Consider the following 57671-nt stretch of genomic DNA (forward strand, 5'->3'; position numbering starts at 1 on the left):
GCTGGTCAGCGAAGGTAATCCAGCGCAGCTGTTATCACACGGATTAGGCAAAGGTGAGATAATGATGTTTGCCGCATCCGCCTCTTATGCGCTGTACGGCGTACTGACCAAACGCTGGGCAATTCCTTTGCCGAACTGGCAAAGCCTGTGGATGCAGATCTTTTTTGGCGTCTTGCTACTGACACCTAACTTCCTGCGGGCACCCGATGTATCACTTAACACGCACAATATTCCGCTCATTTTGTTTGCTGCCATCCCTGCTTCGATCGTGGCGCCTTTCCTATGGGTACAGGGCGTAATGCGTATGGGAGCCAGCACGGCCAGTATTTTTATGAATCTGGCTCCGATTTTTACTGCAATTATTGCCGTGACCTTTCTGAATGAGTCACTGCACAGTTATCATTTCATCGGTGGAGGTATCACACTCGCTGGCGTTGTTCTCGCCCAAAATCTCCGCAAGCCCTTGATGACCAGAAGAAAGTAATCACTCTCAAACCGCCGATGTTGTCACGCCCTTCTCCTTAGCAGTTGCACTTTCAGCTGCTAAGATCATTCTAATAATAAAATACGCCCCACCTCCCCTCCTTTAATTTTCATTAAAAAAAACACACCTAAGATTAAATTTAAAACACCCTGATATTATTTTGGCTTATTTACTATTTACCAATTTCTACTACAAGCTACTCTTCTTCACATGAAAAAAACAAAAACACAATGACGTGAATCATTAACAAGGTAAACAATGTGCCTGCTTTTATTCTAACGAAAGTACATCATCTGAAACCAGTGACATCGCTTAAAAAGCCCTATTCTGCCAGGTGGTTTTTATCCATTTCATTTCACACCAAAACCTTATTTAGTTGCTTTTCATGCAATTAAACACCCCCGTTTTTTTTAACGGGAATACCCAAGCAAGGGTTTCCCTGTAATAACCCTTGTGCTTCAGGAATCAACCACGTTACTCAATAAGGATATACAGATGAAAAAAAGACTACTGGCAACCTCGATGATCGCTGCTCTGGCCCTCCCTGTCCCGGCAGTCATGGCGGCAAACGGCACGATCACGTTCACAGGAGATATATCAAATACGACGTGCAACGTTAGCGTCAATGGCCGTAACAGCAGTACGACCATCGTATTTGAACCTATTTCGGCCTCCGCACTTGCCAAAGCAGGTGAAGTTGCTAATGAACAGCCTGTGATCCTGACGTTAACCAACTGCCAGAACCCAACAGAAAATGTTCGTGCTCTCTTTGACAGCACTGAAACAGACAGCATGACAGGTAACCTGAAAAATAAAGGCTCTGCGGCGAATGTTCAGGTCCAGCTAATGGACAACAACCGTAAGCCGATCAAGTTAGGCGATGGCTCACAGGCCAGCGGCCCTTCATTCAAAATAGTCGACGATTTAGCGACTCTCAATTATTTCGCACGTTATTACGCTACGGATAAAGTGGAAGCTGGTGATGTCAGTACAGTCGTTAATTACTCGTTAAGCTATTTCTAATTTTTTCTCCCAGTGCAAGAAGCAATTCTTGCACTTTTATGTTTACTGACAAGCCGAGCCACCATCATGTCTGTTGTAAGCAATATGTCCCTGTCAGCCTGGAAATGCCTGCCTTTTTATCTTGTTGCCTCACTCCTTTCTCAGCAGGCTAACGCCAATGTTATTATTAATGGAACACGTGTTATCTATCCACAACAAAAAAATGAAGTGAATATTCATTTGAGTAATGATAGTGATAAGCCTGCGCTGGTTCAGTCCTGGATTGACAATGGTGATGAAAATGCTGCTTTAGACAAAATATCCGTTCCTTTTGTCCTCACACCGCCGATTGTCCGTATTGAACCGAACAGCGGGCAAACGCTGAGGATCACCTGGACAGGCACAGCGTTGCCTCAGGATAAAGAATCTATCTTTTGGTTAAATATTTTGGATATTCCGCCAAAAAGTGCAACCGCCATCAACGCCGATATATTGCAAATGGCGATCCGCAGTCGCCTGAAAATTTTCTTCCGACCGCCCGCCCTGAATGCCAATGGCGCGAATCAGGCATTCCACGATTTACAGTGGCAACGCTCCACTTCCGCGCCAGGTACGGTGTTACGGGTAAATAACCCCTCTGCGTACTTTATTAATGTCTCCAATGTAAAAATTGAAACGCGTCGTAAGGAGATCAAAAGCCTGAATGGCGAAATGATTGCGCCAAAAAGCTCCGCTGAGTTCAGGTTTACTGCGCTTCCAGAAAAAATTGAAAATGCCGCCCTACGTTATGAAGTCATTAATGACTACGGCAGTATCACTACGGTCAAAAATACACAGTAAGCCAGATAAAAGAGTCACGAATGAGATGAGATCTCACAGGGAGAGCTAAGATGCCCAGGACAAGGCGCATTCATTTTTTCTGTTATTCAGTATCTGGCGTATTGCTGGCAGGAGTGATGGGATGGGATATCCAGCGGAGTGCCTTCGCTGCCCCTGCTGAGGGATATGCCAGCTTTGATATCAACCTGTTACGCCACCCATCGGATAAAAAAATCGATGTCACCCAGTTCAACCACCGCCATGCTCTTCCTCCCGGCGCTTATGATGTCGGGGTGATGCTGAATAATAAATATGTTGGCTATACACGTCTGCAGGTCAAAAAAAACCATGAAGAGTCGGTTATTTGTACTACCCGCTCGCTGATCAATTTGCTCCCCCTTAAACCCGGAGAGATTGATAGCAAAAAAATGGCAGAGCTGGATGATGCCGACCACTGCCGCAGTCTGGATTACTGGGTTCCCAGTGGACAGGGTTACATTGATGTTTCCACATTGCAGATGATCGTTACTGTCCCTCAGGTACTGCTGATGCAGCGCGCCCAAAATGAAGTTGACCCCGCGCAGTGGGATGGCGGCGTCAACGCGCTAATCCTCGGGTACAACGCGAATTATTATCAATCAAAACAGGATGATAACGCATATCGCTCATTCTACAACGGAGACAATATTGGCCTGAATTTATGGGGATTTATGTTTCGCCACCGTGGCTCAATGAACTGGCAGAATAACAGTGGAACCCACTATCAGAGTTTGCGTAATTACATGGAACATGGCATTAGTGCGCTGAGATCGCGCATTATCATCGGCGATACGGATACCAGTGGTCATCTGTTTGACAGTTTTTCTCTACGCGGCGTCTTGCTCTACAGCGACGATAATATGCTGCCAGATTCCAGGCGTGGCTATGCCCCGATGATCCGGGGTGTGGCCGAAACCAATGCGCGTATCAGCGTGCGGCAAAATAACGTGCTGCTGTACGAAACCACCGTCTCTCCCGGCCCCTTCAGCATTGATGACCTTTATCCCACCGGGTACGGCGGCGATCTGACCGTGACCATTCGCGAGTCCGATGGCCGTGAGAGCCAATTTATGGTGCCCTATGCTGCGGTTCCACAGCTGGTTCGCCCCGGGCTAACAAAGTACAGCCTGACTGCAGGCACCTTGCGTAACATGAACCTGTCAAAGCAGGACGCCGTCGCACAGCTCACGTTACAACGGGGCATCAATAATCTGCTGACGGGCTACGGCGGCGTATTAACGACACGTGATTACCATGCTTTCCTGCTGGGCGGGGCCATAGGCAGCTCATGGGGTGCGCTGGCACTGGATGTCACACAGGCACAGACCGACACTCAGGATCGTCATCTTTCAGGGCAGAGCTATCGCGCCACCTACAGTAAAGGGTTCAATGCCAGCAGCAGCACGATGTCATTGAGCGCATGGCGATTTTCCTCTCCAGGCTATCTCGGTCTGAATGATGCCATGTCTGCCATTGATGATGCCCGGCACCCTTCTCCCGGTTCGTATAACTCTGCATTCCTGTCCCCTCGCAGCCGCTTATCCGCCAGTCTGGCACAAGGATTTCCCGGCAAATGGGGACAGCTTTATCTGACCGCTATTCGGCAGAGTTACTGGGGGAGCCGGAGCACCAACAATCAACTACAGGCTGGTTACAGTAATACTTTTGGTTCCCTGAGCTGGTCCCTTTCCGTTAACCGGGTCAATGGACGTGATGGCGAAGAGACGCAATACACGCTGGGTCTGTCAGTCCCACTGGGTGGCAGTGCGCGCCATACCTATTTGAATATGAATGTGAGCCACGATGCGGAAGGAATGTCCAGCCAGGCGAGTATCAACAGCACATTGGGTGCCGAACAGCAGTTTGATTACGCCCTGGGTCTGCGTCATGACAGCCAGCAACGCGCCAGCGCGAATCTGGCGGCGAACTGGCACACGCGTTACACCTCCGTTCAGGGAAGTGTGGAACAAGGCAGGCACAGCCAGTCATGGTCCGGTGGGCTGAGTGGTGCGTTAGTGGCATTACCTGATGGCGTGGTGACCAGCCCCTGGTACAGTGAAACCATGGCACTGGTCGATGCACCTAACGCCTACGGCGCCAGGGTCGAAGGCCATTCCGGGCTGACGCTGAACCCACAGGGACGCGCGCTGGTGCCTTATCTGCGTCCCTATCGACTTAATGAAATCACGCTCGATCCACAAGGGCTGCCCACCGATATTGAACTGAAAAGTACCCGTCAGCAGACCGCGCCTCATACCGGTGCGCTGGTCAAAGTCAATTTTGCCACGTCACGCGGGCGAGCTGTGTTGATTCATTCAACGCTGCCCGATGGAAAGAGCCTGCCCTTTGGCGCAGTCGTGCAGGATGAACAGGGTAATCACCTTGGGCTAGTCGCGCAGGGCGATCTGATTTACGTTCGCCTGCCCCCAGGGCGCTCACACCTGCAAATTAAATCAGGCGATACCAGCCTGTGTTCGCTATCGCTGCAGCTTAGCCCTCACGCCACTCTGCAAAACGGTTTTGAGCGTTTTAGTCAACCCTGCTTACCCCTTTCTGCCCATTGATGATGAGCGTATAAAATGAATAACCGTCTGATTTTATTGATATCAACCACCCTTGTCGCGCTGTCATTTTTCAGCCTGAATGCTCAGGCCGGGTCGCTTAAATGTGCTGCCGCCACCAATAAGGCTTTCCCGCTGGTACTGTTCAACGGCAGCAACAACATCAAACTCTCCTCCTCCCTGCCAATTGGCAAGACGGTTTTCAACCAAAGTTACACCCTCGATGTCTGGTGCAGCATCAGCGATCCTCTTCAGCAGGAAGCCGAAATGGCTTTTTTGATTCGCCGCACCAGCATGCAAACACTGGGCAATGGCTTAACCCTGTTCACCACGGTTAACGGCAACCGTGGCAGCGAATACAGCGTTGTCAGTTCCGGGATCATGATTGATAACCATAATGCTGCCGCCAGCCTGCCGTCCCGTACCTGGCAGCACTTTTCTCTCAATGTCACCGTTGATATCGTCAAAACGGCAAAGACACCTGAACGCCCAGAGCAGGTCACCCCGATCCCTTCACGTATTGCCCTTTTCGAGGTGGGATCGGAAACCGGAATAAAAAATGCAAAGTTTATGATGCTGGATGCCACTACCGGCCTGACGTTTATCGCCCAGAGCTGCCAGATTCAGGGACTTGCCTCATTTAATGTCCCACTAGGTCAGGTCAGAACACGGCGCGAACAGGGGCTGGGATCCGGCATCGGATCGACAAATGCAGGTAAACCTTTCTCACTTCATTTTCTCTGCGACACGGATGTGTCCGGTAACTTCACTGTGCTAATGCAACTTGATGGCACGGCCCCCACCGGTACGGTCAATCCCAGTTTGATTGCCCTCAGTGATGAGGCGAACAGCGCCACTGGGGTAGCACTGCAAATCTTACATACTGACAACGGCACACCGGTGAATATCGGCCAGCGCTGGCAAATCGCCCGCTATCCGCTGGCCGATCGCACCCTCACCGTCTCCTTCCTGGCACGCTATTACCAGACGGCGGAACGCATCACCCCCGGTAAGGCTAATAGCACCCTGACCTGGACCCTCAACTACCTTTAACCCGCCACCATGAAAAAAAAGGGGGAAAGCATCGGGATTGTTCCCCGTTCCTCTACCTATCACCGGACGGGATTGTTATCATAGTGGATGACCATTCTGTTCCGGCGCCCCCCGGACGTTGACTCTGACTGAAGGACTTCGCCATGCAACCTATAAGCGGCCCCGGTGCGCCGTTACCCGGCGATCGCCCGACGATCGATGCCCGAACCGGCGCAACACGCCCGGGCACCAGTACGGGAACGGGCGAACAGCCTCTGACACCCGCGCAGCGCACCACGCTGGAGCGCCTGATCGTCAAGATTATGTCGCTCAGTTCGCTGAAATCTGCCGAGCTTTGGGCCGGGTTACGTCATGAAGTGGGGGTTAAAAACGATGCAGGTCTTCAGGCACGCCATTTTCCGCCTGCGGAACAGTTTCTTAATACCCGTCTGTCGCAGGTACAAAACACCCACGCCACACGTCAGCTTCTGCAACAACTGACAGACCTGTTACCGACCGGCAATAACCGCCAGGCGGTCAGCGATTTCATTCGTCAGCAGTTTGGTCATACCGTGCTCAGCTCGTTGAATCCTGACCAGCTTCATCAGGTGCTGACGATGTTGCAAAATGGTCAGATGGCCATTCCCCAGCCACAGCAAAACCGTGTTACCGACCGCTCTCTGCTTCCGGCAGAGCATCAGACGCTGAATCAGCAGATCTCACGTCTTGCCGCCGCGACCGGGGAACAGCCGGCCAAGCTGTGGACCTCGCTGCTGAAAGTGGTGAACCTGCACAGCGGCGACCCGATCCCATCGCGTTTCTTCCCGCTGATGAACCAGTATTTGCAGGCCAGCCAGACCCTGAGCCAGCATACTGCCCCTACGCTGATACAGCTGACCGCCACGCTAAAACAGCCGCCGGATGCCGGTGAACAGCGGATGCTGGAGGATTACAGCCAGCAGCGCTTTAACGCCGCACCGCAAACGCTGCTGACGCCAACCCAGACGCAGGATCTGCTGAACCAACTGTTCAGCCGCCGTGCAGAGCGCCTGCAAGAACAGCAGTTGGCCGACAACGAACTCAACCCACGCCCGATCACCGTGCCATTGTGGGGTGCACTGCCACCTGTGCTGCAACCCCTGGCTAATCGTCCGGTGTTTGCCGCTTTTGCCATCCTGTTTGTCGTGGTGCTGGTACTCTGGATACTGCTTTAACTTAGCAACCGCAGTCGGGCAGTGTTGTCATTTCAGGCCAACTGCCCGGCCGATCGCCTTCCGTTACCGGATGGTTATCGCGCCGCCAGAAATCCAGCCCACCAATCAACTCCTTCACCCTGAAGCCCGCCGCCGCCAGCTTCCATGCGCCTTTTGTTGATCCGTTACAGCCAATGCCGTCACAGTAAGTGATATACACTTTCTCACGGTCCCATTCCGCCAGCGTATCGGCATTCATGAAACGATGAGGGAAGCTGACGGCACCGCAGATATGCCCGGCGTGATACTGCTGCTCTGAGCGCGTATCAATCACCACAATCTCCGGCACGCCGTGTGCCAGATCCTGCGCCACATCCCAGGCATCAGCATAGAGTGCCAGCTTCTGGCGCAGCAGCGCCTCACTCTGCTCAGGTGCCGCCGGAGGAAATTGTAAAACCGCTGAAAACGAACTCATGATGCACTCCCGTTCATTATTAATGTTGCCATCATAGAATGGATGGGTCTTAATCATAAGACCCATTCTGAGACAATGATAAGACCACAATGAACCCCACTCCCGTCCCCTTTTCCGCTCTGTTTACGCGCCAGAATGGGTCTACCCTGCGGGAAAAAGTCTGTGCCATGCTGCGCGAGGCGATGGCCAGCGCAACGTTACCCGCCGGGACTCCACTGCCCTCTTCCCGCCTGCTCGCCAGCGATCTCTCACTGTCTCGCGTTACCGTTGAGGCCGCTTACAGCCAGCTGGAAAGCGAGGGATATCTCTCACGCAAAAGCGGGCGCGGCACGTTTGTTGCCATCAGCCCCTCCGTATCGCAAAACCGCCATCGCCCCGCTTCTGCGGCGCCGCAGCTGTCAGCACGCGGGGGGCAGATGGTGGCGGGAGGCGGCTGTGACGATCCGCTGTTTCCCCATGCCTTTGCCGCCGGTTCCCCGGATCTGCGTGCGTTTCCCCAGCCGCTGTGGCGGCGTCTCACCCAGCAGCGCTTGCGCTCCGATAGCACTTCCCTGATGCAGTATGGCGATCCGCTGGGTCTGCCCGATCTGCGCCAGGCGGTGGCGCACTACCTGGCGCAATCGCGCGGCGTGCGCTGTTCGGCCGACCAGGTGATGATCCTCACCAGCTCTCAGCAGGCGCTGCAAATGATCGCTCTGCTGCTGTGCGATGCCGGTGATCCGGTCGGGATGGAAGATCCGGGTTACCCGGGTGCCTGGCACGCTTTCCGCTATGCCGGGGCGCAGCTCACCAGCATCGCCACCGACGAACAGGGAGCTATCCCGCCCGACGGGCCAGCCCCACGGCTGGTCTACCTGACACCTGCCCACCAGTATCCGACCGGCGTGACGATGAGCGGGCAGCGGCGGCTGGCGTGGCTGGCGTGGGCACGTCGCCACCAACGCTGGCTGATTGAAGATGACTATGACAGTGAATTTCATTATGACGGACGCCCGCTACCGGCATTGCAGGGGCTGGAGGATCGCGCAAGGGTGCTGTATCTCGGCACTTTTTCCAAAGTGCTGTTTCCCTCGCTGCGACTGGCGTATCTGGTGGTGCCCGATGCGCTGATTGAGCCGCTGCGGCGGCTGCGCAGCGTGATGGATGGTCACAGCGCCCAGTTGATGCAGGCGGTGACGGCGGATTTTATCCAGCACGGTCATTTCGCTGCCCACCTGCGCCTCATGCGCCAGCTCTATGCCAGCCGCCGTCAACGGCTGATCGAGGAATTAAACGAGAAGCTGGCGGATCGACTCACACTGTTTCCCCAGCAGGGCGGCTTACAGTTGACGGTGCACCTGACATCCGGCGGTGAACAACGACTGACGCAGCAGGCAGTGCAGAGCGGGCTGCTGTTACCGCGTCTGTCACCGTTGTATCAGCAGCAACCTGCACGGGAAGGCTGGCTGCTGGGATTTTCAGCACTACAACCCGCAGAGATTGTGCAGGCGGTATTAAAACTCAGCCGTCTGAGCTACTGACGGCACTGCGCGAGAAGCTGAAGGTCACGGCAATCCCCGCCAGCGCACAGATCGATCCGGCGACAAACACCGAACCGTAGCCCAGCGAGGTCGCCAGGATGCCAGTAAGCGGGCCGCTGGCCCCATAAGCGATATCCTGAAACGCCGAGAAGCCGCCAAGCGCCGTGCCACGCACCTGCGGGGCTACCCGCTTCAGCACCTCAACGCCCAGCGCCGGGAACACCAGCGAACAGCCGCAGCCGGTCAACGCCGCTCCCGCCAGCGCCACCCAGCCATTCGGCGCCAACCCAAGCAGCAGCAGCCCGCAGGCTTCCACCCCCAGCGAGATCAGCGCCACGCGCGTGCCTCCGAGCCGGTCCGGCAGCCCGCCGAACAGTACGCGCACCAGCACAAATGCCAGCCCAAACGCGGTCAGCGCAAACCCGGCATTGCCCCATTGCTGATCGGCAAAGTAGAGCGAGGTAAAGGTGCCGATCACCGCAAACCCGGTGCCCTGTAACGCCAGCGCCAGGCCCGGCTGAGTAATCTGCCCCACCACCTTCCACAGCGAGGGACGCTCGCCGCCGTGGATCGGTACAGGGCGTACGCCGGTATTGAACAATAGCGCCACCAGCGGCAGCAGGATCGTTGCCACGCCCAGCGCCATAAATCCCCACTGACTGTGTAACCACAAGCCCAGTGGCGCCCCGGCGGCCAGCGATCCATAAATCGCCATGCCGTTCCACGACATCACCTGGCCACCGCGTTTCGGCCCGACCAGCCCCATTCCCCAGGTCAAATTACCGGTCAGCAGCTGGCTTTCACCAAAGCCCAGCAACAGCCTGCCCGCCACTAGCAGGGCAAATTTACCCATGATCGGCAGCGGCAGCAGCGCCGCCAGCAGATAAGCCACACCGACCAGCGCCAGCGCCATCATACCCTGCATCGTGGAGCGCTTTGCCCCACGCTGGTCGGCCAGCCGTCCGGCATAACCGCGGGTCAGCAGCGTGGCAAAAAACTGAATGCCGACGGCAATCCCCACCATCACATTGTTCAGCCCCAACTCCTGGTGAACATAGAGCGGGATCACCGGCAGCGCGAGGCCTGCCGTCAGATAGGTGAGAAATACCGCGAAGGAAATACGTGCAAGAGCATGGGTGCCCGCTTTCGGGCTCTCATCACTGCAACTGGACATGGCGAACTTCTCCTGGAAAACCTACAGCACAGCCTGTGCCGATCAGTTGGCTTGTGTGAAATTTTATTTTCAAAGTATCATAGATTGGCTAAAAAATTTCAAATCGTCAATATCACATCAGGAAGTTCGTGAGGAAGCCCGCAGTCAGTTATTATCAGGGCAATATTGACGATGCGGGAACAAGACATTGAAAACAGGGATATTCGCTTTAACACTGACCACACTGCTGACCAGCGTCCATGCCTTTGCCGCGGAAGAAGATAGCTGCCGTAACGGCTATTTCCCCAGCTACCAGGGAGAGTATCACCAGGCAGAGATCAGCGCAGATGCAGGTAACGTCCATTTCTATGATGATGATAATGGCTGCCCGGAAAAAGGGGCAAGCTGCGCGCGTAAAGCCTATCTGGTCCCTGGTAATCAGGTGCTGGTGGCACAGACCAAACCCGGCTGGAGCTGCGTCTGGTACTTCGCGAAAAAGCGCGACTTTACCAGCTGGATCCCCACGGCCAGCCTGACCACCCTCCCGACACGCGCGGTAAAGCCTGAAGACTGGCTGGGCCTGTGGCTTCCGGTGGAAGGGTCCGATGCCATCACGCTTTCACGCAGCGGCGAAAAACTGCACGTCAGCGGTACGGCGAACTGGCACGGCGGCATCAACAGCTACGGTGAACAAGTGGTGCATATCGGTGAAATCGATGATGATGCCACGGTAGACGGCAACCGTCTGACGTTCGGCAAACCGGATTCACAGAACTACGAGTGCGGCGGTGAAATGCTGTTGATTAATGGCAATCTGGTGGTGCGCGATAACAGCAACTGCGGCGGGATGAACGTGCGCTTCGACAGTGTTTACCGCAAGAGCACAACAAAATAGTGTTCAGGGCCGCCTGCGGGCGGCTCATTGACCTTATTTTTCCTCTGTGTAAGGAAATTACGTCACCACCTTCCTCATCTTTCAGGCTAAAGCAAGGCGGCCGGATGGCAAATTCGCGAGATCGCTCGCATTCGGTGAATTCTTCCAGGCAGAAAACAGCATCTGACCGCCATACCCTGTGCTTTTTGTCGTATGAACCACTCATAATGTTATTTATTTGTTAAATAAAAATTAAATTAACAAATACACAACACTTTATCGTGGTAAAAATCCAACAACCACAGCAAAACAAACAAATAATTAACACAATAATGCTCATAATTTTACATATAAAGTTATCGATCACACTTCTTCATCTCGCTCAACTCTTCGCCAAAATCTTCTTGCTATCTTGATCCGGTGGTCAATGCCACCTCTTACCTGACAAAAACAACGAATCAGATAACAAGGTACTGCTATGAAATTTAACCTCTCGTTACTCAATGCATGTGTTGTCTCTGCATGTATGTTGTTCGCGACTCCGCTGCTGGCCGCAGAAAAACACGATATCGCCCTGGTGGCAAAAGTGACCGGGATCCCCTGGTTCACCCGGATGGCCGTTGGCGTAGATGAAGCCGCGAAAAAACTCGATGTAAATGCTTATCAGGTGGGCGGTTCCACTGCCGACCCGGCGCAGCAGGTGAAAGTGATTGAAGACCTGATTGCCAAGAAAGTGGATGCGATTATCGTGGTGCCGAACGACGCTAAAGTGCTGGAGCCGGTGCTGAAAAAAGCCCGCGATCAGGGCATCGTGGTGCTGACGCATGAATCCCCTGACCAGCCTATTGGCCAGTGGGATATTGAAACCATCGACAGTGTTAAATACGCCGAAAAGAATATGGACGAGCTGGCCAGCAATATGGGCGGCAAAGGCGGTTATGCCATCTATGTTGGTTCGCTGACCGTGCCCCTGCATAACGCCTGGGCGGATGCCGCCATCAAGTATCAGAAAGAAAAATACCCTGAGATGCATGAAGTCACTTCACGCCTGCCGGTGGCTGAGAGCATCGATAAATCTTACGCCACAACGCTCGATCTGATGCGCACCTACCCTGATCTGAAAGGCATTATCGGTTTCGGATCGCTTGGCCCTATCGGTGCCGGACAGGCGGTGAAAAGCAAACGTGCGAAAAATAAAATCGCCGTCGTCGGTATCGCGATGCCCGCTCAGGCTGCACCATACCTGGCAACGGGTGATATCAAGAAAGCCCTGTTGTGGGATCCAAAAGATGCCGGGTTCGCTCTGGTGAGCCTTGCCGATCAGCTGCTGGATGGCAAACAGGTTACGCCGGATCTGACCATTGACGGCCTGGGTAAAGCCGATGTGGATATGGAACACCATGTGATCCGTTTTAACCGCATTCTGGAAGTGACCAAAGATAACGCGAAATCCCTCGGCTTCTGATTGTTTTGGGCCAGCCTGACTGGCCCTTTATCCACTCCAGGGTACTGAATTATGTCCACGCAAACACCGTTTATCTCACTGGAAAACATCAGTAAATCCTTTCCCGGCGTCCGCGCACTGGATGATGTGACACTGACGCTGAACCGGGGTGAAGTGCATTGCCTGGCCGGACAAAACGGCTGCGGTAAAAGCACGCTGATCAAAGTGATCTCCGGGGTGTATCAGCCCGATAAAGGTTCACATATCAGCATTGACGGAAAGCGGCTCAACCATCTGACGCCTGCCCTTTCGGCTTACTATGGCATCCAGGTGATCTATCAGGATCTGTCGCTGTTCCCCAATCTGTCGGTGATGGAAAACATTGCCGCGCATCGCTATCTGCCAGGCGGTCACTTCTGGGTAAACCGCCGGGCCATGCGCCAGCTGGCGCAGGAAACCATGGCACGTATCGGCGTGCAGCTCGACCCGGCGCGCAAGGTTGAAAAACTGTCGATTGCTGACCGCCAGCTGGTCGCTATCTGCCGGGCACTGGCGGCAGACGCCAGCCTGGTGATCATGGACGAGCCAACCGCATCGCTCACGCGCCATGAAGTGAACGGGCTGCTGCGTGTGGTGAATGAACTGAAAGCCGCCGGGATCTGCGTGGTGTTCGTCAGCCACAAGCTGGATGAAGTGATGGAAGTGTCCGATCGCATCAGCGTGATCCGCGACGGCAAGCTGGTGGGCACCTGGCCTGCCAGCAAACTGGATAGCGATGAGCTGGCATGGCAGATGACCGGGCAGCGCTTCAGCTTCAGCCCTCTGCCGGAACGTGCTGACCTCAACGAAACGCCGTTGCTGGAAGTGCGTAACCTCTCGCGCCGCAATCAGTACCAGCAGATCAATCTGCAACTCAGAGGCGGTGAGATCACCTCGATTGTCGGCCTGCTGGGCGCCGGACGTACCGAGCTTTGCCTGTCGCTGTTTGGTATTACGCGGCCCGACAGCGGCGAGATGATTATCGACGGTCAGCCGGTGGCACTGCGCAGTAACCGCGATGCCATCCGCCACGGTATTGCTTACGTCTCGGAAGATCGGCAGACGGAAGGGCTGATCATGACGCAGTCGATTTTCGACAACCTGCTGTTGCCGATTTTCTCCCAGCTGCGCAACCGCCTGGGACTGCTGGATCGGCATGAAGCCCGCCAGCGGGCATCAAAACTGATCCGTGAACTGAATATTAAAGTCTCTGACAGCCAGCTGGCCGTTCAGACGCTGTCCGGCGGTAACGCTCAGCGTGTGGCGATTGGTAAATGGGTCGCGACCCGGCCAAAAGTGTTGATCCTCGACTCCCCCACCGTCGGCGTCGATATCGCCAACAAAGAGGGGATCTATCGCATCGCCCGCGAACTGGCAGAGTCCGGTATGGCAGTGCTGATGATCTGCGATGAGGTCCCGGAAGCGTATTACAACAGCCACCGCGTGCTGGTGATGCGTAAAGGCGAGCTGGTGGCGAGTTTCGCCCCCCATCTGTGCCGTGAAGAGGAGATAGCCGGAGTGGTCAATGAATAACAAACTGCGTCACCTTATCAGCCTACACGAATTCTGGCTGGGCATGCTGATTGTGCTGCTGGCGCTGGGCCTGAGCGTGCGCACCAGTGAGTTTCTTACCCTCGGTAACCTGACCGATGTGGCCACCAGCTATGCCATCCTCGGCATTCTGGCCTGCGGCCTGTTTGTGGTGCTGATTGCTGGCGGCATTGATATCTCATTCCCGGCGATGACCGCCATTGCTCAGTATGTGATGGCCAGCACCATGCTGACGCATGGCGGCAACCTGTTTAGCGTCTTTGCCATTGCCATCGGCTGCGGTCTGGTGCTGGGGATGTTCAATGGTTTATTGGTTTACCTGCTGCGGGTTCCGGCGATCATTATCACCATTGCCACGCTGAATGTGTTTTATGGACTGTTGGTCTGGGCCACCAACGGCACCTGGCTGTACGGCTTCCCGGACTGGTTTATGGAGGGCATTAACTGGTTTTCCTTCACCGCGACCGACGGCTACGAATATGGTCTGACGCTGCCGCTGCTCAGTCTTCTGGCGGTGTTTGTGCTGACCGGGGTAATGATGAACTTCACCCGCATTGGACGCCAGATTTACGCCATGGGCGGCAACCGCGAGTCCGCTTCACGCCTTGGCATCAACCTCAGAGGCTTGCATCTGGCGGTCTACGGCTACATGGGTGTGCTGGCCGGTGTGGCCGCCGTGGTACAGGCGCAGACAACGCAGTCTGTTGCACCCAACTCACTGGTGGGCTTTGAGCTGACGGTCCTTGCTGCCGTGGTCCTGGGCGGTGCCAGCATGAGCGGTGGACGCGGAACATTAACCGGCACGCTGCTGGGCGTACTGCTGCTGGCCTTCCTGCAAAACGGCCTGACGCTGCTGGCGGTCTCGTCCTACTGGCATATGGTGTTTAGCGGCATCATTATTCTGGTCAGCGTGAGCGCCACGGCATGGAACGAAAAACACCAGCGGGCAAAGGGGAACTGAGATGCAAACATTACTGAATAAACTGCCAGGTGACCGCATTATCCGGCTGCAGGTGCTGATGCTGGTGGCCGTGCTGGTGCTGTTTTCTCTGACGCTGGGGGGGCGCTTTTTTAGCCTCGGTAACTTCCAGTCGATAGCGAGCCAGTTGCCAGTGCTCGGCCTGCTGGCGCTGGGTATGGGCATCACTATGCTGACGGGTGGCATTAATCTGTCGATTATCGCCAGCGCCAACGCCTGCTCACTGCTGATGGCCGCACTGATTGTCGCGCATCCTGACCAACCGCAGTGGGTTTTCCTCGCACTGCTGGCCGGGCTGGGGCTGGCCGTGGTGATTGGCGTGGTCAACGGCGTACTGATTGCGGTCATTGGCGTCTCGCCGATTCTGGCCACGCTGGGCACCATGACGCTGATTGCCGGGCTGAATATTCTGCTCTCCAACGGTGCGGTGATCTCCGGCTTCCCACCAGTGATCCAGATGCTGGGTAACGGCAATATCGCCGGGATCCCGCTGGCACTGCTGCTGTTCCTGGCCGTGGCGGCGCTGATGTGGCTGCTGCTGGAGCGCACCACGCTGGGCCGCACCATATTGCTGCTGGGCAGCAACGAGAAGGCCACGCGCTTTAGCGGGGTGAACACCACCCGCGTCACCATTGTGGTGTATGTCCTTTCGGCGCTGATGAGCTGGGGGGCCGCGCTGTTGATGATGTCGATGTTCAACTCGGCCAAAGCTGGCTATGGCGAATCCTGGCTGCTGGTGACCATCCTCGCCTCGGTGCTGGGCGGCATTAATCCTGACGGCGGTTTTGGGCGTATTCCCGGCCTGGTGATGGCGCTGATTGTGCTGCAGATGCTGGAAAGTGGACTGAATCTGCTGGGAGTGAGCAGCTACCTCACTATGGCCCTTTGGGGTGGTGTACTGATCCTGTTTATTGCGTTGCAACATCGCAGAACCTGAGGACTAAGGATAAAAAATGGCGAGCTATTACATTGGTGTGGATGTGGGAACCGGCAGCGCACGCGCAGGCATTTTTGATATTACCGGGCGCATGATGGGACAGGCGAGCCGTGAGATCGCGATGTTTCGCCCACAGGCCAATTTTGTTGAGCAGTCTTCCGACAATATCTGGCAGGCGGTGTGCAGGGCGGTACGCGATGCGATTAATCAGACCAACATTAACCCGGTGCAGATAAAAGGTCTGGGGTTTGATGCCACCTGTTCACTGGTGGTGCTGGATAAAGAGGGGCAGCCGCTGACGGTCAGCCCTTCCGGGCGCAGCGAGCAGAATATTATTGTGTGGATGGACCACCGCGCCATTGTGCAGGCGGAACGCATCAATGCATTGAAGCACCCGGTGCTGGACTACGTGGGTGGGGTGATCTCGCCGGAAATGCAGACGCCAAAACTGCTGTGGCTGAAGCAGCATATGCCAGCCAGCTGGCAGAATGTGGGTCACCTGTTCGATCTGCCGGACTTCCTGACGTGGCGCGCAACGGGTGACGTCACCCGCTCGGTCTGTTCGCTGGTGTGTAAATGGACCTGGCTGGCCCATCAGGACGGCTGGGATGCCAGCTACTTTAAACAAGTGGGTCTGGAAGATCTGCTGGAGCATGACGCGGCGAAGATCGGCAGCGAGGTCAAAAGCATGGGCGAACCCCTGGGACGTGGTCTGACACAGCGTGCGGCCAGTGAACTGGGCCTGCTGCCCGGCACCCCGGTCAGTGCCTCGATAATTGATGCCCACGCCGGAAGCCTGGGCACGCTGGGTGCCGCCGGGCCATCCGGCGAGCTGGCCGACTTTGACCGCCGCATTGCGCTGATCGGCGGCACCTCCACCGGGCATATGGCCATCTCCCGCGAGCCGCGTTTTATTAAGGGCGTCTGGGGCCCCTATTACAAGGCGGTGCTGCCTGACTTCTGGCTGAATGAAGGCGGCCAGTCCGCCACCGGTGCCCTGATTGATCATGTGATCCAGTCGCACCCCTGCTATGCCGCCCTGCATGAGCAGGGCAAAAGTCAGGGAAAAACTATTTACGAGGTGCTGAACGATCTGCTGCGTAAGATGGCGGGGGAAGCGGATAAAATCGCGTTTCTGACGCGGGATATCCATATGCTGCCCTACTTCCACGGCAACCGTTCGCCGCGTGCCAACCCTAATCTGACCGGGATACTGACCGGACTGACACTGTCGCGCACCCCGGAAGATATGGCGCTGCACTATCTGGCAACGATTCAGGCCATCGCGCTTGGCACCCGGCATATTATTGAAACCATGAACCAGACGGGCTACAGCATCGACACGATTATGGCCAGCGGCGGCGGCACCAAAAACCCGATCTTTGTGCAGGAGCACGCCAACGCTTCCGGCTGCACCATGCTGCTGGCGGAGGAGAGCGAATCGATGCTGCTGGGCAGTGCCATGATGGGCACCGTGGCCGCAGGCGTTTACGACACGCTGCCGGAAGCGATGAACGCCATGAGCCGTATTGGTAAAACCGTGACGCCACAGACCAACGAGATCAAACGCTATTACGACCGTAAATATCGGGTGTTCCGCGAGCTGTATCACGACCATATGAAATACCAGCAGATGATGCAGGAGGAATAATGACGCCGGAACAGAGCTGGCAACAGGCCACCACAGGCTGGAATACCTACCGCCAGGCGCTGGCCGCACTGGAAACGCAGCTTGACCGTCAGCAGTGGCTGGCGGTGCTGAATGCCCTCGCCGCCTGTCGCGGCAAGATTGCCGTCACCGGCATCGGCACCTCCGGCATTGCGGCGCGTAAAATCGCCCATATGCTGGCCTGCGTTGAGCATCCCGCCATCTGGCTCAGCGCTGCCGATGCCGCCCACGGCGATATCGGTTTTCTGCGCCACGACGATGTGCTGATTATGCTGTCACGCGGCGGTAACTCCGATGAACTCACGCGGCTGCTGCCAACGGTGCGTGCTAAAGGCTGCACGCTGATTAGCGTCACGGAGAACGCACACTCGGCCATCGCTCAGGCCGCCGATCGGCTGCTGCTGATGCCAAAATCGCAGGAGATCGACCCGCTGAATATGCTGGCCACCACGTCGATTATCAGCGTGCTGGCGGTATTTGACGCGATGATTGCGGTACTGATGTCGCAGAGTGGCTACAGCAAGGAGACGTTGCTGACCGTGCATCCGGGGGGGAATGTGGGGAAGATGTTGAGGGAGGAGTGACCCCTGAGGGATCTCCACACATTTTTAGTCGCTAATCGTTCAGCTTCAGGTCTGGAGCCAGTTTCAGCAGGCTCATAAACAAGGAACATCGGAGCAATACGTTTCAATATAGAATGTCTCAAAGAAATCATTCATCAAATCTTCTGCCACAAGATCATCAAGGTTCATACTGTCGGTGATGTAATCCTATGAATTTACTCTACAGGTTTAATGATAAGGTTTTCTGACGGATAACGATGCGATATTATCCGTTAAAACCTTTATGGACGCTCCCTAATGAACAGGCCGTTACCGCAGTTTACCTACCTCAGCGCTGACTTCGCTCGCGATGTCTTTATTCAACAAGCCGCCACCTGCAACTGCTGTGGTAAAGACACTGATCGCCACTATAACGGCACCATTTACAGGGTCGGTGACAGCGATATCACCCTGTGCCCGTGGTGCATCCATGATGGCAGCGCAGCCGCTAAGTACGCATGCAGCTTCAACGATCTTTATGATGAAGCACTTGATGATGCCATCGCGGCGGAAGTTTGCGAACGCACGCCGGGTTACAGTTCATGGCAGGACCAGAGCTGGGCGACCCACTGTAACGATGCCTGCGTTTATCACGGCGATGCCAGTGCGAAAGATGTTGCCGACGCCAGTGCAGAAACCCGTCAAAAGTGGATGAGCGATTACGAAATGGATGAGGAGAGCTGGTCGCAGTTTATGGCCGATTACAAACCGGGTGGCGATCAGGGCGTTTATAAGTTTGTCTGCCGCCATTGCGAATTGGTGATGTTTAACTGGGATTTTTCCTGACAGGTGTTTCTGCGGGAGGCAATGTGATGGCATCACCGTTGCCTCCCGACGAGAGGGGATGAGAAAGGTCAACCCGATGCGGTATCACTCACTGCATTAATGTTTTCTCTCGCATTGCTCTGGCACTGTGTCGGGTCAGGAAAGGGAGAATACTTAACAACCCGAAGGCTGCCAGTATCCCCCCGATCCAAAGAGGTGAACGAAGTCCATATCCCTCAGCAATCGCCAGCCCCCCTACCCATGACCCCACGACAATCCCCACATTACTGACAGCAATATATATCGTATTGACTAAAGAACTGTTTTTCGCCAGTCGCATAACCCGTGTCGCCAGTGCCGGATTCATCGGTAATCCCACCAGACCTGTCAACAACAGGGCCAGAGTGCTGATCACCATGGACTCCGTATTCAGGGCAAAAGTCACCAGCAGCGTAATAAGAATAACTTGCCCGCAAAACAGGATACGCATGGTATATCTGTCCGCTATTCGCCCTACTATCATGATACCGACCACCGTCGCAGCGCCGTACATCGCCAGAAGCACCGGAACGGTCGTCGGAGAGAAACCGGTGACCTGAGTAAGAATGGGAAAAAGATAAGTGAACATGGCGAAAACAGCACCAACCACTAAACCACTGGTGATACAGGCAGCCCACAGTTCTCCCTTACCTAATGCCGCTATTTCCTGTTTCAAACTGGCGCTGCTTTTAACAGGTTGTTTAGGAACCAGAGTCGCGCATGCAATGATGCCCAACAGCATCAATCCGGAAATAATCCAGAAACTCATACGCCACGACGTATATTGATCAAGCCAGGTGGCCGCGGGTAATCCGATAACGGAGGCAACCATTAATCCCCCCATGACAATCGCGGATGCCCGACCTATACGCTCCGGGCCAGCCAAAGATGCACAGACGGATAAAGCAACCCCGAAGAAAGCAGAATGTACCACGCCGGAAAGAATGCGGGAAAATAGCATCACATTATAATTCATTGCCACAGCACCGATCGCCTGGCTGAGACAAAACAGTGAAGCCAGGATAAGTAATGCGTGTTTATTTGACGTTTTAAATAAAAGAACAGCTAATATCGGCCCGCCGACCACAACGCCTCCGGCAAAAGCGGAAACGAGATAACCGACAGAAGAGACGGAAACGCCCAACGAGACCGCTAATGATGGCATCATACCGACAACCATAAACTCGGAGGTGGTCATTGAAAAAACACACATCGCCAAAACATAAATAACCACAGGCATGATTACGTCCTTATAGAAAGCATCCAATATGACTTTCTGCTCTGACGATCTCATTCAAAGCCAGAGCAGAAAAAAACCAGATTACGTACGATTAATGCTCACACCACCGTCAACAAATAAAGCGGTGCCGGTAGTAAATGCCGACAGCTCGGAAGCCAGATACAGTGCAGAATTGGCAATTTCTACCGGCGTTGCCCTGCGTTTCATCGCATGAAGCCCATTGATAAAAGCCTCTTTCTCCGGCGTATCGGTGGATGAACGCCCCATTTCTGTATCCGTTCCTCCTGGTAATAACGCATTAACCCTGATCCCTGCCGGGCTGTACTCGGCTGCCAGCGCACGCGTCAGGCCAATCAAACCCGCTTTGCTTGCAGCGTAGGCGGCCATTCCAGGAAAACCAATGGCATGCCCTACGAATGAGGACGTAAAGATCAGTGACGCATTGCCACGTTGCAGCATCGCGGGAATCTGATATTTAGCCGCAAGAAACGCACTGGTCAGATTGGTCTCTATTGTTTCATTCCAGCCTTCCAGAGAAATACCGGTGGTCTCGCCCATTTCGCCCATCGTGGCAGCGTTGTTGAAAGCAATATCCAGCCCACCAAAATGGTGAACCGCTAATCTCACCGCTTCTTTCGCACAAGCTTCATCCTTTACGTCAGCGGCTAACATTACGGCCCTTCCGCCCGAAGAGATAATTTCATCAACCAGCGACCCCAGCTCGGCAGCACGACGGGCGACCAGTACCAAAGCGGCACCTTCTTTGGCGAAAATTTTCGCCGCTTCACGCCCGATTCCTGAACTTGCACCTGTAATTAATGCTGTTTTATTTTTCAACATCATCATAACTATGATCCTTTAATAAATGACGTATTAACGTACCTTGGCCGGATTAATCAATGTGATAAGTTCCGACATATTTTTACCGAATGGCGCTTCTCCATCTTCAACCCTTTCGGCATATTTCCAAAAACCAGTACTAAACATCATCCCATAGTCGCGTGCTTCGCTTACGGCCTTGAGTTGAACTATCGGATTATTCTTTGCCCCCTTTAAACCCGGTAAAATGGGTTTGGTAATAGATTCGAAATAGCCAAGAATAGATTTCTTCTCAGTATCCGGCGTCCAGATAAGCTGAACAATAATTGTCTTATCCGTGACATTAAGGTAGCCGTGAATAGAATGCCGCGGACCAAACACCAGGCTTCCTTTTTTCATAGGCACCATGCGGATAGTATCGCGCCCAGAAATATCGGGTGGGTTATCCAGATCATCATATTTCTTGGTTCCCATCAGCATAACAACACCGCCTTCCGGGGTATAAAACCACTCATCCGTTTGAGTATGAACATGTAATGGCGGCCCGGAACCCGGAGGAACTTCAACTTCAGCCATTAAATACCGTCCATCCGTGGACTTACCGGTGCGAAGAAATTTTATAGATGCACCTTCAGGCTCACCATTGACGACCAGTGGGTTCGGATCATGTGTTATTTGAGAAAAAACAGCCGCATTTTCTTCTGCATCAATTGCCCACTCGGAAAAATCGCGTTCAGTATTCATTAATTCCATTTTCATGACATCCTCCTGACTACATTGATACCCAGAAATTCAACGGGTGAAACTTCATTCACTCATCTTGCTTCCTGTCACACGGGAAAATAATGAGTCTGTGTTTTCAGGATTATCATTTCCTCGCCAGCAAATGTACTGATCAGGGCGAATAAGCAGTAATGGGTAGCGATATAACGACAATGCATCTGGTGCAGGAAGCTCAATGATTTTTAACGGTATCCCCCTTTTTTTCGCCACACGGAGAAAATCGCTCACGTCGGGCGCATCTGCGCCAATACGCAGCAGAGAAAATCCAGAACCAAGCAGATCAAACAGGGATCGCCGATGTCCCTTAGCGTCCTCCACCCAGATATGCGGAAGACGCCCTCCCGGCGTGCTATCGGGCTGATAGTCATGAAGGTTATCGAATGGAGGACGTTCGCCATCAGTACAAATCAGAGGAGACTGGTCATAGCGAGCCCCCAGCTCAATCCCGGGCGAACTGAACTGGCTACGAAATACCTGCAAAGCCTGACCAAACTCAAGACGCGATCGATGCGCCGCCGGACTCTCTGCAATCTCAATATCGCCCGGTATTTTCAGACGACTTGCGCGCTGCGTGAGCTGACGGGCCGCAGCAGTATTGCGCCTGGCCACGGGCCTCCGTTCAATTTCATAAGAGGCCAGCAGCCCGGGCTGCGCCCACCCCTGAATCACTGCGGCCAGTTTCCAGGCAAGATTTGACGCATCATCAATGCCGGTATTCATGCCAAACCCGCCGGTTGGGGAAAATAAGTGAATCGCATCACCCGCCAGATGAATCCGCTTTTCAGAAAAACGCTCTGCAATTTGAGCAAGGCCACCGTGCCATACTGAATGTGCGATAATGTCAACATCGACCGGTTCTCCACACCCTGCCTGTATGTGCTGAATCATCTTCTGATCGTCCGGCTCTTCCGTTTCTGAACCCGGTTTGGATAACAACACGAATTCATCTTTTCCATTCAAACTGATAAGCAACATTCTTAAACCTGGCGCCATAACGTTGTACATCCAGGCTTCTTTACCTCGCAATATTCTGTTGTGTAATGCCGGAATACGGAGGTGCGAAGAAAACATTCTTCCCGTTAAGAAACCCGCGATCGCCGTGTCGGTCCCCTGGTAACCTATCCCCAGCGTTTTCCTGACAAAGCTATGACTGCCATCACATCCAATAAGATAATCCGCACGCCACGACTCCCTGCGGGACGAATGAGTAGAGTCTTCAATAATGACGTTAACGCCAGCCTCATCCTGTTCTAAAGAAACCGCGTGCCAGCCGAAGCGCACCTCTATGTTTTCTCTTTCGTTGAGATGATTGTGCATATAACGCTCAACATACATTTGATTCGCTCTGAGCAAAGGCTCAGGTATTTGATGCGTGACATCATCATCCCGTGCTATCACCGCTCTTTGCTGTTCTGACGGCATGCTGAAGCGCACCAGCTCCCAACTGTTTAATCGGGTAAAATAGGTAATATCTCTGGGATACGTTGATGGGAGACCTAATTTTCTGATGGCAGCTGAAATTCCGACACGACGGTAGTGCTCCATCGTCCGGGAGTTATGTGTGTTCCCCTTAGGGTGAAGGCGTGTCTCTTTATCTCGGTTGACAATAAGGCTACGCACACCATGATAATCAAGGAACAACGCCAGCATCATCCCAACAGGCCCACCGCCGATGATGATGACGGGTGCGTGATGTATGGCAGGAGAATTCATATAACCTCCTGGTGATCAACAGAAAGTGGTATCAATTTCATAATATAAAAATGGTTTTCACTGCCATTCCCGCCGAATTCAGAGACCACGATTTCATATTGATAACCATATTGACCGAGCAATTCTGTCAATGCAGAAATATCCCCCTGACTGCTGAATCCCAACAGTAACGCACCACCAGGAGCCAGATAATTTTTTACTTCCTTAAAAAAACGATGATGTGTGGCATAGCCAACATCGCAAAATGCGTGAAGTATCTTATTATCGAAAACATAGTCTTCAGGAACAAAAACAAAGTTTGAATTCCAGAAAATAGTATCAAACTGATCGCCTTGCTTGAGCGCATTGAAAAGATCGCTTTGAAGCGTCGATACAATATGATCAACACCATGCCTTTCTACATTCATCCGCGTATTGTTCACCGCTGCTTCGCTAATATCGGTGGCAACAACTCGTGCACAACCGCTAAGGGCAGCAACAACCGCAGTGACACCTGCACCACATCCTATTTCAAGAAAACGGCCACCTTTAGGATAAGGTATCAGACGGGTAAATATCCCTGTAGACTGAAAATGAGTGGGAGGAAAAACGCCCTCGTTAATCATAAAATGATGGCCAAGACATTCGTAATTATGGCAACCATCGCTTTCAGCATCATTCAGTCGTTGGATAACGGAATTAAGCACTGCCGAGTTAAAAGTATGTTCCTTCATCTTTTCTCTCTTAGATAATTGATTACTGTTAAAGAGAATGCTGTATTTAAGGAAAAACCTTAATTCATTAAATTTCTTTCAGCGTTTATCCTGATAAGCGATAAAGCAGACTGACGCAGTTCTCTTTTTAATATTTTACCTGTGGCACCCACGGGCAGGAATGCCAGACTGTCCACAACGATCGAGGCAATCGCGTGTTTCGCTAAAAATGGGCCAGAGTTCATCATTGACTCATAGATACGCTCCGTTACCTGTAGCGAAAGTGCAGCGGACTCACGTGTTGCTTCCCTGTCTGCCAGAATTAACACCAGTATTTCAGGATCGCTAGCGGTTCTTCCTGCAACGCCCACCACCACGGCATCACAGACGCCATCGACCTGCTGCGCGACCTCTTCGAGAAACAAGGTATAAAGGTTGCCTGACGGTGTTACCACAACATCCACCTCCCGGTCGACATGATAGAAAACACCCTTTTTGCACAGCGCGATATCACCCGTCACAAAGTAACCATTTCGCCATGCCCTGTTCGTCTGTTCCGGCTGCTGCCAGTACCCTGAGGTAATGGTGGGTGAACGTACAGCAAACAGGCCGGGTGTTCCGGAAGGCACCTCTTCTCCCGTTGCAAAATCGAGAATTTTAGCCACGGCAATATCAACAGGACGGCCAATTGAACGATGAGGGGCCAGGGCATCAATCCGCGACTCATTACGAAATAACGCCATTCCCAATTCCGAGCTGCCAAAAGAGTCCATATATTTTGATTTCGGCGCCCCCTGCAACAACCGGCGTATATGGCTTTGATGAGAGGCATCTCCCATACTTAACCATCGGCGTACAGTGGTAAATTCGGCATCACCGATCCCCGCTTCGATCAACGTCATATAGCTGTGAGGAAAGGCGGCAACGGTGGTGGGAGAAAAAGCATCTATTGCCTGCCGTAAAGCTTCTCCATCCTGAGAACCCACGACATACGTGGGGATACCATGCAGAATTGCCGTTTCTAAATGGCTGATTGCCGCTGAATGTGACTGAGGAAGAGCAGTGAGCAGTCGCTCATCGGGCCCCTCTGAAAAGCGGCCAATGCGCACTCGTTTTCCCATAAAGAACTGGCGGTGTTCAAAACGGACCGCTTTTGGCACACCTGTGGTGCCGGAAGAATGGCTCAACATCACCAGAGTGGAATCTTCAGGTTCGAATGGCCACGACTCAGGGAGGGAAATCGCCCGGTGAAAATCCGCCGTCGAAATATCAAGCGTTTCATTCGACTGTTGCCATTGCCGGACAAATGAACTCTTTTTACTTGTCTCAGCGTCAATGACCAGTTTCAGGAAACCGTTCTCATTCATATACAGAATCCCGAGATCTGCAGGTATTCCTGGATTGATAAGTGAGATAGTCGCGCCAAGGCTGGTCAATGCAAGATAATGTAAAAACGGTGTAATACCATCCTCAACACAAACAGAAATGACATCCCCTTTTTTCACTCCATGCTGTAAATACCACTGCGCCAGAAACATTCTATACTGCTGTAATGTGTTAAGGCTGAGAGCCTGTGTATATCCTCCTCCCGGGGAAAGGAGCGGGCGATCCAGAAAGAGGAATGTTCTCTCTTTACAGACGTTGAGTAACAAAATACGGTCCAACATATTCCCGCAACCGAGAGACTCATCCTCACGTAACCGGTGTAATATTTTTTCCGAAAATAACCCACTATCCTGTCGTATTTCACTGACAAAACGTTCTCTCGATCGCATGTGATGACTCATTTCAGCGCCCTTCCCTCTGGGTATTTTTGTCTTGAGACTCTTAAGGGTATTTTTATACTTTTCATTAAATTCACAATGCTAACTAACAACTCTTCGGGTTGAGGATGCTGAAACACATTACGACCGATACACAAACCATATGCACCATGAGCTACCAGCGTCGAGGTCATCTCACACAATCTGTCTTCCGTGCATAACTCTCCTCCGGCGAAATAAACCTGAATATCCTGGCAATGCTTAGCCAATATAATGGGTATGTCAGATATCGCTTTTGGTGGTGCTAACTTGATTGCATCCGACCCTAATTCAGAGACAATTCTGATGATGTGATTGATTCTGACTATTCTTTCATCATCATTGGATAATTCCTCTTTATCGTATGCCATCGTTAACACAGGCATCCCGTACGCGTGTGCTTCATCCACAACGCGGCCAAGCAGAGAAAGGTTATGCCCATAATTATCCTTTGAAAAGTTAACCTGAACGGATACAGCATCAGCACCAAGCCGCAATGCGGCTACTATATTCGAGACAATAATTTTCTTATCAGGATCGGGGGCTATACCGGGCATTCCATTAAGCTGAACCACAATTCCTGTTGCAGGGTGCAACATATCACGATCGATTAACCTTTCGATAAGACCTTTATGTCCAATAACCGCACTGATGTTTTTGCTGCCAATCCATCGGGACAGCCTTTCGGTTGTCTCTATTCCGTCAATTGGACCTAGTGTGAGACCGTGATCAAGAGGGACAATAAGTCCCAGTGGGAAATCAGAAAATAATAGTGAGTGTAGCCTTATTTTTCTTCCAATGAAACTCATCGCTCACCTCGCTATTTTTCTATAATACTTTCATTTATTTTAATGCCTACATGGCGGCCAGGTTCGGTGACGTACCCTAAAACCTTATCGCCTGCCTTGAGTTCAGAAATATTAAGAGGCTTAGCCGCGTCAGAAAATATACGGACATGCCAGTCATCCTGCATAATGACGCTGACACGTTCTTGATGAGAAAACTCAACCTCAATCAGCCTCAGAGGGCGCAGCTCTATTTTCATACGGCCAACAGCAGCACGGCGGGTACGCCCTTTAGCATTCACAACCATAACGGGAGAACCGGTTTTAAGTTCGCTCATATAATCCGTGAGGTTGTCCTGATTGAATACATACGAATGCATCGCCCCTGCATTCACCCTGAACGGGCGTAATTCCATATAGGGTAGGAAAAACACTTCAGCACAGCAGAGCAAACCGCCCTGTGAGGTATTGCCGACCAGAATGCCTTCATCAGGCTGGAACAACGTTGCGGTATCAATGCAGGCACGGTATCCCATTCCTACGGGTCGACTATCCATCACCGTCCCGACCTGAATAGTGATGTCTTTGTTTCCACGATCTGACATTCTATTAAGAAAGTCACTCATGACATCATGCTCTACCGGAGAAAATATAACGCCTTCAGCACCATATTCCATTACGCCATAAGAAACGATTGCATCATCCACATTTGAAGGTTCCTTCACTTCTTTCATTAAAATTGTGTGCGTTGATTGTAATGATGCAATGACGAGTTCTAGCGGAATGTTGGTGGGATCGCGAAAAAGTATCCAGAGATAGTCAAAATCAATACCATCACTAATTGATCCCAGTAGACTTTTCTGGTCATCGACATAACAAATATAGCAGGATGGAATATCATTTTTTTTAATATTTTTTAGTGCATGAACATCATGATAGGCGACACTGAAACGAGAACTTCCTTTCTGCGCTTTAAACTCATCAAAAAAAACACTCTCATGAAACTTTTTTAGTTCTGTTTCGTTGCGGATTTTCAATACTATTTGCATCCTCTCTGGGATCGCTTTAATGAGATCGTTGATATTTTCAAGATAAACAACAACTCCACTATAAATAGAATTTATCACTCTAATGAACATACCGTCATCCGGCTTTTTATTTTTCAACTGAATCGTATCAAACAAAATATGAGGGGTGTCATCACACTCTCTTTTCAATCGCCCCTGAGTTTTAATGTTTCCTAATTTTACCGATGAGCGTTTTAATACTGTCTCTTCGGTAACGAAATTGTCAACCTTAGCTTCATTTTTATTCACTTTAACGTCAGAAGGTTTCATGTAAAATCCTTTTATAAGTAAGAGGTAGGAATAAAATTCCAAGAAAAAAGCCACAGTAGAATGCAGTATTGTTCTTAAAACCAATACAGTATTCTTCCGTGCGATGCTTTTAAACCATCCGAATCTTGCTTTTGAATTCTTAACGAATAAAAATCATTATCTGTCTTTAAATTAAATAAGGATTCTATAAAGCAATCTTACTTTTTATGATTTTTACACTTCAACATCTGCCATTCAGCATTTAATATTTTATAAAGCATCATGAAAAATGATGCCTAGCGTATGCCGGTTACCATGATGAATTTTACTGACACCGTGCCGCATATTGACTCGATAATGCCCTTTATTTCCTTGCACCGGGCGGTGAGACACAGCAAAAATTACCGCATCCCCCTTTTTCAAACTGAGCACTTCTGCCCGGGTTTGCCTACGGGGCCTCTGTTCGGTTAAAACAAACTCACCGCCCAGGAAATCCTGTTCAGGTTCGGAAAGCAGAATGGCAACCTGTAAGGGGAAAACCCGCTCCCCGTACAGATCTTGATGCAGGCAATTATAATCCCCTTTGGTGTACTGCAAGAGGAGAGGCGTTGGCCTTATCTGGCCCGCGCTATGACAAAGGTCAAGATAGCGTTGATGCGTTGATGGATATTCCCACTGAATATTCATTTTTATATTCCAGTCATTGGCTATTTTTGCCAACTCTGGATATAACCCCGTGCGCAGCTCGGCGACCCTATCGGGTAACGGATATTTAAAGTATTTATACTCCCCCTGACCAAACCCATGACGCCCCATATGGATATGGGAGCGAAACCATTCACCCTGTGGATACATTGCTTTGAGGGTATCGCATTCTTCATCAAGGAGAAGCCCACTGATACAGGCGCTTCCTCCTGCATTCAGTTCAACAGTAATACGTTCCCAATCGAGCACTAAGGCACGATGGGTACACCGTGGATGATATTCATTCATTGAATTTTTCTTCCCGGTCTAACAGCGTTCGTTTGCGTTCGACTCCCCAGCGATAGCCAGACAGAGAACCATCATTTTTCACCACACGATGGCAGGGGATCGCCACGGCCAGAATATTGGCTGCACAGGCCCCCGCGACAGCGCGCACTGCTTTTGGGGAACCTATACGCTTCGCAATATCGGTATAACTGACCGTAACCCCAACAGGGATCTCGCAGAGTGCTTTCCAGACGCGTTGTTGAAATGAGGTACCGCGGATATCTAAAGGCAACGCTAATGTCATTTGTGGGGCTTCAATAAACCCAACCACTTGCGCTACCACCTGTTCGAATTCCGAATTGCCTCCCACCAGATTCGCCTGGGGGAATTTATCTTCCAGATCCTGTAGCAATTTATCAGCATCATCCCCCAGAAGGATGGCACAAATGCCCTTCTCACTTTGAGCCACCAGGATATTACCTAAAGAACATATGCCTATTGCGAAATATATCTTTGCCCCTTTTCCTCCTTCTCTCCATGCCTTAGGCGTCATCCCTAGCATTGCAGAGGCATTTTCATAAAAACGACTGTTAGAGCTAAAGCCTGCACTGTAAATGGCCTCTGTTACGGAATCACTCTGCCCAAGATTGTCACGCAACTTTTCATGCAATCTTGCGATGGAGTAATCTTTTGGTGTTAAACCGGTGATCGATTTAAACAGTCGGTGAAAATGGAAAGAACTCATCCCTACATAATCTGCCACGTCAGACAGTTTCATTATTCCTTCACTTTTCTCTATGTAACGGCAGGCTTCTTCGATTTTATCCGTGTAGATTTTTTCTAATTCTGGTTGCCCCTGATAGAAACGCTTACTGGCACGATAGCCTTGCTGTTCCGCTTCACTGGCGGAATTAAAAAACACCACGTTATGTTGTTTTGGCTGCCGCGTCGCACTGGACGGCGAACAGTACACACCTGTCGTACGCACGCCATAGACATAGTGACCATCTGCCTCTTTATTTCTTTCAACAATGCCCTGCCAGCGCTCTTCATCTGTCATCCATTTCTTTGACTCACTCATACACTTTACCTGTGAAAGTTGAATACACCAGGGCATCCAGCCCGAACATATTGGTTAATTTAAAAGTAAAAATAGAGAGAAAACACTCCGTTTTTTGCTTTTGTATTAACCTGCAAAACGGGAGGCCGTAATGGCACATTAAATTTGTTCCCCGTACGCAAGTCATATCATGGCCGGACAACACCGTGGTCACGATGAGTTGACCGCGACATGATACCTCCCCTTCCTCCGCACTTATCATCCTCCTCTTCCCCCATGCTTTCCCCTACCCTATTGACGGCTATCATCACAGGGATGTCATCATGCTCAAGAAAATCGGCCTTACTCTCGCTATGCTGCTCTGCGGCTGCGCAACCATCACCAGCCACACCGTTGGCAACAATCCAAAAAACTCCTTTTATGCGGGGACGCAACTCGACGTCCACACACTGCCTGACTGTCTCGGGTGCTGGCTCAATCTGCCGTTCTCCGTCGTGGCCGATACGCTGATGTTGCCGTTTGATACCTGGCATTACTACCACACGCCGGACAACATCACACAGCCACCGAAGCCGGCAGAGAACGTGAAATAAACGTCCTGTTTATGCTAGCCTGCGGAAAACGAAAACAGCACAGGAATAGGGCAATGGACGGACAGCAGATTCAGACACTCACCATGCAGATAGCTCTGGCGCTGCCCGAAGCAGAGCTTGACTACCCTTTCGGCCCGGAGATTGAGGTATTTAAAGTGCGCGGTAAGATGTTTGCGCTGATGTCGCAGGTGCGCGGCGAACGCATCGTGAACCTGAAGTGTCGCCCGGAAGATGGCGAACTGCATCGGGTGATCTACGACAGTATTCATGCGGGCTGGCATATGAATAAACGCCACTGGATTTCGATTTATCCGGGGGAGCAGATTACTGAGGGATTAGTGAAACAACTGGTGGAGGAGTCTTACGATCGGGTGGTGGCAGGTTTGCCGAAACGCTTAAGGCCAAGCGCACTGAGGGACAGTCGCGAATAGCCCCCATTTAAGATCAAAAAAAGGGGCGATGACTCGCCCCTTTTTCAGCACTGCGTAGCAGCAAACTATGCCAGCTTGCGCATCACCAGGGTGGCGTTGGTGCCACCGAAGCCGAAGCTGTTAGACATCACGGTGGTCAGCTTACGCTCGGTAGGCTGAGTCACGATGTCCAGGCCTTCTGCTGCCGGGTCCAGTTCATCAATGTTGATGCTTGGTGCAACAAAACCGTGCTCCAGCATCAGCAGCGAGTAAATCGCTTCCTGCACGCCAGCGGCGCCCAGTGAGTGACCTGTCATCGCTTTGGTCGCCGACATCGCCGGGGTTTTATCCGGGAATACGGCACGGATAGCGCCCAGTTCTTTCACATCGCCCACTGGCGTTGAGGTTCCGTGGGTGTTCAGGTAGTCAATTGGGGTATCCACACCTTCCATTGCCATACGCATGCAGCGCATTGCGCCTTCACCGGATGGCGCCACCATGTCAGCACCGTCAGAGGTCGCACCGTAGCCAACGATTTCAGCGTAGATATGTGCGCCACGCGCCAGTGCGTGCTCCAGCTCTTCAACCACAACCATACCGCCGCCACCTGCGATAACGAAGCCGTCACGCTGCTGATCGTAAGTACGGGACGCTTTTTCCGGGGTGTCATTGTATTTGGTGGACAATGCGCCCATCGCGTCAAACTCACAGGACATTTCCCAGCACAGCTCTTCGCCGCCGCCAGCAAATACGATATCCTGTTTGCCCAGCTGGATCTGCTCTACAGCGTTACCGATGCAGTGCGCAGACGTGGCGCAGGCAGAGCTGATAGAGTAGTTCACGCCATGAATTTTGAACGGGGTCGCCAGGCAGGCAGACACGCCAGAAGCCATTGCCTTGGTCACCATATACGGGCCAACGCCACGCAGACCTTTGGCACGCATACCGTCAACGCTGGCAGCCTGATAGAACGGTGAACCACCGCCGGAACCGGCAACCAGGCCCACACGTGGGTTGTTCTGGTACTGCTCATCGGTCAGGCCGGAATCTTTCACCGCATCCTGCATGGAGAGGAAAGCATAGATTGACGCATCGCTCATAAAACGCAGCATTTTGCGATCGATACGGGCTGAAATGTCGTCCTTCGTTAACTTAACGTTACCCCAGACGTGACTACGCATGCCGGAATCTTTGAGTTCTTGCGAGAAGGTGATGCCAGAACGGCCTTCACGTAATGATGCCAGAACTTCCTCTTGGTTATTACCAATACTGGAAACGATCCCTAGGCCAGTAATCACAGCACGTTTCATTCAATACCTCTTTCACTTCTAATTAGGATTCGACTGGCACTCTAGCTTACAGTTGTACGCCGAACAAGTCCGATCAGCGAATTCCTTGTGTAAATTTGCGTAGGGTCAAGCACATCGTTAAAATCGCGCCACTGCCTGAGCAATGAGCCTTTGCCGTGAAAACCGCACCAATAGAGCACGCACAACTACGCTGGAACGATCAGGGTACACCTGTATCCCGAGTATTTGATGATGTCTATTTCTCTAACCAGAATGGTCTGAAAGAAACCGGCTACGTTTTTCTGGAGGGTAATCACCTCCCCGAACGTTTCACCACGCACCCGCGCGATCTCTTTATTGTGGCCGAGACTGGATTCGGAACGGGCCTGAATTTTCTGACGCTATGGCAGGCTTTTGATGCCTTCACCACGCGTGAGCCAGAAGCCAGACTCCAGCGATTACACTTTATCAGCTGTGAAAAATTTCCTTTAACGGCCAGCGATCTCGACGCCGCCCTGCAAAGCTGGCCACAGTTGGCCAATTATGCGCGCCAGCTGCGTGAACAGTGGCCGCTCGCGTTACCCGGCTGCCATCGTCTGCTGCTGGATGGCGGGCGTGTTACGCTCGATCTGTGGTTTGGCGATATTAATCAACTTATCCATACTTTTGATGACACCCTGAATCAGCAGGTCGACGCCTGGTTTCTGGATGGTTTCGCCCCGGCCAAGAACCCGGATATGTGGACGCCGGAACTGTTTGACTGTATGGCACGCCTGGCGAGGCCGGGCGGCACGCTGGCCACCTTTACGGCGGCCGGATTTGTGCGTCGTGGTCTGCAGCAGGCCGGATTTGAGGTGACAAAGCGCAAGGGGTTTGGTGAAAAGCGCGAGATGCTGATTGGCCATCTGCCCGCTGCTGTGGTCCGGCCTGCGCAGGCTCCGTGGTATGCGCGCCCGGCCGCTGAGGGCGATGATTTTGCCCTGGCAGGGGGAGGCATTGTCAGCGCACTGCTGGCCCTGGCATTACTGCGGCGCGGTAAAAAGGTCACGCTTTATTGTGCCGATGCCCGCCCGGCCGAGGGCGCTTCCGGCAATCGCCAGGGCGCAGTTTACCCGCTGCTCAACCACCACGATCCGGCACTGGCACAGTTTTTCCCTGCCGCCTTTACCTTTGCCCGCCGCGTCTACAATCAGCTGACCCTACCTTTCGAGCATGACTGGTGCGGCGTCACTCAGCTGGCGTGGGACGAAAAAAGCGCGGAGAAAATCAGCAAAATGCTGCAAATGGCGCTGCCGCCCGCGCTGGCTGCAGCCGTGAACATCGAAGAAGCGGAAGCACTGTGCGGCGTCACCACCGGCTGCGGCGGCATCACCTACCCGCTGGGTGGCTGGCTCTCTCCGGCAGAACTGACCGCGGGACTGTGGCAGCAGGCAGCACAGCAGGGCGCGACGTTACACTGGCAGCAGGAGATCACGCAGTTGACGCCACACCCGGCAGGCTGGCAGCTAAGCTTCCGCACGCAGCCTGACTGCACGCATCGTAACGTGGTGCTGGCAACCGGCCACCGTCTGACAGATTTCATCCAGAGTGAGAAGCTGCCCCTCTATGCGGTGAGTGGTCAGGTCAGCCACGTACCCACCACGGAGGCACTGTCCGCGCTGAAACAGGTGCTGTGCTACGACGGCTATCTGACGCCGGTCAGCCCACAGTTTCAGCAGCACTGCATCGGAGCCAGCTATCATCGCGGCGATACTGCGACAGAGTACCGCGCCGACGATCAGCAGGAGAATCGCGATCGCCTGCTCCGCTGTCTGCCGGATGCAGGATGGCCGCAGGAGATTGATGTCAGTAACGGCAAAGCACGCTGTGGCGTTCGCGCCGCCACGCGCGATCATCTGCCGATGATGGGCGCACTGCCGGACTATGCCGCTACGCTGCACCAGTACGAAACGCTGGCGCAGCAGCAGCAACAGGCTGAGCCCGCACCGGTTTATCAGGGCCTGTTCGTGCTGGGTGCGCTGGGATCGCGTGGACTGTGCAGCGGACCGCTGGCAGCAGAAGTGCTGGCGGCGCAGCTGTGTGGCGAACCGATCCCGCTTGACCGCTCCACCCTGGCCGCCACCAGCCCCAACCGCTACTGGGTGCGCAAACTGCTGAAAGGAAAAGTACCGAAGTAAGAATAATCCTTGCTTTAATGTGCTTATGGCAGGAAATATCATGACCCGCGCCGGATAAATAGCATAAGATTCCCATTGTGCCCCTGAATTCTTCAGGGGCATTTTTGTATCTGGCCCGTAAACGAACAAACGGAAAGAACGGGCCATCAAGGATGATTTGCTATGGACTTCACGCTTAACGGCCGGCACGTCTCGATTGACGATGTGCACTCAGATACCCCCCTTCTTTATATATTGCGTAATGACTTCCAGTTAAATGGTCCAAAGTTTGGCTGCGGCATCGGTGAATGTGGTGCCTGCACCATTATTATTGACGGTGTGGCCGCCCGATCCTGTAGCGTGCCTGTCCATACTGTCGCCGGCAGGCAAGTCACGACCCTGGAAGGATTGGCAGAGGATGATGGGCTGCATCCGGTACAACAGGGCTTTATTGATGAACAGGCCGCTCAGTGTGGCTACTGCACCAACGGCATGATCATGACGCTGGTGGCGCTCTTCCGGCGCAATCCGCGGGCATCAGAGCTGCAGATTAAAAATGAGCTGGCATTTAATCTGTGCCGCTGCGGCACCCATCTGGAAATTTTGCGCGCGGCGCAGAAGGCACGCGAACTCATCAGCGGAAGTCAGCCATCATGAACCTGTTCACTCTGACACGCCGCCGCCTGGTGCAGATGGGGGGTTTTATAAGTGTAAGCACTCTCCTGCCAAACCTTTCGCTGGCCCAATCCACGGCAATAAGCGCTTCACCCCCGGTCACGATCGGCAGTTTTATCGCACTGGCCGCAGATGGCAAAGTGACCGCCTTTAACGGCCATGTCGACCTCGGCACCGGTGTGCGTACGGCGCTGTCGCAATATGTCGCCGATGCACTGGATGTTCCCTTCAGCGCCATTACGATGATACTGGGTGATACCGCTTCAACGCCGGATCAGGGCCCGACAATTGCCAGCGCCACACTACAGGTGACGGCGGTCCCGCTTCGCCAGGCAGCCAGCCAGTTGCGTCAACAACTTATGCTGTTGGCGGCAAAAGCCATGAATCTCTCCGCAAGCCAGGTGTATACCAATGCAGGCTGGGTCATTGACCGACAGCGTCCGGATCGCCGCCTGAGCTATGGCCAACTGGCTCAGGATAAAGACACGCATTTGCCTCTGGACACCGCTGTCCCGCTGTATAGCGCAAACCGCTATACCGGTAAATCGGTGGCGCGCGTGGATATTCCGGCAAAAGTGAGTGGCAAACTGACCTGGGTTCACGATCTCCGCATACCCGGTATGCTGCATGGCCGCGTAGTGCGCCCGCCTTATGGCGGTGCTGATAGCAGTGCCCCGCTGGGGCACAGTCTGATTTCAGTCGATGAGCATTCTGTTGCCCATCTTCCGGGTATCGTGAAGATTGTGGTGATGAAGGATTTTGTCGGCATTGTCGCCTTACGTGAAGAGCACGCGATTGCTGCGATGTACGCGCTAAAAGTGAACTGGAAGCCCTGGGCCGGACTGCCTGCGCTGGGCCTGGACCAGTTGCATCACACGCTGGCCAATTGTGAGAAAACCCCGCGCGTACTGCGTGACGATGCAGGCACTGACAGCGCGCTGAAGAACCGGCATGTCGCCGTTGATGCCGACTACGTCTGGCCCTATCAACTGCATGCCTCTATCGGTCCTTCCTGTGCCGTAGCCGACGTGCGCAACGGGCAGGCAACGCTGTGGTCAGGCACGCAGAACCCACACGATCTGCGTAGAGACATCGCACTGCTGCTGGAACTGGCCCCTGCCATGGTCGAGGTGAAACGTATGGAGGCCTCCGGGTGTTACGGGCGTAACTGCGCGGATGATGTCGCCGCCGATGCGGCATTGCTGTCACAGGCAACGGGCAAACCCGTGCGCGTGCAGCTCATGCGCGAACAGGAAGCCGCATGGGAGCCCAAAGGCGCCGCGCAGTTAATCCGCGTCAGCGGTGGGCTGGACCGCATGATGAATATCTCATGCTACACGCTGCGCACCTGCTATCCCTCCAATAATGCCACCACCCTGCCGCTGATCCTGACGGGAAAAGTGCCCAATCAGCCAGTCGTCCAATCTATGGGGGATCGCACCGCCATTCCGCAGTACCACTTTCCCCATATGCGGATGATCTGTGAAGATGCCGCCCCGCTGGTACGCGCTTCATGGATGCGCGGCGTTTCGGCTCTGCCGAACGTGTTTGCTCATGAGAGTTGGATCGATGAAATCGCCTGGCATTCTGGCCGCGATCCGATCGATCTGCGCCTGGAACATCTTGAAGATTCACGTGCGATTGTCATGATTAACCATCTGAAGAAAATGGCTAAATGGAAAAATGGTCCGCCTCACCATCGCCCTCAACACGAGGGTTCCGTACTACGGGGTCGTGGTTTCGCCTCGGCGCGCTATGTCCACAGTCAGTTCCCCGGATTTGGTGCCGCCTGGGCTGCCTGGGTCTGTGATTTAAGCGTGAATCGCCAAACCGGAGAGATTACGCTGAACAACATCTTCGTCAGCCACGACTGCGGGCAAATGGTCAACCCGGACGGGGTTCGCCATCAGGTGCACGGCAATATTATTCAGTGCGCCAGCCGGGTGTTAAAAGAGTTTGTCACGTTTGATGCCAGCGGGACGACCTCACTTGAGTGGGGCAGCTACCCGCTACTGCGTTTTGACGAGCTGCCTGACATCCAGATCGCGCTGATGGACTACCCGGACGAACCCGCTATGGGTGCCGGCGAATCCGCGTCCGTGCCGGGGGCCGCAGCCATCGCAAACGCCCTGTTTGATGCCACCGGCATTCGTTTCCGTGCGCCGCCGTTTACCCCGGATCGCGTGCTGCGCGCGTTACAGGGAGGCCACGTATGATTCAGAATAAATGGCTGCGCATGTCAGGCGGGACGGTGCTGGCACTGGTTGTCGCCGTGGCGATATTCAGTCTGCAACCCGAGATTGCCCCGATTTCCCCTCCGGATGCCGCGCAGTTTTCTGCCGAAAGTATCAATAGAGGAAAAACCCTGGCGGCACTGGGTGACTGTAGCGCCTGTCATACCCGCCCGGGGGGCGTGACCAACAGCGGGGGGCTGGCCATGGACACGCCGTTTGGCACGATCTACACCAGTAATATCACCCCGGATTTCACCAGCGGGATTGGCGGCTGGTCTTACCCGGCATTCCTGCGCGCGATGCGTTACGGTATTGACCGCCGTGGGCATTACCTCTACCCGGCGTTTCCCTATACCTCCTTCACGCAAGTCAGCAACGATGATTTGCATGACCTTTATGCCTTTCTGATGACCCGGCCCGCCGTCAGCTATCAGCCGCCGGAAACACGGTTATCCTTTCCGTTCAGTATTCGCCAGGGGATGGCGGCATGGAACTGGCTGTTCCTGCACCCGGGAGAACGCACACCGGACCCGCAGCAGAGCGCCATATGGAATCGGGGGGCTTATCTGGCCGGAGGGCTGGGCCACTGTAGCGCCTGCCATTCACCGCGTAATCTGGCCGCTGCCGAAAAACACGGTAGTGATGCGCTGAGTGGCGGTGTTGCTGAAGGATGGATCGCCCCCGCGCTTAACGACCGATCTCCGGCACCTGTCGCCTGGGATGAAGTGCAGTTGCAGCGCTATCTGCGTACCGGATATTCCCCGGAACACGGCGTAGCAGCAGGCCCGATGGGACCGGTGATCGCGGGCGGGCTCTCGCAGCAATCGGATGAGGATCTGCAGGCATTAGCCCACTGGCTGGTCAGCTTCCAGTCCCCCAGCTTGGCACAGGCCGATGAACTGACTGCACGTGCAGAACAACGTGCACTGCGTCTCGACTCCGCAGGAGCGCGGCAGTATGCCGGTTCCTGTATGGTCTGCCACTCCCGGCAGAAAGGGCCGCAGCTGTTGGGTGTGCGCCCGTCACTGGCGCTGAACAGTAATCTGTATAGCGCTATGCCCGATAATCTTATCCGCATTGTGCTGGACGGTATCAGCCATCCGGCAACCCGCGATCTGGGCACCATGCCCGGCTTCCGCCATCAGCTTAGCGATCACCAGATCGCCACGTTGCTGAACTGGTTGCGCACTGATTTCGCGGGTCAAACGCCCTGGTCCGATCTGGAGAACAAGGTGGCAGCGATTCGTCAGCAGAATCATGGAGCCGAATAAATGAAGGATGTGGGGATATTAGTGATGGCGGCAGGCAACAGCCGGCGCTACCGCGAACAGGATGGGCGGCATAAGCTGCTGGTCAGGCATCAGGTGTGCGGCAATCTGTCGCTGCTGGCCCACACCTTGCAAATAGCCACTGCCGCCTGCGGCAAGCGGGTGAATGTGGTGTTACGTCCGGAAGATCACGCGTTGATCGAGACGACACGGCGTTATCACTGTGGCATCACGTTGCTGGAGAGCCCTTCTCTGGGCGACTCGATCGCCGCAGGCGTGGCGGCACAGCCTTACTGGTCCGGCTGGCTGGTGATGCTGGCTGATATGCCCTGGTTACAGTTAAATACGGTAAAGCGAGTCCGTCAGGCACTGGCCTTTGCCGATATTGTCCGCCCGCAGTGGAAGCTGCAGGTCGGCCACCCTGTCGGCTTCAGTGCCAACGTGCGTGAAACGTTACTCGGCCTGCAAGGCCAGGAGGGGGCACGTTCTATTCTGAACGGTGCCCCGCCGCTGCTGTTACAGGTGGACGACCCGGGTTGCGTGCGCGATGTGGATGTCCCTGGTGACTGGGCGGAATTCTGATGGTGAGCTCTCTGGATATCCAGGTGCTGGAAAACGCCCTGACCTGGGTGAGTAAGCAGCGTTGTATCTGGCTGTGTACCGTCCTGCAAACCTGGGGATCGGCACCCCGTGCGCCCGGCTCGTTGCTGGCGGTTTCTCAAGAGGGTGCTGTCTGTGGTTCGCTTTCCGGCGGCTGCATCGAACAGGATTTTCTGCAGCGGCTGGCTGCAGGTGACCACCGACTGCCCAGCCAGCAGGTACGATACGGTACAGGGGGGCTGTCACCGAATGTCGCGCTGCCCTGCGGCGGCAGCCTTAATGTATTGATTGAATACCTCCCCGCGTCGGCAGAGACCGAACACTACCTGACGCAAATGCTTCAGGCGCTGCGCGGCGAGGTCAGTCTGGAAAAACAGATTGCGCCCGGCCAACCGGGGCGGTTGCTCCCCACTGACATCATAACAGGGCGGCCGCGCGTGACGCAGCAGGCTAATGGCCTGGTCCTGACGCTCAGTGCAGCTACCACGTTACTGATTGCCGGGCTATCTCCGGTGGCGGAATACTGCATGCATTTCGCACGCATGCTGGGGTTTCATATCCAGGTATGCGAGCATCGCGATGCGTGGCTGGCTGAGTTTGACGCCCGCACGATGCTGAATTCCGGGGTGGAAATGATTCGTTGTTTTCCTGCCCGCCATCTGGAGCAGCACGGATGTCCTGCACATACGGCGGTGCTCAGCCTGACACACGATGCGCGCATTGACGACCTGACGCTGGTAGAAGCCTGTCATACGTCCGCATTTTATATCGGTGCACTGGGTTCACAGAGTACCAGTGAACGCAGGCGGGTGCGGCTGGCAGAAATGGGAGAGCTGAGTCGTGAACAGCTGGCACGTATCAGCGCGCCAGTCGGCATGGCGCTGGGCAGCAAAACGCCGCCAGAAATTGCGCTGGCGATTATGGCGGATATTGTTCGGGTAAAGAATGGGGTTTGAATACAGGGCAGAAGGCGGCCTTCTGCCCTGCGGGTCGTACGCCGTTTACTGGGCCTGCAGGAACAGCCTGTCCCACATGCTCATCACCAGGACCTGGTCACGCGGGGAAAGCTCACCTGCCTTGATCGCTTTATCCAGGCTGATTTGCACCTGAGTCTGCAACGCTTCCGGCGTGTGTTCGCCGGCCTGTTCAATTTCGGCCACGGCCAGCGTCAGATGACCACGCAGGTAACCGCCGGCAAACAGCTCATCGTCGCTGGCATGTTCTACCATGTCATCAATCAGGCCCAGAATACGCGCCTCAAATTCATCGATCATATAATCCTCTGTAAGCTAGTCGCTCCCCGTTCAGCACAAATCTTCCGGCCAGGGAAACAGTGCCGCCGTCAGCGGTGGAGTTGAGTAAAACGAGCGAAGTTCAGCAATCAGTCGGGCCGGGCGCGCAGGAATGCCCTTCTCCAGATAGTCCATCACCTGAGCATGAACTTTACGCTGGAACGCAATGCGATCCGGTTCACAATCACCTTCAAGATTGTCACAACTTACATTGAACGGAAAGCCTGCCGCAACACTTAACAACCACTCCAGCGCCTGGGGTTTGATCTCGACGGATTCAAACTGGCCCTGGGTCTCAGCATCACGCCCATCAGGGCAGTACCAGTAGCCAAAATCCACCTGCTTGCGGCGCTCGGCACCGGCAATGCACCAGTGGGAAATTTCATGCATTCCGCTGGCGTAGAAACCGTGGGCAAACACTACCCGGTTCCAGGGTGACGTCTCGTCAGCAGGAAGATAGATCGGTTCGTCATCACCTTTAATCAGGCGGGTCTGAAAATCATTCATAAAGCAGCGATCGAAGATATCGATCAGATCCTGATAGTGGTGTTGCTGGCTCATAGCTATTTGTCGTGTCAGTAAAAAACGCGCAATTTTGACATTTTGTCAGGCAGGTTTCGAGCACTATTGCATATATTGTCTCACGCGAAAAAGGTGGGCAGGTTATCAATGTCTTACCACCACTCGCCAACATGACGCATAAAGTTTCGGCTTAACGCTCCGATAACCGTTGGCACAGGCGCGATCGTTTTATTGCGCCATCTTATTTTATGGAAAAATAAACGTTTTACTTTAACTATGCGCAATCTCAAAACATCTCATTGAACATGCTGATGAGATAACGCTTTCCACCTTTAAATATTCTCTGGCTGCCACGCTTATCCCGCTGAAATCAGTGAAATAATCTTAGCCCGTGACATGGACGTCCTGAAATCCTGTTGACAACCTCATACCCTTTCAGGCGAGTGTGAATGAAGCAAAAATCAAATAAAACAACAATGATGATCAACGGAAATACCCGTGGACTGATCAGGCAGCCCCTGGTCGGTATGCTGGTATTACTGGGAGGACTTTTTCTTTGCGCTATCGTTGCGCTGTTTTACATCGCCGCTCAACAGAATACCCATGAAGACAAGCACCTTCAGTTACTGATGGGTAAAGCAATCGAAAACCGTCAGGATATTATGCATGCGCATACGATGGACAATGCCGACTGGGGCGAAGCCTGGAAAAATCTGCATTTGACGATAAACACCGAATGGGCCTGGGACAATCAAAACCTTGGGGAGTCCCTGTATCAACGTTTTCATTATGAGGGCATTTTCGTTGTCTCTCCGCAGGGAAAAACAGGTTACAGCGTGCTCGAAGGACAGCTGAAGCTACAGAGCGTTGCAACATGGCTGGGCATCGATCCTCTGCCCCAGCTTCAGCAACGGCTGAATGTGTCAGGGGGGAATGCCATCTCGATGCTGGTGGTCTCGCAGGGGCGAGTCACCATCGTCAGCGCCGCTTGGATCACCCCCGATGGGGCGGCCAGTGCAGATACGGAAAACGGCCCGCATTCAATTCTTATCTTCGCCGACAGGCTCACCCCGGAGAAGCTGAGTCATATGGCGCTGGAATACGGTATCCAGGGCGCACAAATATTCAGTACACAAACCGCACTCCAGCCTGAAGACCGTAACATGCTGGCACTGCCCGCCTTGGGCGGAACGATCACATTCACCTGGCAGAGTGATGATCCCGGTAATGCTCTGGTAACGGGTATTCTGCCTGCGCTGGTATTGCTGATGTTTACCACCCTGCTGACCGCCCTGATGCTGATGAAAAATGCCCTGCGTAAAGCACGTCTCAGTGATGAGAGTCATTTCCAGCTGGAACAAAGCAAGAAGGCACTCTACAACAGCGAATGCCGTTTCAGGGATGTCGCTGAAACCACCACGGACTGGATTTGGGAAGCGGATGAGAACTTAACGTTTACCTGGATATCCGAGCGCTTCCCGGTGATTACCGGCTACCACATTTCTGACTGGATTGGCCGTCCGGCAACGGAGTTTTTACTGAACGACAGTAATGCCCTGGCGCAACTGACTTACCTGTGCCAGTCCGGTGGCCGCATCACGCTTCCTCATTGCCACTATCTCTCGGCCCAACAACATCAACGCTACTGCAATATGATCGTTAAACGCGTGTACCTGCCTGGCGGAAAAACCGGGTTTCGTGGCACAGCAACCGATGTCACCCAGGAAGTAAAAGCACAGGAGCGCGTGCGTTATTTATCACACTTCGATGAGTTAACCGGCCTGCCTAATCGTGTGCAGATGAAAGAGTTCCTCGAAGGAAAATTGAATTCAGCGCCCAGCACTGAACAGCAGCTGGCTATTGTGATGGTTGACCTGGATAAGTTTAAACCGGTTAACGATGTCTACGGGCATGCGGCCGGTGACAGCGTGCTGCATGAAGTCTCTGCCAGGCTACGCGCCTGCCTGAAAACATCCGGCATGGTGACCCGCCATGGCGGTGATGAATTTATTATTATTCTGCCGGAGGTTCAGGATCAGCGCGATATTGCCACCCTGTGCCAGCAGATTATTGATGAGATTAACCGGCCCTTCCTGATTGCCAACGGCGAAATTTTTATCGGGGTCAGCCTGGGCATTGCCCTCGCCCCTCAGGACGCCAGTACCGCCAGTGACCTGCTGCGTTATGCCGACATCGCACTCTACAAAGCCAAAAATGAGGGGCGTAACCAGTGGGCATTCTTCCAGCGCGATATGGGGGAAAAAATTGTCCAGCGCCGCGAGATGGAACAGGAACTGCGTGAGGGAATTCGCGCAGGCCAGCTGCGTCTGGTTTACCAGCCGCGTTACGATACCCACTGTTCGTGTATCACGGCGGTTGAAGCGCTGGTCAGATGGCAACACCCACACCACGGACTGCTGATGCCTGACCAGTTTATCCCGCTGGCGGAAGAAACCGGCTTGATTAACGCACTCAGCGACTGGGTATTGTTTACAGCCTGCAGTGATGCGCTGAACGCTATGCCGGGGTTAACGGTGTCGGTGAATATCTCGGCAAGTGAATTCCAGGACAGCAGCCTGTACAACAGAATAAAAGGGGTGTTAGAAAAAACAGGACTGGAGAGCTCATTGCTGGAGATCGAAGTCACCGAAAATGTCACATTGCATGATCCGGCCAAGACACAGAAAACCATGCTACAAATTAAGGAACTGGGCGTGAAGTTCCTTATCGATGATTTCGGCACGGGTTTTGCCTCGTTAAGCTATCTGCGCAACTTCCCGTTTGACGGTATAAAGCTGGATAAATCCTTTATTTTCCCTATGGATGATTCGGTACGCGCCAGGCAAGTCGTCGAAAATATGATTGGCCTCGGCAAGGCCTATTCTCTCTATGTCACCGCCGAAGGCGTTGAAACACAATCGCAGATGGAGCAGTTAACGCTGTTGCAGTGTGACAGCCTGCAGGGGTATTACATCGGCAAACCGATGGCCCTTGAACATCTGATTGCACTACCGACCTGCCGCACCCGCACTTAATGCCTGTGCCTGCTGGCGAAAAGCCAGCGGAGCCAGGCCGTAATGTTCTTTGAAGATGCGTGAAAAGTGAAAAGGCGAAACAAAACCACACTGCTCGGCGATCAGTGCCACGGGCAGGTGGCTGCGCATCAGCAGGCGTTCCGCATGGCGCAGGCGCACATCGCGCAGATAGCGGGCCGGAGTCTGGCGCAGATGACGGCGAAACAGCGCAATCAGATGATTTACCGAACAGTGGGCGCGGGCTGCGATATCCTCCAGCGCCAGCGGATGCTGGTAGCGCATAGCAATAAAGCGGCAGGCTTCACGTACCCCCTTCGGCATGGTTTTCCGCTCCTCTCCCGATGGCTGAATAGCGCGTGAGGCGTAGTAATAGAGCAGTGTTTCTGCCAGCGAGATTAACGCTCGCGGTGCGCCTTCAGGCTGAGAGGTTAAACTGATGCCCAGCTCCATCAGTTGCTCTACCTGATGGTCAAAAGCAATGGTGGCAGGCAAATGTGCCAGCTCGAGATTAAAGTTCGCCGGGAGGGCCGCGAAATCCAGCTGGCACCAGATATGCTCGCTGGGCAGCAGTGAGTCAAACTGGAACAACTCACGCTCTCCCGGCAGCAGCAACGCCAGCGTGCCGGGCAATAACAGCAGTGAACGCTGCGCCGTCTCAATCGTCACGCTGCCACTCAGCAGCGCAATAAACTGAATGCCGCGCTGAATACGCGGCCCGTACACATCCCCAGCCCCGTACCGCGACAGACCGAAATATCCCTCCATGACGGGGACCGTCAGTGTTATTTCAGACATTTTTTTCACCACTTTGGTCATGTACCCCCCGGCCCCTGGCAGGCTATCTTTTCTCCACTCTTCAGCCGTATAGCGGCGAACACAACCCGAAACTGTGCGCAGAGCCTGATTGTGCGACGCAGATCAAACTTTGATTTCAGACAGGAGAAAACTATGGCAAATGCCAACGTGCGTCTTGGCGTCAGTCCGCTGGCCTGGACCAACGATGTGCTGGAAGATCTGGGGGATGATGTCACTGCCCTGCAATGTATGCAGCAGGCTGCCGCCATCGGCTATCAGGGGATTGAACTGGGCCGTAAATTTCCCCGCGAGCTGGCAGCCTTGCAACCGCTGTTGCAGGAAACCGGGCTGTCACTGGCTTCCGGCTGGTTCTCCGGCACCCTGGCCGACATTAGCGTGCAGCAGGAGCTGCACAATGTGGCCGATCATGCCCGCCTGCTGAGTGCGCTGGGCTGTTCCGTCATGGTGTATGGTGAATGCGGGGGGATGCCCGGCGAGACACCGCTGGATATCGGTATTTCCCACTCACCCAAACTCAGCGCCATTGACTTTGATGCTTACGTACGGCGGTTGAGCCAGTTCGCCTCGGCACTGTATCAGGAATATGGCCTGAAGCTGGCTTACCACCACCATCTGATGATGCTGGTGGAGCATCAGGATGAGATCGAGCGCTTTTTCTCTGCCACCCATGAGGATGTCGGGATGCTGCTGGATACCGGGCATGCCGTGGCGGCAGGCGCCGATCTCAACGCGCTGATCCGCCAGTTCGGCAGCCGTATCTGCCATATCCACCTGAAAGATATTCGTCGTGCGCGCCTGGAAAAGGTGTACCAGCAGGATGAAAGTTTTAACCAGGGCGTACGCGGCGGCATGTTCACCGTGCCCGGTGATGGCGGTATCGATTATCAGCCGGTGGTGGATTTCGTCAATCACAGCGGCTATCGCGGCTGGCTGATCGTTGAAGCAGAACAAGACCCGATCCAAGCGCCCCCGGTGCCCACCGTGACGCGCGCCTTCCATCACGTTAATGCTCTTTTTTCGCGCTAAGGAAATACGATGTCTGACACTCTGAATATTGGCCTGATCGGCTCCGGTTTTATGGGGCAGGCGCATGCAGACGCCATCCGCCGCGCTGCCCTGCTCTACCCTGATTTACCGAAAACACCGGTGTTGTACGCCATTGCCGACCAGAACCAGGCGATGGCACAGCAGGCGGCACAGCGCTTCGGTGCGCTGCACGCCTTTGGCGACTGGCGGGAGATGGTGCAGGACCCGAACATCGATGTGATTGATATCACCTCGCCCAACCATCTGCATCATCAGATGGCACTGGCTGCGATCAACGCCGGGAAGCATGTTTACTGCGAGAAACCGCTGGCCGTCACGGAATACGAGGCACGAGAGATGGCGGAAGCCGCACGCCGGGCCGGGGTGAAAACCATGGTGGCGTTTAACAATATCAAAACCCCGGCGGCGCAGCTGGCGAAGCAGCTGATTGAGCGCGGCGAGATCGGCACCCCGGTGCGTTTTCGCGGCACTTTCGACCAGGGTTTCTATAACGACCCGGAGCTGCCCTGGTCCTGGCGTTGCTCGAAAGAACTGGCTGGTTCAGGTTCTCTTGGCGACCTGGGCGCCCATACCCTGTCGGTGGCACAGTATCTGATGGGCGGCGTCAAAGAAGTGTGCGCCAGCGGGCAGACACATCTTAACACCCGTCCGGTGCCCGGCGTCGACAGCGGTTACGCCAGTAAGGTCGAGGCCAATGCGCAACGTCGCGAGGTGGAAAACGATGACCAGATGCAGTGCCTGGTGAGCTTCGACAGCGGCGCTGCCGGGGTGATTGAGTCTTCACGTATTGCCGCCGGACGCATTTTCGGCGTTTACTGGGAAGTGTCCGGCACCGAAGGCACGCTGTATATGGACGGCGAGCGCTTTAACGAACTCCAGGTATTCCGTTTTAACGATGATAAGCGCGATCGTGGGTTCAAAACCCTGTATGCGGGCAGCCAGATCCCCGCTTATTCAGCCTTCTTCGGCTTCGATTTCGGCGGCGGCGGGCTGGGTTACTTCGATGTCAAAGTGCTGGAAATGCATGACCTGGTGCAGGGAATTTGCCGCGATGACGACTGCTACCCGAACTTTACGTTCGGCTGGGAGAATCAGCGCATCTTACAGGCGATTGAGGATTCGATGGAGCAGCGCCGCTGGATCAATGTGAGAAGAGGTTAGGTGTTGTGCAGCGGGTCAGGCATGCCTGACCCCTACTGATGCTACATACGGAGAAGCGCGGCATTCGTAAGAGCATGCCATGCGCGGGCAGTGGCATCCGTAGAGGCGAGGCATCCGTAGGGACGTGATATCCGTAGGGGCGTGGCATGCCGCGCCCGAAAGCACATTATGAGGCGCGGCATTCGTAAGAGCATGCCATGCGCGGGCAGTGACATTCGTAGGGGCGCGGCATGCCGCGCCCGAAAGCACATTATAACGAATGGAACCACGCAATGATTTCCGCGCCGTGGCTGTCATACAGCAATTTCGCACTCATCACCGCCGACACAATCACAATCATCGGGCGGATCAGCTTCTGCCCTTTGGTCAGCACCATTCTGGCACCCAGACGTGCGCCGCACACCTGACCCGCGAGCATCACCAGCCCCACCAGCCACACCACTTTTCCGCCAATCATAAACAGCAGCAGGCCACCGAGGTTGGAGGTGAAGTTCAGCACTTTGGCATGGGCGGTCGATTTCGCCAGGTTGTAACCGCACAGGGTCACGAACGCCAGCGCATAAAACGAACCCGCGCCAGGGCCGAAGAACCCGTCATAAAACCCAACGCATCCTCCAGCCACCAGTGCAAACGGCAGACCATGGAGACGACGCTGACGATCTTCCTCCCCAATCTTCGGCATCAGCAGGAAATAAAGACCAATGGTAATCACCAGCAGCGGCAGCAGCTGGCGCAAAATATCGCCCTGCACGTGCTGTACCAGCAGCGCACCGCTGATCGATCCTAAAAAGGTCAGCGCAATATTCAGCTTTTGCTCGCGTAAATCCACGGCTTTGCGGCGGATAAAATAGAGGCTGGCAGAAAACGACCCGCCTACCGACTGCAGCTTATTGGTCGCCAGCGCCTGGGCTGGCGACAACCCGGCGGCCAGCAGCGCAGGCACCGTCAGTAAGCCGCCGCCGCCCGCAATCGCATCGATAAACCCCGCCAGTAAAGCCACCAGAAACAGCACGCCCAACAGCCACGGAGCAACACTTACCCATTCCATTTATCGTTATGCCTTACAGTAAATGTTTATCCAGCAAAGCCTGGCAGGATGGCGGTAACGGAGGGGGCTCGCGCTTCACCGGCGGTGTACTGCCCGGTTTCGCTGGCGCAAACCAGCTTTGCAGTTCGGCACCACAGCCATCACCCGGCGGTGGGATCGGTTGATCCTGGCACTCAAGGCTTCCCGCCGGACAGCGCAGGCGCACATGCATATGGGCACGATGCTGGAACCACGGACGCACCTTGCGTAACCACTCACGATCGCTACCGGCATCCGCACAAAGCTGCTTTTTAATCGCCGGATTCACGAAAATACGCGTCACCTCGGGATCTTTCGCCGCCAGCTTAATCAGGCTGTCAATTTCTGGCTGCCAGTGGCGTGCCACCACATTTTTTCCATCGGCGGCAACCAGATCAAGCGGCTGAGGTTTCAGCAGCATTTGCTGTGTCCAGCGCTGTTTGGGGAGCTGTAACCAGATATCCACATCCAGCCCGGACTGATGACTGGCGTGGCCGCTGCTGAAACGACCGCCTGCCGCCATGCCCATATCACCGACCAGCACTTCCCCCAGCCCCAGTTGATTTGTCTGGGTGCTGAGACGCTGAATAAAAGCAATCAGGTCCGGGTGACCAAAATAGCGACGCTGATCGGTACGCATCACCTGATAACCGGATGCCTCCAGCGGCAGCGGCTGTGCACCAATAATACAGCCGTTAGAGAAGGCACCAATTGACTGCGGTGCACCGCTAATCGGCTGGTGGATTGTCTGCCACGGCGTGGCGGCCTGTGCGGTCGCCGTCGATATCAACAGCGCACACAGCGCCATCAGCGTCTTTTTCATGGGTTACCAGCGCGGGTAAGTGGTTTCAACGTCAGCATTCTGCGCGCGATGACGCAGTAAGTGATCCATCAGCACAATCGCCATCATCGCTTCGGCAATCGGCACCGCACGGATCCCAACGCACGGATCGTGGCGGCCTTTGGTGATCATCTCAACTTCTTCACCGCTGCGGGTCAGTGTTTTTCCGGGTACGGTAATGCTTGAGGTCGGCTTCATCGCCAGATGAGCCATAATGCTCTGACCGCTGCTGATGCCGCCCAGAATGCCGCCAGCATGGTTGCTCTGGAAGCCATTAGCACGGATCTCATCACGGTGTTCGCTACCGCGCTGGCTGACCACGGCAAAGCCGTCGCCAATCTCAATGCCTTTTACCGCATTGATGCTCATCAGCGCATGTGCCAGGTCAGCATCCAGACGGTCAAAGACCGGCTCGCCCAGACCTGCCGGGACGTTTTCCGCCATCACGGTCACTTTGGCACCAATGGAATCGCCCTCTTTCTTCAGAGCACGCATCAGTTCGTCCAGCGCTTCAATTTTATCAGGGTCCGGGCAGAAGAAGGGATTCTGTTCTACCTGGTCCCAGTCTTTCAGCTCGCAGGCCACATCACCAATCTGCGCCAGATAACCGCGCACGATAATGCCGTGTTTCATCTCAAGGTATTTTTTCGCAATGGCCCCGGCCGCAACGCGCATCGCCGTTTCACGCGCCGATGAGCGGCCACCGCCGCGATAGTCGCGAAAACCGTATTTCTGGTCGTAGGTGTAATCCGCATGACCGGGACGGTAGAGATCTTTGATCGCGCCGTAGTCCTGCGAGCGCTGATCGGTGTTTTCAATCAGCAGACCAATACTGGTTCCGGTGGTTTTGCCTTCAAACACGCCGGACAAAATTTTCACCTGGTCCGGCTCACGGCGTTGGGTGGTATAGCGCGAAGTGCCAGGGCGGCGGCGATCGAGATCGTGCTGCAAATCGGCTTCGGTCAGTGGGATGCCCGGAGGCACGCCATCCACGATACAACCGAGGGCGATGCCGTGTGATTCGCCAAACGTCGTGACCCGAAATACTTGTCCAATGGTATTACCCGCCATGCTGGCTCCTCGCTAAAATGGTGAATCAGTCTTTATAGATTTTAAAATGATGTTGTGCATCGATAATCTGTTGTTTCGTCAGCATGAACACGCCGTCGCCACCGTTATCGAATTCCAGCCAGGTGAAAGGCACATCCGGGTACTGGTCAATCATATGCACCATGCTGTTACCCACTTCACAAATCAGCACGCCCTGCTCACTGAGGTAGTCCGGTGCGCAGGCGAGAATACGACGGACCAGTTTCAGACCATCGCTGCCTGCTGCCAGACCGAGTTCCGGCTCATGGCGGTATTCGTTTGGCAGGTCGTCCATATCATCCGCATCAACATACGGCGGGTTGGTGACAATCAGGTCGTACTGCGTCTTAGGCAGTTCGCGGAACAGGTCGGCACGAATTGGCGTAACGTGGTGATCTAAACCGTGTGCGCCAATGTTCTGCTCGGTAACCGCCAGCGCATCGGTGGAGATATCCACGGCATCCACTTCAGCGTCCGGGAAGGCATAGGCACAGGCGATTGCGATACAGCCGCTGCCGGTGCACATGTCCAGAATATGCTGGGGTTCATGGCTGATGATGCCGTCAAAGTGGCTGTTAATCAGCTCACCGATCGGCGAACGCGGGACCAGCACGCGCTCATCAACATAAAACTCATGACCGCAGAACCAGGCTTTATTGGTGAGGTAAGCCACCGGAATGCGTTCGTTAATACGTCGGATCACACGCTCAACAATGCGGTGACGCTCGCTCGAGGTCAGACGCGCGGTGCGCATATCTTCAGGGATATCCAGCGGCAGATAAAGCGTCGGGAGCACCAGCTGAACAGCTTCGTCCCAGGGATTGTCGGTGCCGTGGCCATACCAGATATCAGCAGCAGAAAAGCGGCTGACCGACCAGCGCAACATGTCCTGAATAGTGTGCAGTTCATTGACTGCTTCATCGACGAAAATTTTGTCCAAAGTGCCCTCCGCAGGCCGTTCTGTTAAACCCGGGCGCTAGTTTGCCACGAAGCTTGAGATAATTCAGCGCGAGGGGGTGAAAAAGCTGAGATTTGTTTCAGCGATGGGCGAGGAAAAGGTAGACTGACCCCAAATTGTGGATGAAATGACCCTTTAAAGGGGCAGTAAACCCTAACTGACAGCATAGCGATCCCCTGAGATGAGTAAAAAAGAGAATCTGAATGCGGACGATCGGGCGCTGTTTCGCGGGCTGATGACCGGCACACGCAAGCTGACCCAGGACACGATTGTCCATAAGCCACCGCGCAAAAAGATAAGCGAAGTCCCGCAGAAACGCCTGCTCTCCGAGCAGATGGATAACAGCCACTATTTTTCCGATGAGTTCCAGCCACTGCTGGCGACGGAAGGCGCGGTGCGTTACGTTCGTAGCGACGTAGACCACTATGAGTTGAAAAAGCTGCGACGCGGGGATTACAGCCCGGAGATATTTCTCGACCTGCACGGATTAACCCAGAAGCAGGCCAAAGAGGAGCTGGGTGCACTGATTGCCGCCTGTCGCCGCGAACATATCTTCTGTGCCAGCGTAATGCACGGCCACGGCAAGCATGTTCTCAAACAGCAGACACCGCTGTGGCTGGCCCAGCACCCCATGGTGATGGCCTTTCATCAGGCGCCGAAGTTGTTTGGCGGAGATGCTGCCCTGCTAGTGTTGATTGAGATTGAAGAGTGGATGCCGCCTGAATTGATGCTGCCGTAGCGCGGAGCCTGTATTTCGCTACGGAGGTGTCACGATGGAGATCAGGGGTCGGGCCGACCGGAATAAAGATCGGCCCCTGGGGCAGGCATCACATCGCTTTCGCTAACTTGGCAGGGGATACCTGCCATTCCAGCTTGCCAGCCGCATTCTCCGCATCGAAGTCAACGCAGGCAATCGCCGAGGTGGCAAACATCGGTGGCGCTTCCTGCGGGCATAACTCAGCCACCAGATAGCCCACCAGCGGCAGGTGAGAGATCACCAGCGCCGATTTGACGCCTTCGTTTGCCAGTACCTGCAGGTAGCAGGCCACCAGGCCAGGATCGCCGCCCGGAGTCAGCTCCGGCAGCACATCTTCGCCTTCCGGCAAGGGCAACACTTCACGTACCTGATTCAGTGTTTGCTGCGCACGCAGATAAGGACTGACCAGTACGCGCTCAATATCCACTGACTGGCCGTTAAGCCAGGTCGCCATCTGGCGAGTCTCATCACAGCCGCAATGGGTCAAAGGTCTGACTGAATCACTTGCTGCATCTAATGCTGCATCGCCGTGACGCATAATGAAAACTTGCATATAGCACCGCTGTTGTTAAACAAAAACGCCGGGGGACAACGCCGTCCGACTCTTCATCCAGAGAATGAACGCTGTGTTGTACCCCAATGCCTTGAGTATAGTCAACCGATTGTTTACTTAGTGAGCGACGTGCAGATTAACCCGCCAACATCATTCGCTAACCCCACCAGACTATCCCACTGAATCAGTGCAACTATTCAGCTTAACTTCCGGTTTATAGAAGGTTTCCTCGGCGTCAGCCATTTTTTTCAAACGTTCACAAGGGGCAAAACGCGGCCCGTGACGCTGCATAAGTTGCTCTAAACTGTTTACCACTTCACCGATGCCTAACTGGTCCATATAGTGGAAGGGACCCCCGAGAAACGGCGGGAAGCCGATGCCAAAAACAGCGCCGATATCGCCGTCACGCGCGCAGGAAACCACCTCTTCGTCCAGCGTACGCGCCGCCTCATTCAGCAGCATCATCACACAGCGCTGAGCGATATTCTGTGCGCTGAGATGGTGTTTTGCACTGATATTCAGCAAGCGATAAATCGCGCTGTCCGGCTGCTTTTTCCGCCCTTTCTGTGGATAAAGGTAGAAACCACGTCCGTTCTTCCGTCCCTTGCGATCGTCCTTCAGCACCGCGTCCAGCGCGGCCGGCAATGCAAAACGCTCGCCCCATGCCTGTTGCAGGATTGGCATAATATGCGTGCCGACATCAATCCCTACTTCATCCAGTAACTGCACCGGCCCCACCGGGAAACCGAACTGCACCAGCGCGTGGTCAATAGACTCAATCGGCTCCCCTTCCAGCAGACAGTGCATCGCTTCAATCATATAGGGGGCGAGAATGCGGTTAACGTAGAACCCGGCCCGATCGGCCACCACAATCGGTGTTTTACCCTGTTTCTTCGCCAGCGCCACCGCCGTGGCCACGGTGACCGCCGCCGTTCCGGCATGGGGGATCACCTCCACCAACGGCATTTTTTCCGGCGGACTGAAGTAATGCAAACCGATGACATTCTCTGGCCGCTGCGCACCAGAGGCAATATCCGCAATCGGCAGCGATGACGTATTAGAAGCAAACAGCGTGTCTGGCGAACAGTGCGCCTCAACCTCAGCCACCATTTTTTGCTTCAGCGCCAGATCTTCAAAGACGGCTTCAATGACCATATCACGCTGGCGGAAGCCCTGATAGTCAGTGCCACCGCTGATCAATGCGATCTGTTGCTGACGCTCTGCCACACTCAGGCGGCGGCGGTTGACCTGCTGAGTCAGCACCTGCCAGCTGGTTTTCAGCGCCCGGTTAATGCCTTCCGGGTTCACATCTTTAATGCGCACGGGCAGCCCGGCGCGGGTAGCCGTGATGCAGGCGATACCTCCCCCCATCAGGCCACCGCCCAGCACACCAATACGCTTCAACTCACGCGGCGCAGCCTGGGCACCCGGATCTTTTTTCAGGGCGGTAGTGGCGAAAAACAGGCTGCGCAAAGCGGCGGACTGCGGCGTCATCGCCAGTTCACCAAATGCCTGCGCCTCGGCGGCATAACCGCTACCGCTGCCCTGTTCCAGCCCGCAGCGCACCACGCTGAGTATTTTGTCTGTCGCCGGGTAATTCCCGTGCGTTTTCGCCTGCGTCTGGCGTTTTGCCAGCGCGAACAGTATCGCCCTGCCCGCCGGGCCGGTTAACAGCCGTTCGCGCAGCGGTAACGGCTTTCTGGCGCTGCGCGCTTTCAGTGCCAGCTTCACCGCTGTCTCCAGTAATATACTCGCTGCCACCGCGTCATCCACCAGCCCGCATTTCAGGGCCGCACGCGCACGCAGGGTTTTGCCTGTCAGGATCATATCCAGCGCGGTCGAAGCGCCAATCAGACGCGGCAGCCGCTGCGTTCCCCCGGAGCCCGGCAACAGCCCCAACTGGACTTCCGGCAGGCCGAGCCGGGTTTTATCATCCAGCGAACAGACGCGATGATGGCAGGCCAGTGCCAGCTCCAGGCCGCCCCCGAGGCAGGCACCGTGGATGGCGGCCACGACCGGCACCGGCAGCGCAGCGATCTCCGCCATCACGGTCTGCCCGGCGTGTGCCAGCGCGCTGGCCTGCTCTGCCGTGTCGCAGGCCGCGATCATGCTGATATCGGCCCCGGCAATAAAAGAGTCCGGCTTGCCGGAGATCAGCACCAGCCCGGCAAGGTGCGGATTGGACCGTGCCTGTCTGAGGACATCGCGAATTTGCCCGGCAAAGGCCTCCTTCAGCGTGTTCATCTTCTCATCAGGCACATCGATAGTGATCACGCCGACGTTATCCAGGCGCATGCTGAGCGTAAAAGCCGTTTTCTGTTCCATTATTCCGCCTCCAAAACCATTGCGGCACCCAAACCCCCGGCGGCGCAGGCGGTCACCAGCCCCAGCCCGCCACCGCGCCGACGCAGCTCATTTAGCGTCTGCGTGATCATCCGTGCCCCGGTCGCGGCGAACGGATGACCATAAGCGATAGAGCCACCCAGCACGTTGAACTGCTCCTGATTCACCTCGCCCAGCGCATGGGGACGGTTCAGCACCTCGCGGGCAAAACGTTCATCCGCAAACATCTTCAGGTTAGCCAGCGTCTGCGCCGCAAACGCTTCATGCATATCAATCAGAGAAAGGTCGGCCAGCGTGATCCCCGCACGATCCAGCGCCAGCGGTGAAGCATAGGAAGGCCCCAGCAGCATATCCTGGCGCACATCAATGGCGGTAAACGCATAGCTGCGCAGGTAGCCCAGCGGCACCATGCCCAGCTCGCGCGCGCGGGACTCGGTCATCAGAACCACCGCAGCAGCCCCGTCGGTGAGTGGCGTGCTGTTTGCTGCCGTGACCGTACCGTGTTTTCGGTCAAATGCCGGGCGCAGGCGGGCATAGTCTTCAGGACGGGATTCGCTGCGCACATTGTTATCCTGCTGAACGGGCTGCTTCCACGGGGGAGCATAAGCCGTCATCACCTCGTCATTTAACAGCCCCTGTTGCCAGGCACGCGCCGCATGAAGATGGGAGCGGTGCGCCAGTGCATCCTGCTGCTCGCGGGTAATGCCATGATCTTTCGCCATCTGTTCGGCGGTATCGCCCATGCGCAGCCCGGTGGAATATTCGGCCACCGCCGGAGGCACCGGCAGTAAATCGCGCGGACGCAGCTGGCTAAGGAGTGTAAGTTTTTGCGGCAACGTACGCGCTTTGCTGAGGTCGACCAGCACCCGCGCCAGCGTTTTACTGACGCCAATCGGCAGCACTGAGGAAGAGTCCGCGCCACCGGCAATACCGGCCTGAATCGTCCCTGCCAGCAGGCTCTCGGCCACATTCGCCACCGCCTGAAAGCTGGTGGCGCAGGCGCGGCTGACGCTGTAGGCATCGGTATGCACACTCAGGCCGCTGGCCAGCACAATTTCACGGGCAATATTGGGGGCTTCCGGCATCTGCACCACCTGGCCGAACACCAGCTGTTCAATGGCGTCAGCGGGGATCTCGCTGCGCGCCAGCAGTTCACTGATCACCATGCGCCCCAGTTCCAGCGCCGGAATACCGTGAAACGCGGTGGCCTGGCGGACAAATGGCGTACGCAATCCGTGGGTGATTGCGATACGGTCACCCTGACGTGTCAGCAAAGGTATAGCTTTACTCATTATTCTCACCTTTCTGCTCCCTGTTGCGTCGTGTTGCCGGTGCATGGGCGGCAATACGCGAGGTCGGGAGCATATCTTAGATAGACGGCATCATTGCCAAGAGGTCTGACCTGATCAGTGTTAACCAGATTAATGACGGGCGCTACGGCAGAAGGGAAAAAATGCGAGAACACACACGATTCTGGTGGAGGGCGGGCACCCTCCACCGGGAGATTAGCGCAGGCCCAGCTGGAAAATCATCGTTTCCGCCTGGCAGCTAAAAGTAAACTCACAGTCCAGCGTGACACCGGCCGGGGTTTCGCTGAAGCGGCTTTCGATCAGGCAAGGTTCTGACTCAACGGCACGCGCTTTATCCGTCAGCGTACGCAGCATCGCTTCAGCCTGTTCACGACGTTCAAATTCCTGGCTGTAGCTGGCGGTACAGTCCGTGTTATCCATTACTGTCCCGACATCGACACAGCAACACGCAGCGGTTTCACTGGCGTTACAGCGGTTAATAGCTTCAGTCATACATCCTCCGGCATACCACCCGGTATCTGGCGGCAGGTTAATTTAGATAAGTATAAGTCTACGCCTGCGCCTGTTTTCGCTCCAGCCATCCGGGGAAAAGAGCGCGTTAAGTGATGAAAATCACACTATTATTTGATCCGAAACAAGTCACACTAAATCATCAAAAAATTGATTGTAAGTTTTTTGCAAGCCAGATCGCTTTTTCAGCATCATTTTAGAAATATTTGAAAAACAATATTGCAACATAGACACAGGTCGGACCTATACTTGGCCCACTGGTCTGATTTGTTGGTTGTCTGTCAGTCCCTAGAATCCGCGATCCCTTGTTACGTTACGTAACAGAGCTTAAATAAAAATCAGATAATGAGGTTGTGGTTATGAACCATAAAAACCTGTTTGCTAAGTCTGCACTCGCAGCAGCAGTGGCGCTTGTTTCTTCAAATGCTTTATCGGCTGGCTTTCAACTGAACGAATTTTCCACCATTGGTCTTGGCCGCGCTTATTCCGGCGAAGGCGCAATGGGTGATACCGCAGCATCGGCCAGTCGTAACCCGGCCACAATGGCATTAATGGATCGCCCTATGTTTTCCATTGGCGCGGTATTTATCGATCCCGATGTGAATATTCAGGGACAGTCTGGTGCAGGTAATAGTCTGAATGCCGATAATATTGCACCGACGCAGTGGGTACCAAATATTCACTACGTCCAGCCGCTGAACGATCAGTGGTGGATTGGCGCCTCAGCAACCAGTAATTATGGTCTCGCCACCGAGTTTAACGATGGATATGCCGGCGGTCCTTTTGC

Annotated in this window: 52 protein-coding genes (2 of these 52 only partly in view); 28 read left to right on the plus strand and 24 right to left on the minus strand. The window is 54.3% G+C overall.

Going from position 1 to position 57671, the window contains the following annotated elements; translation table 11 throughout:
- The 6 genes from FY046_RS03840 to flk all read left to right on the plus strand — a co-directional run.
- A protein-coding gene (locus tag FY046_RS03840; RefSeq protein ID WP_133841359.1) for a DMT family transporter crosses the window boundary here: on the plus strand, positions 1–484 show its 3' portion. The gene continues 398 nt to the left of window position 1, outside the view; 484 of the gene's 882 nt are visible here — the last part of the coding sequence; its start codon lies off the left edge, out of view; the stop codon is at positions 482–484.
- A gap of 495 nt (positions 485–979) precedes the next feature.
- Entirely contained in the window at positions 980–1507 is a 528-nt protein-coding gene (locus tag FY046_RS03845; RefSeq protein WP_133841358.1) for a fimbrial protein, read from the plus strand.
- A gap of 66 nt (positions 1508–1573) precedes the next feature.
- The gene (locus FY046_RS03850; RefSeq protein ID WP_167863585.1) at positions 1574–2326 is read left to right on the plus strand and encodes a fimbrial biogenesis chaperone; all 753 of its coding nucleotides are present in this window, start codon (positions 1574–1576) and stop codon (positions 2324–2326) included.
- 50 nt (positions 2327–2376) lie between these two features.
- The gene (locus FY046_RS03855) at positions 2377–4908 is read left to right on the plus strand and encodes a fimbria/pilus outer membrane usher protein (protein WP_159336266.1); all 2532 of its coding nucleotides are present in this window, start codon (positions 2377–2379) and stop codon (positions 4906–4908) included.
- A 15-nt stretch (positions 4909–4923) separates the two neighbouring features.
- Positions 4924–5958, plus strand: coding sequence for a fimbrial protein (locus tag FY046_RS03860; protein WP_133841355.1), 1035 nt, complete (start codon positions 4924–4926; stop codon positions 5956–5958).
- A gap of 143 nt (positions 5959–6101) precedes the next feature.
- On the plus strand, positions 6102–7151 hold the full coding sequence (flk, locus tag FY046_RS03865) for a flagella biosynthesis regulator Flk (RefSeq protein ID WP_133841354.1): 1050 nt from the start codon (positions 6102–6104) through the stop codon (positions 7149–7151).
- 1 nt (position 7152) lies between these two features.
- On the opposite strand, the gene FY046_RS03870 is transcribed toward flk, so the two are convergent.
- Positions 7153–7605, minus strand: coding sequence for a rhodanese-like domain-containing protein (locus tag FY046_RS03870; protein ID WP_133841353.1), 453 nt, complete (start codon positions 7603–7605; stop codon positions 7153–7155).
- A gap of 89 nt (positions 7606–7694) precedes the next feature.
- Here FY046_RS03870 and pdxR point away from each other — a divergent pair, with 89 nt between their 5' ends.
- On the plus strand, positions 7695–9125 hold the full coding sequence (gene pdxR / locus FY046_RS03875; RefSeq protein ID WP_446185764.1) for a MocR-like pyridoxine biosynthesis transcription factor PdxR: 1431 nt from the start codon (positions 7695–7697) through the stop codon (positions 9123–9125).
- Here the strand turns inward: pdxR and FY046_RS03880 are convergent.
- Positions 9106–10299 (minus strand): MFS transporter, encoded by a 1194-nt coding sequence (locus FY046_RS03880; protein ID WP_133841351.1) that lies wholly within the window; start codon positions 10297–10299, stop codon positions 9106–9108. The genes pdxR and FY046_RS03880 overlap by 20 nt on opposite strands.
- Positions 10300–10486: 187 nt before the next feature.
- On the opposite strand from FY046_RS03880, the gene FY046_RS03885 reads away from it, so the two are divergent.
- From FY046_RS03885 to FY046_RS03920, 8 genes are all read left to right on the plus strand, one after another.
- The gene (locus tag FY046_RS03885; protein WP_133841350.1) at positions 10487–11173 is read left to right on the plus strand and encodes a hypothetical protein; all 687 of its coding nucleotides are present in this window, start codon (positions 10487–10489) and stop codon (positions 11171–11173) included.
- A gap of 457 nt (positions 11174–11630) precedes the next feature.
- The gene (locus FY046_RS03890; protein ID WP_133841349.1) at positions 11631–12617 is read left to right on the plus strand and encodes an autoinducer 2 ABC transporter substrate-binding protein; all 987 of its coding nucleotides are present in this window, start codon (positions 11631–11633) and stop codon (positions 12615–12617) included.
- 51 nt (positions 12618–12668) lie between these two features.
- Complete coding sequence (locus FY046_RS03895; protein WP_133841348.1) at positions 12669–14168, plus strand: sugar ABC transporter ATP-binding protein; 1500 nt, start codon at positions 12669–12671, stop codon at positions 14166–14168.
- Positions 14161–15147, plus strand: coding sequence for an ABC transporter permease (locus FY046_RS03900; protein ID WP_133841347.1), 987 nt, complete (start codon positions 14161–14163; stop codon positions 15145–15147). Before FY046_RS03895 ends, FY046_RS03900 begins: the two co-directional genes overlap by 8 nt.
- Position 15148: 1 nt before the next feature.
- Positions 15149–16102, plus strand: coding sequence for an ABC transporter permease (locus tag FY046_RS03905; protein WP_133841346.1), 954 nt, complete (start codon positions 15149–15151; stop codon positions 16100–16102).
- Positions 16103–16118: 16 nt separating this feature from the next.
- Complete coding sequence (locus FY046_RS03910; protein ID WP_133841345.1) at positions 16119–17753, plus strand: FGGY-family carbohydrate kinase; 1635 nt, start codon at positions 16119–16121, stop codon at positions 17751–17753.
- Entirely contained in the window at positions 17753–18355 is a 603-nt protein-coding gene (locus tag FY046_RS03915; RefSeq protein WP_133841344.1) for a KpsF/GutQ family sugar-phosphate isomerase, read from the plus strand. The genes FY046_RS03910 and FY046_RS03915 overlap by 1 nt, the downstream gene beginning before the upstream one ends.
- A 276-nt stretch (positions 18356–18631) precedes the next feature.
- The gene (locus tag FY046_RS03920) at positions 18632–19159 is read left to right on the plus strand and encodes a CbrC family protein (RefSeq protein ID WP_133841343.1); all 528 of its coding nucleotides are present in this window, start codon (positions 18632–18634) and stop codon (positions 19157–19159) included.
- 88 nt (positions 19160–19247) lie between these two features.
- On the opposite strand, the gene FY046_RS03925 is transcribed toward FY046_RS03920, so the two are convergent.
- The 10 genes from FY046_RS03925 to ada all read right to left on the minus strand — a co-directional run bounded on the left by FY046_RS03925 (position 19248) and on the right by ada (position 30380).
- Positions 19248–20417, minus strand: a complete 1170-nt coding sequence (locus FY046_RS03925; RefSeq protein ID WP_171149087.1) for an MFS transporter — start codon at positions 20415–20417, stop codon at positions 19248–19250.
- An 81-nt stretch (positions 20418–20498) separates the two neighbouring features.
- The gene (locus tag FY046_RS03930; RefSeq protein ID WP_133841341.1) at positions 20499–21263 is read right to left on the minus strand and encodes an SDR family oxidoreductase; all 765 of its coding nucleotides are present in this window, start codon (positions 21261–21263) and stop codon (positions 20499–20501) included.
- 27 nt (positions 21264–21290) lie between these two features.
- Entirely contained in the window at positions 21291–21995 is a 705-nt protein-coding gene (locus tag FY046_RS03935; protein ID WP_167863577.1) for a cupin domain-containing protein, read from the minus strand.
- A 48-nt stretch (positions 21996–22043) separates the two neighbouring features.
- Positions 22044–23732 (minus strand): FAD-dependent monooxygenase, encoded by a 1689-nt coding sequence (locus FY046_RS03940; RefSeq protein WP_133841339.1) that lies wholly within the window; start codon positions 23730–23732, stop codon positions 22044–22046.
- Complete coding sequence (locus FY046_RS03945; protein WP_446185765.1) at positions 23729–24445, minus strand: methyltransferase; 717 nt, start codon at positions 24443–24445, stop codon at positions 23729–23731. Before FY046_RS03945 ends, FY046_RS03940 begins: the two co-directional genes overlap by 4 nt.
- A gap of 59 nt (positions 24446–24504) precedes the next feature.
- A complete protein-coding gene (locus tag FY046_RS03950) occupies positions 24505–26211 on the minus strand; it encodes a class I adenylate-forming enzyme family protein (protein WP_446185766.1) in 1707 nt (568 codons plus the stop codon).
- Positions 26208–27035 carry a class I fructose-bisphosphate aldolase gene (locus FY046_RS03955; RefSeq protein ID WP_446185767.1) on the minus strand — a complete coding sequence of 276 codons (828 nt, stop codon included), beginning with the start codon at positions 27033–27035 and terminating at the stop codon, positions 26208–26210. Before FY046_RS03955 ends, FY046_RS03950 begins: the two co-directional genes overlap by 4 nt.
- An 11-nt stretch (positions 27036–27046) precedes the next feature.
- Positions 27047–28348 (minus strand): 3-dehydroquinate synthase II, encoded by a 1302-nt coding sequence (locus FY046_RS03960; RefSeq protein WP_446185768.1) that lies wholly within the window; start codon positions 28346–28348, stop codon positions 27047–27049.
- Between the two features lie 249 nt (positions 28349–28597).
- Positions 28598–29320, minus strand: coding sequence for a 2OG-Fe(II) oxygenase (locus FY046_RS03965; protein ID WP_133841334.1), 723 nt, complete (start codon positions 29318–29320; stop codon positions 28598–28600).
- Positions 29313–30380, minus strand: coding sequence for a bifunctional DNA-binding transcriptional regulator/O6-methylguanine-DNA methyltransferase Ada (ada, locus tag FY046_RS03970; RefSeq protein ID WP_133841333.1), 1068 nt, complete (start codon positions 30378–30380; stop codon positions 29313–29315). Before ada ends, FY046_RS03965 begins: the two co-directional genes overlap by 8 nt.
- Positions 30381–30682: 302 nt before the next feature.
- Here ada and FY046_RS03975 point away from each other — a divergent pair, with 302 nt between their 5' ends.
- Together FY046_RS03975 and FY046_RS03980 are read left to right on the plus strand one after the other, a co-directional pair.
- Positions 30683–30952, plus strand: coding sequence for a YceK/YidQ family lipoprotein (locus tag FY046_RS03975; RefSeq protein WP_446185769.1), 270 nt, complete (start codon positions 30683–30685; stop codon positions 30950–30952).
- Between the two features lie 53 nt (positions 30953–31005).
- Positions 31006–31383 carry an MmcQ/YjbR family DNA-binding protein gene (locus tag FY046_RS03980; RefSeq protein ID WP_133841331.1) on the plus strand — a complete coding sequence of 126 codons (378 nt, stop codon included), beginning with the start codon at positions 31006–31008 and terminating at the stop codon, positions 31381–31383.
- A 65-nt stretch (positions 31384–31448) separates the two neighbouring features.
- Here the strand turns inward: FY046_RS03980 and fabB are convergent, their stop codons facing one another.
- On the minus strand, positions 31449–32672 hold the full coding sequence (fabB, locus tag FY046_RS03985) for a beta-ketoacyl-ACP synthase I (protein ID WP_133841330.1): 1224 nt from the start codon (positions 32670–32672) through the stop codon (positions 31449–31451).
- A gap of 155 nt (positions 32673–32827) precedes the next feature.
- Between fabB and mnmC the strand changes: the two genes are divergently transcribed.
- From mnmC to FY046_RS04015, 6 genes are all read left to right on the plus strand, one after another.
- A complete protein-coding gene (gene mnmC / locus FY046_RS03990; RefSeq protein WP_446185770.1) occupies positions 32828–34828 on the plus strand; it encodes a bifunctional tRNA (5-methylaminomethyl-2-thiouridine)(34)-methyltransferase MnmD/FAD-dependent 5-carboxymethylaminomethyl-2-thiouridine(34) oxidoreductase MnmC in 2001 nt (666 codons plus the stop codon).
- Positions 34829–34990: 162 nt separating this feature from the next.
- The gene (locus tag FY046_RS03995) at positions 34991–35464 is read left to right on the plus strand and encodes a (2Fe-2S)-binding protein (protein WP_133841328.1); all 474 of its coding nucleotides are present in this window, start codon (positions 34991–34993) and stop codon (positions 35462–35464) included.
- Positions 35461–37698 (plus strand): xanthine dehydrogenase family protein molybdopterin-binding subunit, encoded by a 2238-nt coding sequence (locus FY046_RS04000; RefSeq protein ID WP_133841327.1) that lies wholly within the window; start codon positions 35461–35463, stop codon positions 37696–37698. The genes FY046_RS03995 and FY046_RS04000 overlap by 4 nt, the downstream gene beginning before the upstream one ends.
- Positions 37695–38987: a c-type cytochrome gene (locus tag FY046_RS04005; RefSeq protein WP_133841326.1), complete on the plus strand. Its 1293-nt coding sequence runs from the start codon at positions 37695–37697 to the stop codon at positions 38985–38987. The genes FY046_RS04000 and FY046_RS04005 overlap by 4 nt, the downstream gene beginning before the upstream one ends.
- Positions 38988–39566, plus strand: a complete 579-nt coding sequence (locus FY046_RS04010) for a nucleotidyltransferase family protein (RefSeq protein ID WP_159336257.1) — start codon at positions 38988–38990, stop codon at positions 39564–39566. It begins immediately after the preceding gene.
- Positions 39566–40540, plus strand: a complete 975-nt coding sequence (locus FY046_RS04015; RefSeq protein ID WP_205945462.1) for an XdhC family protein — start codon at positions 39566–39568, stop codon at positions 40538–40540. Before FY046_RS04010 ends, FY046_RS04015 begins: the two co-directional genes overlap by 1 nt.
- Positions 40541–40585: 45 nt before the next feature.
- Here FY046_RS04015 and FY046_RS04020 read toward each other — a convergent pair whose 3' ends face one another.
- Complete coding sequence (locus FY046_RS04020) at positions 40586–40858, minus strand: YfcL family protein (RefSeq protein ID WP_133841324.1); 273 nt, start codon at positions 40856–40858, stop codon at positions 40586–40588.
- Positions 40859–40888: 30 nt separating this feature from the next.
- Positions 40889–41437 carry an elongation factor P hydroxylase gene (locus tag FY046_RS04025; protein WP_133841323.1) on the minus strand — a complete coding sequence of 183 codons (549 nt, stop codon included), beginning with the start codon at positions 41435–41437 and terminating at the stop codon, positions 40889–40891.
- 410 nt (positions 41438–41847) lie between these two features.
- Between FY046_RS04025 and FY046_RS04030 the strand changes: the two genes are divergently transcribed.
- The gene (locus FY046_RS04030) at positions 41848–44433 is read left to right on the plus strand and encodes a bifunctional diguanylate cyclase/phosphodiesterase (protein ID WP_133841322.1); all 2586 of its coding nucleotides are present in this window, start codon (positions 41848–41850) and stop codon (positions 44431–44433) included.
- Here FY046_RS04030 and FY046_RS04035 read toward each other — a convergent pair.
- Positions 44407–45228 carry a helix-turn-helix domain-containing protein gene (locus FY046_RS04035; protein ID WP_446185771.1) on the minus strand — a complete coding sequence of 274 codons (822 nt, stop codon included), beginning with the start codon at positions 45226–45228 and terminating at the stop codon, positions 44407–44409. The two genes, FY046_RS04030 and FY046_RS04035, sit on opposite strands and share 27 nt — an antisense overlap.
- Positions 45229–45381: 153 nt before the next feature.
- Here FY046_RS04035 and iolE point away from each other — a divergent pair, with 153 nt between their 5' ends.
- The gene (gene iolE / locus FY046_RS04040; protein WP_159336255.1) at positions 45382–46275 is read left to right on the plus strand and encodes a myo-inosose-2 dehydratase; all 894 of its coding nucleotides are present in this window, start codon (positions 45382–45384) and stop codon (positions 46273–46275) included.
- Between the two features lie 9 nt (positions 46276–46284).
- Positions 46285–47457 (plus strand): Gfo/Idh/MocA family protein, encoded by a 1173-nt coding sequence (locus FY046_RS04045; protein WP_159336254.1) that lies wholly within the window; start codon positions 46285–46287, stop codon positions 47455–47457.
- Positions 47458–47707: 250 nt separating this feature from the next.
- On the opposite strand, the gene FY046_RS04050 is transcribed toward FY046_RS04045, so the two are convergent.
- From FY046_RS04050 to prmB, 4 genes are read right to left on the minus strand one after another with little or no spacing between them, the layout of a single operon-like run.
- On the minus strand, positions 47708–48505 hold the full coding sequence (locus FY046_RS04050; RefSeq protein WP_159336253.1) for a sulfite exporter TauE/SafE family protein: 798 nt from the start codon (positions 48503–48505) through the stop codon (positions 47708–47710).
- A 13-nt stretch (positions 48506–48518) separates the two neighbouring features.
- On the minus strand, positions 48519–49346 hold the full coding sequence (gene mepA / locus FY046_RS04055; RefSeq protein ID WP_133841317.1) for a penicillin-insensitive murein endopeptidase: 828 nt from the start codon (positions 49344–49346) through the stop codon (positions 48519–48521).
- Positions 49347–49349: 3 nt separating this feature from the next.
- Complete coding sequence (gene aroC / locus FY046_RS04060; RefSeq protein ID WP_133841316.1) at positions 49350–50435, minus strand: chorismate synthase; 1086 nt, start codon at positions 50433–50435, stop codon at positions 49350–49352.
- 25 nt (positions 50436–50460) lie between these two features.
- Positions 50461–51393: a 50S ribosomal protein L3 N(5)-glutamine methyltransferase gene (gene prmB / locus FY046_RS04065; RefSeq protein WP_133841315.1), complete on the minus strand. Its 933-nt coding sequence runs from the start codon at positions 51391–51393 to the stop codon at positions 50461–50463.
- A gap of 199 nt (positions 51394–51592) precedes the next feature.
- On the opposite strand from prmB, the gene smrB reads away from it, so the two are divergent.
- Complete coding sequence (smrB, locus tag FY046_RS04070) at positions 51593–52150, plus strand: endonuclease SmrB (protein ID WP_133841314.1); 558 nt, start codon at positions 51593–51595, stop codon at positions 52148–52150.
- Between the two features lie 88 nt (positions 52151–52238).
- Here the strand turns inward: smrB and sixA are convergent, their stop codons facing one another.
- The 4 genes from sixA to FY046_RS04090 form a co-directional block, all read right to left on the minus strand.
- Positions 52239–52721, minus strand: a complete 483-nt coding sequence (sixA, locus tag FY046_RS04075; protein WP_133841313.1) for a phosphohistidine phosphatase SixA — start codon at positions 52719–52721, stop codon at positions 52239–52241.
- Between the two features lie 171 nt (positions 52722–52892).
- Positions 52893–55046 (minus strand): fatty acid oxidation complex subunit alpha FadJ, encoded by a 2154-nt coding sequence (gene fadJ / locus FY046_RS04080; protein ID WP_446185772.1) that lies wholly within the window; start codon positions 55044–55046, stop codon positions 52893–52895.
- A complete protein-coding gene (fadI, locus tag FY046_RS04085) occupies positions 55046–56356 on the minus strand; it encodes an acetyl-CoA C-acyltransferase FadI (protein ID WP_133841311.1) in 1311 nt (436 codons plus the stop codon). The genes fadJ and fadI overlap by 1 nt, the downstream gene beginning before the upstream one ends.
- A gap of 213 nt (positions 56357–56569) precedes the next feature.
- Positions 56570–56866, minus strand: coding sequence for a YfcZ/YiiS family protein (locus FY046_RS04090; protein ID WP_133841310.1), 297 nt, complete (start codon positions 56864–56866; stop codon positions 56570–56572).
- Between the two features lie 377 nt (positions 56867–57243).
- On the opposite strand from FY046_RS04090, the gene fadL reads away from it, so the two are divergent.
- Positions 57244–57671, plus strand: partial view of a long-chain fatty acid transporter FadL gene (gene fadL / locus FY046_RS04095; protein ID WP_133841309.1) — the 5' end (the start) only. Its footprint extends 910 nt past the window's final position; only the first 428 of its 1338 coding nucleotides appear in the window; the start codon lies at positions 57244–57246; its stop codon lies beyond the right edge, outside the window.

Source organism: Erwinia sp. 1181_3, from assembly GCF_052824965.1.

Coding starts and splice junctions, on each gene's coding strand:
- FY046_RS03940 (WP_133841339.1), bottom strand. CDS start 23,732: ATGAATTCTCCTGCCATACATCACGCACCCGTCATCATCATCGGCGGT.
- FY046_RS03965 (WP_133841334.1), bottom strand. CDS start 29,320: ATGAATGAATATCATCCACGGTGTACCCATCGTGCCTTAGTGCTCGAT.
- FY046_RS03925 (WP_171149087.1), bottom strand. CDS start 20,417: ATGCCTGTGGTTATTTATGTTTTGGCGATGTGTGTTTTTTCAATGACC.
- ada (WP_133841333.1), bottom strand. CDS start 30,380: ATGAGTGAGTCAAAGAAATGGATGACAGATGAAGAGCGCTGGCAGGGC.
- FY046_RS04035 (WP_446185771.1), bottom strand. CDS start 45,228: ATGTCTGAAATAACACTGACGGTCCCCGTCATGGAGGGATATTTCGGT.
- FY046_RS04025 (WP_133841323.1), bottom strand. CDS start 41,437: ATGAGCCAGCAACACCACTATCAGGATCTGATCGATATCTTCGATCGC.
- FY046_RS04000 (WP_133841327.1), top strand. CDS start 35,461: ATGAACCTGTTCACTCTGACACGCCGCCGCCTGGTGCAGATGGGGGGT.
- smrB (WP_133841314.1), top strand. CDS start 51,593: ATGAGTAAAAAAGAGAATCTGAATGCGGACGATCGGGCGCTGTTTCGC.
- FY046_RS03950 (WP_446185766.1), bottom strand. CDS start 26,211: ATGAGTCATCACATGCGATCGAGAGAACGTTTTGTCAGTGAAATACGA.
- FY046_RS04030 (WP_133841322.1), top strand. CDS start 41,848: ATGAAGCAAAAATCAAATAAAACAACAATGATGATCAACGGAAATACC.
- fabB (WP_133841330.1), bottom strand. CDS start 32,672: ATGAAACGTGCTGTGATTACTGGCCTAGGGATCGTTTCCAGTATTGGT.
- FY046_RS03860 (WP_133841355.1), top strand. CDS start 4,924: ATGAATAACCGTCTGATTTTATTGATATCAACCACCCTTGTCGCGCTG.
- FY046_RS04010 (WP_159336257.1), top strand. CDS start 38,988: ATGAAGGATGTGGGGATATTAGTGATGGCGGCAGGCAACAGCCGGCGC.
- FY046_RS03880 (WP_133841351.1), bottom strand. CDS start 10,299: ATGTCCAGTTGCAGTGATGAGAGCCCGAAAGCGGGCACCCATGCTCTT.
- fadI (WP_133841311.1), bottom strand. CDS start 56,356: ATGAGTAAAGCTATACCTTTGCTGACACGTCAGGGTGACCGTATCGCA.
- mepA (WP_133841317.1), bottom strand. CDS start 49,346: ATGAAAAAGACGCTGATGGCGCTGTGTGCGCTGTTGATATCGACGGCG.
- FY046_RS03855 (WP_159336266.1), top strand. CDS start 2,377: ATGCCCAGGACAAGGCGCATTCATTTTTTCTGTTATTCAGTATCTGGC.
- FY046_RS03850 (WP_167863585.1), top strand. CDS start 1,574: ATGTCTGTTGTAAGCAATATGTCCCTGTCAGCCTGGAAATGCCTGCCT.
- FY046_RS03910 (WP_133841345.1), top strand. CDS start 16,119: ATGGCGAGCTATTACATTGGTGTGGATGTGGGAACCGGCAGCGCACGC.
- FY046_RS03895 (WP_133841348.1), top strand. CDS start 12,669: ATGTCCACGCAAACACCGTTTATCTCACTGGAAAACATCAGTAAATCC.
- FY046_RS03845 (WP_133841358.1), top strand. CDS start 980: ATGAAAAAAAGACTACTGGCAACCTCGATGATCGCTGCTCTGGCCCTC.
- flk (WP_133841354.1), top strand. CDS start 6,102: ATGCAACCTATAAGCGGCCCCGGTGCGCCGTTACCCGGCGATCGCCCG.
- FY046_RS04020 (WP_133841324.1), bottom strand. CDS start 40,858: ATGATCGATGAATTTGAGGCGCGTATTCTGGGCCTGATTGATGACATG.
- FY046_RS04005 (WP_133841326.1), top strand. CDS start 37,695: ATGATTCAGAATAAATGGCTGCGCATGTCAGGCGGGACGGTGCTGGCA.
- FY046_RS03930 (WP_133841341.1), bottom strand. CDS start 21,263: ATGATGATGTTGAAAAATAAAACAGCATTAATTACAGGTGCAAGTTCA.
- FY046_RS04090 (WP_133841310.1), bottom strand. CDS start 56,866: ATGACTGAAGCTATTAACCGCTGTAACGCCAGTGAAACCGCTGCGTGT.
- FY046_RS03870 (WP_133841353.1), bottom strand. CDS start 7,605: ATGAGTTCGTTTTCAGCGGTTTTACAATTTCCTCCGGCGGCACCTGAG.
- iolE (WP_159336255.1), top strand. CDS start 45,382: ATGGCAAATGCCAACGTGCGTCTTGGCGTCAGTCCGCTGGCCTGGACC.
- FY046_RS03955 (WP_446185767.1), bottom strand. CDS start 27,035: ATGAGTTTCATTGGAAGAAAAATAAGGCTACACTCACTATTATTTTCT.
- FY046_RS03980 (WP_133841331.1), top strand. CDS start 31,006: ATGGACGGACAGCAGATTCAGACACTCACCATGCAGATAGCTCTGGCG.
- FY046_RS03915 (WP_133841344.1), top strand. CDS start 17,753: ATGACGCCGGAACAGAGCTGGCAACAGGCCACCACAGGCTGGAATACC.
- FY046_RS03900 (WP_133841347.1), top strand. CDS start 14,161: ATGAATAACAAACTGCGTCACCTTATCAGCCTACACGAATTCTGGCTG.
- FY046_RS04015 (WP_205945462.1), top strand. CDS start 39,566: ATGGTGAGCTCTCTGGATATCCAGGTGCTGGAAAACGCCCTGACCTGG.
- FY046_RS04050 (WP_159336253.1), bottom strand. CDS start 48,505: ATGGAATGGGTAAGTGTTGCTCCGTGGCTGTTGGGCGTGCTGTTTCTG.
- FY046_RS03890 (WP_133841349.1), top strand. CDS start 11,631: ATGAAATTTAACCTCTCGTTACTCAATGCATGTGTTGTCTCTGCATGT.
- pdxR (WP_446185764.1), top strand. CDS start 7,695: ATGAACCCCACTCCCGTCCCCTTTTCCGCTCTGTTTACGCGCCAGAAT.
- sixA (WP_133841313.1), bottom strand. CDS start 52,721: ATGCAAGTTTTCATTATGCGTCACGGCGATGCAGCATTAGATGCAGCA.
- fadJ (WP_446185772.1), bottom strand. CDS start 55,046: ATGGAACAGAAAACGGCTTTTACGCTCAGCATGCGCCTGGATAACGTC.
- FY046_RS03975 (WP_446185769.1), top strand. CDS start 30,683: ATGCTCAAGAAAATCGGCCTTACTCTCGCTATGCTGCTCTGCGGCTGC.
- aroC (WP_133841316.1), bottom strand. CDS start 50,435: ATGGCGGGTAATACCATTGGACAAGTATTTCGGGTCACGACGTTTGGC.
- FY046_RS03920 (WP_133841343.1), top strand. CDS start 18,632: ATGAACAGGCCGTTACCGCAGTTTACCTACCTCAGCGCTGACTTCGCT.
- FY046_RS03995 (WP_133841328.1), top strand. CDS start 34,991: ATGGACTTCACGCTTAACGGCCGGCACGTCTCGATTGACGATGTGCAC.
- FY046_RS04045 (WP_159336254.1), top strand. CDS start 46,285: ATGTCTGACACTCTGAATATTGGCCTGATCGGCTCCGGTTTTATGGGG.
- FY046_RS03935 (WP_167863577.1), bottom strand. CDS start 21,995: ATGAAAATGGAATTAATGAATACTGAACGCGATTTTTCCGAGTGGGCA.
- FY046_RS03905 (WP_133841346.1), top strand. CDS start 15,149: ATGCAAACATTACTGAATAAACTGCCAGGTGACCGCATTATCCGGCTG.
- FY046_RS03945 (WP_446185765.1), bottom strand. CDS start 24,445: ATGAAGGAACATACTTTTAACTCGGCAGTGCTTAATTCCGTTATCCAA.
- FY046_RS03960 (WP_446185768.1), bottom strand. CDS start 28,348: ATGAAACCTTCTGACGTTAAAGTGAATAAAAATGAAGCTAAGGTTGAC.